We start from the raw sequence: 57671 nt of genomic DNA, 5'->3' as shown, positions 1-57671 counted from the left end.
AAGCTACTTCATCGTCAATGGAGCCAATTCGGCGCTGAAGCCGGACTCCTTCGTCGCCGATGCCGAGCCGGTTGCCGACCGGCTGCTCCCGCTGCTGCAGCGCTCCCTGCCGGCGGCGGTGAGTTCCAGGCTTCCCGAGGACACCAAGTCCCTGGTCCGCCTCACCGGCGCTGCCCAGCTGGTCGGCGGCGTCGGGATGGCCACCGGACTGCTGCGCCGGGTCGGTGCGGCATCGGTTGCCCTCACGATGGTTCCTCACGTGCTCGCCTCGCTTCCCGACAAGACCCTGCCCAAGCAGGACCGCGCCGCTCAGCGCCGTGTCCTGCTGCGCAACGTGGCCCTGCTGGGAGCGGCTATGATGGCCTCCCGCGACACCGCCGGACATCCCAGTCTGGGGTGGCGTGCCGAGCAGCGTCGCCAGGCGATCGCCGATGACGCCCGCGACCTGGGCGGGAAGGCCTCCAAGAAGGCGCAGAAGGCCCAGAAGAAGCTGCAGAAGAAGGCCACCAAGGCGACCAAAGAGGTGCGGAAGCAGATCGGTGCCTGAGCCCTCCTCGACTGCCACCGGTTGGTCGGCCGCGCGGGCCGGTGGCCCGGTGAGCGGCCGTGTGGTGGTACCCGGTTCGAAGTCCCAGACGAATCGAGCCCTGCTGCTGGCCGGCCTGGCCCAGAGCCCCAGTGACCTGGACGGGGTGCTCGACAGCCGGGACACCGAGCTGATGAGGGCCGGCCTGGCCGGTCTGGGTGTCGGCTTCCAGGATCTGGCGCCGGGTCGGGTCAGGGTGCTGCCACCCCATCAGTTGCATGCTGCGACCTCAGCCATCGATTGCGGCCTGGCCGGGACGGTGATGAGATTCCTGCCGGCGGCTGCCGCTCTGGCGCCTGGATCGACCCGTTTCATCGGCGATCCGGCCGCCTCGGCCCGGCCGGTCGCTCCCGTGCTGGATGCCCTGCGCCAGCTCGGGGTCAGGGCGGACGCCGATCAGCTGCCGTTCCGCCTCGATGTGCCCCAGAGGCTGACGGGCCGCCGGGTGACCATCGACTCCTCGGGATCCAGCCAGTTCATCTCAGCTCTACTGCTCTCGGGTGCTCGCTACCCCGGAGGTCTGGACCTACGCCATGTCGGCCCCTCGATCCCCTCGGCCCCCCACATCCAGATGACCTGCCAGATGCTGGCCGAACGCGGCGTCCACGTCGACACCCCCGAGGCCGATCACTGGCTGATCGCCCCGGGACCCGTCGCGGCCCTGGATGCCACCGTGGAACCCGATCTCACCAATGCCGCAGTGTTCCTGGCGGCCGCGATGGCCACCGGCGGATCGGTGAGCGTGCCCGGGTGGCCCGTCCGGACCACCCAGCCCGGGGCGGATTTCCTCGACATCGCCCAGCTGATGGGGGCCGCTGTCGACCTCAGCGAACAGACGGTCACCGTCACCGGGCCCCGGCGGCTGAACGGCGCCGACATCGACCTGCACGAGGCCTCCGAGCTCACCCCGGTGGTGGCCGCCCTGGCGGTGCTGGCCGAGGGCCGCACCGAGATCCACGGCGTCGCTCACATCCGTGGCCACGAGACCGACCGGCTCGCCGCCCTGGAGACCGAGCTGTCGGCTCTGGGAGCGGATATCCGCCAGATCGCCGACGGCCTGGTCATCGAGGGACACGGACCGGGAGAGCTGCACGGTGGGGTGGTGTGCTGTCATGCCGATCACCGGATGGCCCACGCCGAGGCGTTGATCGGCCTGGTGGCCGACGGCGTCCTCCTCGACGACATCTCCTGCACCTCCAAGACGATGCCGCGGTTTCCGGCGATGTGGCTCGGGCTGGTAGACCCCCGATGAGCCCACGCCGACTGGCCTCCTCAGGGGTCGACACCAACGACGAGGAGGCCTTCGGACGGCCTCGGCGCACCCGGCCCAGAACCAAGAACCGTCCCGACTACTCCGAACTGCCGGTTGGTGCCGTGCTGGCGATCGACCGGGGACGCTGCCGGGTGAGGCTGGAGGGACGCGATGTCAACGCCGCCAAGGCCCGCCGGCTGGGGCGCAAGGCCGTCATCGTCGGGGACCGGGTGCGCCTCGACGGGGACGTCAGCGGCACCCAGGGCAGTCTTGCCAGGATCGCTGAGACCGAGCCGCGGGCCACTGTGCTGCGCCGCACCGCCGATGACACCGACCCCTATGAACGTCCCATCGTCGCCAATGCCGACCAGATCTTCATCGTCACCGCGCTGGCCGATCCGCCACCCCGGGTGGGAATGATCGACCGGATCCTGGTGGCCGCCTATGAGGCAGGGGTCGATCCGGTGCTCTGCCTCACCAAGGCCGATCTCGCTCCCGCCGATGACCTCATCGCGATGTACCGGCCGCTGGGGGTTCCGGTGGTGACCCGCTCCCCCGGCTCCGACCTGGCGCCGGTAGGCGAACTGCTGGCCGATCGGACCACCGTGCTGGTGGGCCACTCCGGGGTGGGCAAGTCCACCCTCATCAACGCTCTGGTGCCCGGCGTGGACCGGCGCACCGGCCAGGTCAACGAGGTGACGGGGAGGGGACGCCACACCTCCACCTCGGCGGTGGCCCTCGAGCTCCCCGGCGGGGGCTGGATCATCGACACCCCCGGGGTGCGATCCTTCGGGCTGTCCCATGTCACCTCCGAGGACGTGCTGGCGGCCTTCCCGGATCTGGACCGGTTCACCGCCGACTGCCCTCGCGGCTGCCCGCACACCGCCGGTGCGCAGGACTGCGGACTCGACGAGGCACTGGCACGATCCGAGATCTCACCGATACGGCTGGACTCCTTCCGCAGGCTGGATGCCGCTCGCACCACCCGCTGAGCCCCGCCGCGAATCCGGCGGGAGGCGAACCGGCCGGTGCGGGCACCGCCCGGCCCCACGGGGTGAGTCGTGGACACCAGGGCCATGGTCTGCCTCAAGTCACTAGCGTGGGACCATGACCGACTACACCGATGATCTCCGACTGGCCCATGTGATGGCCGACGACGCCGACTCCATCACGATGGCACGTTTCCAGGCCGCTGATCTGCACGTCTCCTCCAAACCCGATCACACCGAGGTCAGCGACGCCGACCTGGCAGTCGAGGACTCGGTGCGTCGCACATTGTCCAAGAGCCGTTCCCGGGACGCCGTGCACGGTGAGGAGAGGCCCGATTCGGGGCATGGCCCTCGCCGCTGGATCGTCGACCCGATCGATGGCACCGCCAACTATGTGCGCGGGGTGCCGGTCTGGGCGACGTTGATCGGACTGGCGGTCGAGGACCACGTGGTGGCCTCGGTGGTCTCGGCTCCGGCGCTGCGGCGGCGCTGGTGGGCGGCCGAGGGGTCGGGGGCCTGGACCGGCAGCTCACTGCTGAAGGCCCGCCCGATCCACGTCTCGGGGGTATCGCGGTTGGAGGACGCCTTCCTGTCCTACTCCTCGCTGGGCGGCTGGGTGGCGGCCGGCCGCGGTCACGGCTTCGGCGAACTGATGCGCACCGTGTGGCGGACCCGGGCCTTCGGGGACTTCTGGTCCTACATGCTGGTTGCCGAGGGGGTCGTCGATCTGGCCTGCGAGCCAGACCTCAACCTGCACGACATGGCCGCTCTGGATGTCATCGTGAGGGAGGCCGGGGGCCGGTTCACCTCCCTGGACGGCGCCGACGGGCCCTGGGGCCCCAATGCGATGGCGAGCAACGGTCTGCTGCACGACCGGGCCCTCGAGGCGGTACGTCCCAGCTGAGCGTGCCGCAGACGGCTCACAGCACCCGGGCGCGGATGGTCCCTTCCAGGTGGGCGACATCCGACAGCAGGCCACGATCGGTCTCGGCGATGTCGAGCACCGTGTACCCGTACTCCCCGCGGGTGGCCAGTGCCTGGTAGACGACATTGCCGCCGTGGTCTGCGACCAACCGGTTGAGGTGGGCCATCACACCGGGAATGTTGCGGTGCAGGTGCCCGATCCGGGTGCCCACTACCGGGGCCGGCGTGATGTCGGGCAGGTTGACGCTCATGCTGGTCGAGGCGTTCTCGGTGTAGTCGATGAGCTTGTTGGCCACGTAGCGACCGATATCGACCTGGGCCTCCTGGGTGGAGCCGCCGACATGGGGGGTGAGGATGACATTGTCGAGAGTGGTGAGCGGGGAGATGAAGGGTTCGTCGCCGGACCTGGGCTCGGAGGGGAAGACGTCGAGCGCGGCTCCGGCGATGTGGCCGGTACGCAGATTCTCCACCAGGGCGTCGATGTCGACGATCCTGCCGCGCGAGCAGTTGATCAGCAGCGAACGCGGCCGCATCATCTCGAACTCAGCGGGACCGAACAGCGCGATGTTGTCCTTGCGCCCGTCGACATGGATGCTGACCGTCTCCACGGTCTGCAGCAGCTCCTCCAGGGAGTCGCACTTCTGGGCATTGCCCAGCGGAAGCTTGTCGGCCTTGTCGTAGAACCAGACCCGCATGCCCATCGCCTCGGCCAGCACCGACAACTGGGAGCCGATATTGCCGTAACCGACGATGCCGAGCTTGCGGCCGCGGATCTCGTGGGATCCGACCGCCGACTTGCGCCACACCCCGTTGTGCATCTGGGTGTTGCGGTCCCCCAGTCGTCGGGCCAGTGCGATGATCTCACCGATCACCAGCTCCACCACCGAGCGGGTGTTGGAGTACGGGGCGTTGAAGGCTGCGACGCCGGCCTCCGCCAGCGCGGGCAGATCCATCTGGTTGGTGCCGATGCAGAACGCGCCGACCGCGGTGAGGGACTGACCGCGGGCCTCGATGACCTTCCTGGTGACTCCGGTGCGCGAGCGGATCCCCAGCAGGTCGACACCGTCGAGGGCCTCGATGAGTTCGTCCTCGCCCAGCGCCTTGCTGAGGCGCTCCACATCGTAACCCTGGGATCGTAGAGTCCTGACGGCCTCGTCATGGATGTTCTCGAGCAGGAGTGCCTTCATGGCGCCCAAGTCTAGGGAGCCCGCAGGGGTCGTCTCACACGATGGGAACCTCTGCCGCCGGTGGTATGCGCCGTCGCGCCGAGGGCCGCGTCCTCCGCAGATTTGCTTGTGAATGACCACTCAGGTAGTGTTTTCTCTTGCGACGCGGGGTGGAGCAGCTCGGTAGCTCGCTGGGCTCATAACCCAGAGGTCACAGGTTCAAATCCTGTCCCCGCTACCACAGGTTGGTCCCGGCTCCTCGAGGAGCCGGGACCTTCTTCTTGTCCTGGCCCGGGTCGCCGGGTATGGTCGACAAGGCCGACGCGGGGTGGAGCAGCTCGGTAGCTCGCTGGGCTCATAACCCAGAGGTCACAGGTTCAAATCCTGTCCCCGCTACCACAGGTTGGTCCCCGGCTCCTCATGGAGCCGGGACCTTCTTCCTGTCTGCAGCACAGTGGCCTAGTCCTGGGGTCCGCCCCACCGTGTGAGGATCGACCTGGCCCTCTCGAACAACCCCCTGCCGAGATCGCCGACGCCGCCCAGGGACCGTCGCAGAATGGCGTCCGGAGCGCCGTTGAGGACGTCGACCAGCAGCGGAACGGCCTCCACCGGAACCAGCCCTCCCGACATCGAGGGCAGGTTGCGCAGCGGCAGCTCGTCGACGGAGCGCTGCATCATCCGGCGCAGTCGCGGATCGGCCTGGGCGTCCACACAGCGATGGACCATCACAGCGTGCACCGCCGCTCCCACCGGGTGAGCCCTGGTCTGACCGAGCACCGAGGCCGCGGTGAACGGGCGGGCCGGCGGAACGCTCGGCACCGGCCGGCCGAGCCGCGCGGCGAAGGACTCGTCGGAGGCAGCCACCAAGGGCGTCCAGGCACGTTCGGGGGCATGGTCGACTCCGTCGGCCACCCGCAGCTCCATCACCTCGACGATCTCCTGGCAGGAGCGTGCCACCTCCACGCTGAATGCCCCGGAGGGAACACGCCAGTCGTGCTCCTCGGTGTCCCAGAAAGCCAGCTCGCGGGATGACACCTCGACCTCGACCCGGCGCGACTGCCCTGGTTCCAGCCTCACCTTGGCGAACCCGGCCAGCCAGCGACGCGGTCGCGATGTCACCCCGGTGCGGTCTGCCAGATAGACCTGGACGACGTCGGAACCGGCCCGTGTCCCGGTGTTGGCCACCGTGAGGGTGACCGAGAACCCCTCTCCGGCGCCGATATCGGTGGCATCCAGAGCCATCCGGGACCACTCGAAGCTGGTGTAGGACAGCCCGTGACCGAAGCAGAACGCCGGAGTGATCGCCTCGGTGGTGGTGTGCCGGTAACCGACCGCCGCGCCCTCCCGGTACTGCACCATCGAGCCGGTACCGGGGAAGTACGGATCGGAGGCCACCTCGCTCAGGTCATGCGGCCAGGTCTCGGCGAGGCGTCCCGCGGGCTCGGCGTCCCCCACCAGGATGTCGGCCAGCGCGGCCCCGCCGGCCTGGCCGCCCAGCCCGGCCAGCAGCACTGCCGCCGCCCTGTCGGCCCACGGCAGTGCCACCGGCGAGCCCGAGCAGACCACCACCACGGTGTGCGGGTTGGCAGCCAGCACGGCTCTGACCACCGCGTCGTGCTGGGCGGGCAGCTGGAGGGCGGTGCGGTCGTATCCCTCCGATTCCATCTCCTCCGGAAGGCCGACGATCACCACCGCGGCATCGGCCTCGGCCGCCCTCTCGGCGGCCTCGGCGACCAGCACGGCGTCGGTGCGGTGGTCCTCGGGATCGTAGCCGCGGGCGTACCGCACCTCGACCTCCTTGCCGGCCAGCGCCTCGAGCAGTCCACTGACCTGGGTCGGGTTGACCTGGGAGGAGCCGGATCCCTGGAATCGCGGGCGGACCGCGAAGGCACCGATGACGGCCACCCTGGAGCCGGCGGCCAGCGGCAGGACGCCGTCATTGGCGGCCAGCACGGTGCCCGCGGCGGCTGCCCGACGAGCCAGTGCGTCATGCTCGGCGACCGGCAGTTCGTGGACCGGCGGCGGGCTGATCCGATCGGCCAGTGCCGCCACCCGAGCGGCCGAGCTGGCCACTGCATCGGCCGACAGCCGCCCGCCGCGCACCGCAGCAGCCACCGATCGGTCGAAGGCGCCGTGGCTCGACGGCATCTCCAGGTCGACCCCGGCATCCAGCGAGGCGACCCGGTCCCAGATCGCGCACCAGTCGCTCATCACCAGACCGCGGTATCCCCACCGTCCGCGCAGCAGGGAGCCGATCAGGGCGGCATTGGTCGTGGCGGCGACGCCGTTGATCTGGTTGTACGAGACCATCACCGCCGCCGGATGGGACTTGGCGACGACCGTCTCGAAGGCGGCCAGGTAGATCTCGTGAAGAGTCCGCTCGTCGACCACCGCGTCGACGCACAGCCTCAGGGTCTCCTGGTTGTTGACGGCGAAGTGCTTGACGCAGGCGCCGACCCCCCGACCCTGGATTCCGTTGATCACCGCTGCCGCGAGTTCTCCTGAGACCAGCGGATCCTCAGACAGGTACTCGAAGTTCCGGCCGCCGAAAGGATGACGTTTGATGTTGATCCCCGGCCCGAGGATCACATCGACCCCCTGCACACCGGCCTCGGCCGCCAGCGCCCCGCCGACCTCGCCGAGCAGTTCACGGTCCCAGCTGGAACCCAGCACTGCGGCTCCGGGGAAGCAGGTGGCCGGCAGCGATCCGCCGTGGTCGTCGGGCACCCGCAGCCCACTGGGACCATCGGAGAGCCTCAGGGCCCGCAGGCCGATCCGGGGAACCGACTCGGTGTGCCAGTCGTCGGCGCCCGAGAGCAGCCGGATCTGGTCGGTCAGTGGGATCTCGTGCACATCACCGGGTGTCATGGACCCACCCTATGCGCGAGGGCCACCACCCGGCGGGAGACTCATCTCACCTGTTTCAGGGCCTGGGAGACCAGGTCCTGGGCCCTGTCGACCTGCTTCTGGTACTCCGCGAGGTCGCCATTCTGCAGTGCCTTGTCGGCGGCGGTGAAGGCACTCTGGGCCTGGCTCAGCAGTTCCCTGGCCTGCCTGGTGGTGGCGGCCGTCGAGCCCTGCGACTGGCCGGACCCGTTGGAGTCCTGGGTCTCGGCGGTCTGCGCACCGGCGTCTCCCCCGAAGACCTGGTCGAGGGACTCCTGGAGGGTGCTGCCGATACCGACATGGGTTCCGAACCGGACCGCCACGAATCTCAGCACCGGGTAGCCGCCCGAACCGGTCTGCCGCTGGGCGTAGATCGGCTGGACGTACAGCAGTCCCCCGCCGACCGGCAGGGTGAGCAGATTGCCGAGGCTGGCGCTCGCCGACCCCTTGTTCTGGTAGGGCAGCAGCTTGGCCGAGACGGTGGTGTCTGAGGTGATGGCGCTGGCGGTCTGGTTCGGCCCGTCGATCTGGGTCGAGCTGGACATCCGCAGTACCCGGATCCTGCCGTAGTCGGACTTGGTGGCGTCCGAGCCGACCGAGATGTACGCGGCAAGATTCTCCCGTTTGTAGGGCACCATCACCGTCGTGATGCGGAACACCGGGTTGGTCTCGTTGGGCCAGCGGATCGTGAGGTAGTAGGGCGGCTGGCTGCCCGCGCTGGCGCGGACCGGATCGGCGGGGGTCTGCCACAGGTCGTTGCGCTGGTACCAGGTGTCGGGATCGGTGGTGTGGTACCGGCCCAGGATCTGACGCTGGACCTTGAACATGTCCTGGGGGTACCGGACATGGGCCAGCAGCTCGGCCGACATCGCCGAGCGGGGCTTGACGGTGCCCGGGTAGACCTTCTGCCAGGTCTTCAGGATCGGGTCGGAGGAGTCCCAGGCATACAGCTGAACGGTGCCGTCATAAGCGTCGACAACCGCCTTGACCGAGTTCCGGATGTAGTTGATCTGCTGGTCGGGCTGGCTCTGCCGCTGCTGGGATGTGGAGTCGTTGCTCGCCTGGCGCAGGTCCACCCGGGTCGAGTTGGGGTAATTGCTGGAGGTGGTGTACCCGTCGACGATCCACACCAGCCTCCCGTCGACCAGGGTCGGCAGCGGGTCGCTGTCCACCTTCAGCCAGGGGGCGACCTCGGTGACCCGCTCCAGGGGGGTGCGGTCGTAAAGGATCTTCGACTGCGCACTGACCCGGTCCGAGAGCATCAGGTTGATGTCGGCGAACTTGGTGGCGTACATGGCGCGCACCAGGAAGTTGCCGATCGACACCCCGCCCTTGCCGCTGTAGGTGGTCTTGCTCTCCCCCCCGGAGTCGGCCTTGCCGCCACCGGGAGTGTCGAGCTCGACCGGCGCGGTTCCCGGAGCCGAACCCACCACGACATACTGCGAGGCACGTTCCCCGAAGTAGATGCGCGACTGGGTGGCGGTGAGCTTTCCCACCGTGGGAAGGTCGCGGGCCAGCCACTCCGGCTCCCCGGACGCCTGCCGCCGGTTGCCGTAGGCGGCGACCAGCCCGTAGCCGTGGGTGTACACGGTGTGCACATTGTTCCAGCTCTTGTCGGTCAGACCGCTGAGGTCGATCTCGCGGGCCGCCACCACGGCATCGGTCATCGAGCCGTCGATCCGGTAGCGGTCGACGTCGAGGGTGCTGGGGAAGGAGTAGAAACCACGCACCTGCTGGAGCTGTTCGAAGGTGGGCCCGATGACCGCCGGATCCATCAGTCGGATGGATGGCACGGCCTCGGCATCGGACTTCAGCTGGCCGGCGCTGGCGGTGGTGCTCGCCGCGTAGTCGGAGACGGTGGTGCCGGCGATGCCGAAGGCCGATCGGGTGGCCGCGATGTTGTTGGCGATGTAGGGACGCTCCTTGTCAGGAGCGTCCGGGGTCACCGAGAAGCGCTGCATGAAGGCCGGATAGATGCCCTGGACGATCACCGTGGCGATGAGCATCAGCACGATCCCGACACTCGGCACCCCCCAGTGACGAAGCCTCGCGTTGGCCAGGAACAGCAGCGCGACCAGGAAGGAGATGACCGCCACGATGATCTTGGCGGTGGTCCGGTAGTGGTCGGCGGTGTAACCGATTCCGGTGAACAGCGGGCTCTGGGCCACTGACAGCCCGTAGCGGCCCAACAGGCTCGACAACCCCACCAGCACCAGACCGATGGCCACCAGCACCGACAGATGAGCCCTGGCCCCGGCGGTGAGCAGTCGAGACCGTTGCCGACGGGCTCGCGCCGTCCCGCCGGGGGTGAGCACGGCGGGAACGGTGACGGTCACCGCACCCACCGCGAGGTGAACCGCCAGGGCGCTCAGCAGGCTGAGCACCACCACCGAGATCAGCAGATTCGTCAGGAAGTGCAGCCACGGATAGCTGAACAGGTAGAACGAGGTGTCAAGTCCGAAGTAGGGGTCCTTGGTGCCGGTCGGCGTGCGGTTCCACCAGGCGAGCATGGTGGCGGCCTGGGCGGCGCAGGAACTACCGCCCAGCAGCCCCACGAAGAACGCTGGAGTCAGGATCACGGCACGCCGGTGGGAGACCATGAAACCCTGGTAGCTCACCGAGCCGACCTTCCGGTCGGCCCTGGCGCCGCCGGCCAGCCGCAGCGCGATCATCATGTTGACGGCGACTCCGCCACCGACCAGCAGCATTCCTGCCAGGAAGAGCGCCACCCCGGCCAGCAGCCGGATCAGGTAGACGCGGCGATATCCGATGGCGGTGAACCACAGCAGATCGGTGGTGATGGTCGAGGCGATCGACCAGACGATGACCAGGCCGATCACCACCACGATCGCGATGAGCACACCGCGCCGGGGTCTGGAGGGCAGTCTGGGTGGTACCCGGCGGGGGAAGGGTCTGGACGCGCTCACTGTGGTCCGCCTTCCGTCGTGTCCGTGCCGGGGCGATCGCCGGTCGGTCCCTCATCGTTCAAGGTGGCCAGCAGCGCGGCCTCCAGGGAGGGTGCCAGGTCTGAGCCGCCGAGCAGGTCGTCGGGATGATCCAGCACCCTCGCCACCCCGTAGTGCACACCGTTGCGCATCGCCCCACAGACCAGTCGCAGATCCTGCCGACGTGGGTGGGCGGCCACATAGGCGGCAGCCTGCTCGGGGTCCTCGGGGATCCCCGCCTCCTCCTGGGCCGGCAGGAAGGTGCGTTCCACACTGATCGCCGCGCCGTGCACGGTGGCCGGCCAGGCGATCGAGGCCAGCGCCTGCTCCAGGTGGTCCCCGGCGACGAATCCCTCCTGCTCGATGCTGGACAGCGAGTCGGGTGATCCCGCCGCCAGCTGGCCGGCCAGCGAGGGCTCGGCGGCCACCAGCTCACAGGTCGGCACCAGGGCGAACAGCCGAGCCGGCTGGCCCCAGGCCTCGGTACCCAGGAACCGGTCGATCTCGGTGAGGGCGGCGACCAGCACGCTGTCGTCGGGGGTGGAGCCGGCGGGTGTCCCCTCCGGGCAGCGGGGAGTCGTGTCTAGCAATGCGGGATCTCCTTGGCGTCGGTGCCCTGGCGAAGCTTCTGCAGAGCCGAGATGGCGTCCTTGAGAGTGGACACCTTGACCAGTGTCATCCGGGTCGACACCCCCGACAGGTCCTGGCAGTTGGCGGCCGGGACCAGGAAGATCCTCGCCCCGTCGCGCTGGGCCCCGGCGACCTTCTGGTGGATGCCGCCGATGGCCCCGACGGTGCCGTCGGGGGAGATCTCCCCGGTGCCGGCGACATTGAGGTCCCCGAGCAGATCGGTGCTGGCGATGGTCTCGTAGACCCCCAGTGACAGCACCAGTCCGGCACTGGGCCCGGTGATGCTGGGGGGCACCCCGAAGGTCACTGTCGGGGAGTACCGGTAGCCGGTGGCCAGGCTGACGCCGACCATCGGGATCTTCGGGTCGGTGCGGGACGCCGAGGTGACCACCTGGACGTTCTTGGTGGCGCCGTTGCGCAGCACCACCATCGCCACGGCATCCCCGGCACGGTGCTTGCGGATCGCCCGCTGGACATCGGCCACCGATTGCACATCGGTACCGTCCACCGACTGCACCAGATCGCCCGGCACCAAGGTGTTGTAAGCCGGGCCGCCGACCGTCACCGCCTCGATCATCGGCATCTCCGTGACGGGCTGGCCGGCTGCCCGAAGTGCTGCCACCACCGCATCGCGCTGGGAGGTGTCCATGGACTGGACCTCGGCAGCGCGCACCTCGTCGGGGGACTGCCCGGAGGGATAGATCGCCTCGCGCTGGAGGACATCGCGGTTCGGCAGCCAGTAGGAGGCCAGTGCCTCGAACAGACTCAACCGACCGTCCACAGTGGTCACCGAGACAGTGGTCATCCGCAGGTCGGCGCGGCTGCTGCGGGTGGTCAGCCCGGAGACCTGGATGATCGGCCTGCCCTGGTCGGTCTGCGCGAGCACGTCGACAGTACGCCCGGGAGCCCAGCTGACGAAGGGCACCGGCACGAATGCCATCGCGATCACCAGCAGCAGCACCACCAGCGCGCTGATCAGGGCGGTCATCCGGTAGCCGCCCGAATCGGGCTCGGGCATCGAGTGCTGGGAGCCGAGGCTCCGTGGCCACTGCCGCTCCGAGGGCCGACGGGTACTGCCGGCAGCGGCTGCGCGATCGGGAGCGGACATGGCCGACATGCTACCCGCGGGGATCACCGGCCGGATCGGCCCGGCATCGGACGGTTCGATCAGCGGCAGGCGGAGAGGTTCGGCCCCGGGGACCACTATGGGTCCTGTCACCTGCTCTCTAGACTGGGTGAACCCCAGAGGAATCAGACTTCAGGAGATGGGCATGAACGACGGTCCGCACGACTCGACCCCCAATGCGGGTCAGCCCGATCCCGATGACATGGCCGAGCAGTTCCGCCGGATGATGCAGCAGTTGGGGATCGGGATGCAGGGCGATCCCAGCACCTTCATGGCCCAGCTCGCCCAGATGCTGCAGGGGCTGTCGGGACCCGGCACCGCTGCCCCGGTGGGATTCCAGGCACCGGGCCAGCAACCCGGCGCCGCGAACTCGGTGGACTGGAACCGGATCAAGGACCTGGCCCGCCACGTGGCGGCCACCAAGGGCCCCGACCCCACCCCGGGACGCGGCGACCGGGCTCCGCTGCTGGACGCCTCCCGGCTGGTGGAGAGCTGGCTGGACCAGGCATGCGAGTTCGCCCAGGTCTCCGCCCAGCCCGAGGCATGGAGCCGGGCCGACTGGATCGAGAACACCTTCGGAGCCTGGCAGAAGGTGGTCGAACCGGTGTTGACGTCGCTGACCGAGGCGATGACCGGTCTACTGGCCCCCGACTCCCCGGAGACCCCGGATGCCACCGATCCGATGATGGCATTGGGCGCCATGATGGGCCCGGTGCTCAAGCAGATGGCCTCGATGCTCTACGGTTCCCAACTGGCGGAGGGTCTGGCCGGGCTGGCGGTGACCACCGTGAGCGGCACCGAGGTCGGCCTTCAGGTGCTGCCGAGGGCCCAGGTGGTGCTGCTTCCCTCCAACATCGCAGCGGCCTGGAATGATCTGGATCTGGATCCTCGCGACATCGAGATCTACCTGGTGCTGCGCGAGGCGGCCCGCCAGCGGTTGTTCAACGCGGTGGGCTGGCTGGGACCCCAGCTGCTGGCCCTGGTCGAGCACTACGCCCGCGGCATCAGGATCGACTCCTCGGCGATCGAGGACGCCGTCGACGTGGAGGACCTGGCCCAGTTGACCCCCGACAAGATCCAGGAACTGTCCCAGCGCCTCCAGGGTCGGCTCTTCGAGCCGACCCGCACCCCCGAGCAGGAGGGCGTGCTCTCGCGCCTGGAGACCCTGCTGGCCCTCATCGAGGGCTGGGTCGACGAGGTGACCAGCCAGGTGGCGGGTCTGTGGATGCCCCAGCACGCCCAGCTCGAGGAGGCGGTGCGGCGCCGCCGGGCGACCTCCGGGCCCGCCGAGGCCTTCTTCTCATCCCTTCTCGGGTTGGAGCTGAGCCCGCGGCGGGTCCGCGACGCCGCCAACCTGTGGGCGGCACTGCGCGATGCCCGCGGGACCGTCGGGCGTGACGCCGTGTGGCACCATCCCGACATGATGCCGACGACCACCGATCTCGACGACCCATTGGGCTACGTCTCCGGGGAGTCGACCCATCCTGACGATGAGGTGACCGCGAACCTGGACGCCGAACTGGAGGAGTTGCTGCGCTCCGAGGGTGGCGGGGACCCGGAGGGCGGAGCCCAGCCGCAGGGCTGATTCCGGCCGGTCAGCTGCGGGCCGGGTCGCCGAGGGCCAGATCGTCGTTGAGAGCGGGGTGCTCAGAAATCGGCCGGTGGGTCGCCCACGACCACCCCGCCAGGAAACCCTCCGCCTCCTCGGCCCTGGGATGAGCCATCGCCAGGGCCCTGAACTGGGGGCTGTGGTCGGGGTGGACCAAGTGGCACAGCTCATGGATGAGCACGTGATCGACGACCCAGGAGGGGAAACCGGCCATCCGATCGGACAGTCGGATCTCGCCAGTGTCCGGGGTGCAGGAGGCCCACCGGTGATCCTGGTTGGAGACCCAGCGCACCCGTCGAGGACTGAGCCGCGAGCCGATCACTGGTTCGATGTAGCGGGCCGCCAGCAGTCCCGCGCGTGCGGTCAGCTCGACGGGATCCGCCGCCACTCGGCTGCGGGCCTCCTTCCTGAGCACCTTGTCGACCAGGGCATCGACCTGGTGCTGCTCGGTGCCGGGATCCATCCCGGCCGGCACCATCACCAGGATCGCGTCCCCCTCACGCCTGGCGGAGATGGTGCGTCGGCGGCGTTGGCTGCGTCGGATGACAACCCTGGGCTGCTCGGTCATGACTCCATCATGACCGTTGGGACCGACACTTCTCTGCTCCCGCGGCGCTGCTCCCGGCACGGCGCGGCCCGCGTTGACCGGACGGCGGTTCAGCTCTAGTGTGTGGGCAGACCCCCGGTGGCGAGATGTGTGCAGGGGAAGGCACACACCACGACGCCGGGGGTTCACTCCACCCGGACGCCGGGCAGCTGCTCTGCGGCGGTGTTGTCACAGGTGTTGTCCGGACCCTGCGATGTGTTGTCGGTGTGGTCCAGGGTGTATCCCATCGCCGGCCGGCTCTGGCGGGCCGCCACCCGGCCCCGGCAGGATCCGGCCATGACGGTCAACCAGTTCACTGCGCGCCGGCTCGTCCTGGCCTGCGAGATCGCCGAGGTGCCACATGGGCTGCGCCTGTTGTGCCCCGACGGCCGTTCCTTCCTGCTACGTGGGATTCCCCGCGAGGCCCTGGTCCGCGGGGCGCTGCCCGAGCAGGTGCTCCAGGTGATGTCGCAGCTGGGTGTGCTGAGACCCGCCCGGACCGCCAGTGTCGTGGTGGTGGGTGCGGGTCCGCTGGCCGCCGACGTCAGCCAGGCCATCCGTGCGGTGCCGGGAGCTCTGGTGGTGGAGCTGGGCGACGGCCCGGGGCGGTCCCGTCCCGGCGGCCACTGGTCCCTTCTCGCCGAGTCCGGTTCACGCCTGCGCCCCGACCTGGTGGTGGTCTGTCCCAGGGATCCGCTGGGACTGCGCGAGCCGGTGCACCTGTGCCAGGACCGTGCCATCCCGGTGATACTGGCATGGGCCGGCCCCTGCGGCGCCTGGCTGGGGCCGGTGAGCCTGGCCGGAAGGCCGGGCTGTCAGGACTGCCTGGACATCGCGATGGCTCGACGCGACCCGCTGTGGCCTCACACCGCGGTCGCCCTCACCGGCTCGGCTCCCGGCTGGGCGCCGCGACGATGGCTGGCGGAGAGCCTGCGCCGGCTGGTCGATCAGGGAGCCGGCTGCCAGGGTTGGCAGTCGCCCAGCTGGGGCTCCTGGACGGTCCGCGAGGCCGGCTTCACACAGTTGGATGCCGAGCCCGGCTGCCGGCGGTGCCGAGATCGCCGGGACCGGGCGGCGTGACGCGGCGATGCCGGCGCGGCTCAGCTGCGCAACTGGTCGAGGACCTCGAGCAGTTCATCGCAGTAACGCTCCATCTTGGCCGGCCCGATACCGCTGATCCGGCTGAGCTGCTGGGGCCCGGCAGGCAGCTGCTCGGCGATCGCCAGCAGGGTGGCGTCGGTGAACACCACGAATGCCGGGACCTTGTCGCGGCGGGCCCGGTCCAGCCGCCAGGAGCGCAGCCTGTCGACCACCTGCGGGTCGACGTCGACCTCGCAGGCCATGTGATGACCCAGCTTGCGGTCGGCGGCGGCTGTCAGCGGTCCTCCGCAGACCCGGCAGTTGGCCACCTTGACGGTGCGGTGTCTGGCGGCCGCAGGGCGTTCGGCCGGCTGTTGCGGGGTGCCCGGCAGTCCCCTGAGGTAGCGGGAGATCCCGTGGCGGCCCTTGGCGGTGCTGTTGCGGGCATAGCTGATGTACAGATGTCGTCCGGCGCGGGTCACCGCGACATGCAGCAGACGCCGCTCCTCGGCGAGCTCCTCGGTCCGGGTGGCCATCATGAAGGGCACCATCGCGTCGGAGACCCCGATCAGGGCCACGCCACGCCACTCCAGCCCCTTCGCGGCGTGCATCGTCGAGATCGTCACCCCGTCGACCGCCGGGGCCTGCTGCAACTGGGCTGCCTGGCGCAGGGCCGCGTCGACGTCGGCCAGCCGTGCCTGCGACTGCTCCGACATCAGCCTCTCGGCCAGATCGTGCAGTGCCTGGAGGGACTCCCAGCGCTGCCTGACGCTGCCCTGGCCCTCGGGGGCCTGCTCCGACCATCCCAGCGATCTCAGCAGTTCCTCGGTGTCCACCAGCCCGAGCCCCGGCTCCCCCGGGCTCTGCTGTACCCTGCTCGCCACCAGACGAAGCCCTCGGCGCACCTCCGGACGGTCATAGAACCGTTCGGCCCCCTTGACCAGGTAGGGAATCCCCAGCCCACTCAGGGCGCTCTCGATCGCCGGGGCCTGGGAGTTGACCCGGTGCAGCACGGCCAGTTCCGACCAGCCCACCCCCTGTCCGTGGAGGTCGTTCAGCCATCGGGCCACCCCGGCCGCCTCGGCGGTCTCATCGGCGAAGACCTCGAACTGCGGCTCGGGGCCGTCGGAGGCCTGGGAGACCAGCCGGACTCCCCCGGCAGTCTGCGCGCCGGCCGGGCTGCCGAGGACGGCATTCGCCAGGTCGACGATCTGCGGGGTCGATCGGTAGTTGCGCACCAGCTCGAGCCGGATCGCACCGGGATGCTCCGCGACGAAGCCGGTGAGATAGCTGGCTCGGGCTCCTGCGAAGGCGTGGATGGACTGGTGCGGGTCCCCGACCACGCAGACGTCGTCGCGGCCACCGAACCACAGCTCCAGCAGGGTGTGCTGGATCGGGGAGACGTCCTGGTACTCGTCGACGACGAAGTGGCGGTACTGGTCGTGAATCGCGGCGGCGATCTCCGGGCGGTCGTCGAGCAGGCCGACAGCACACAGCAGGATGTCGTCCAGATCGATGACCCCGGCCTCCCTCTTCACTGCCTCATAGCCCGACAGCACCCGCCCCACGGTGGTCGCCGAGACCCCTCCGACCACTCTGCCGGCGGCCCTGGCGAGAGCCGGGTACTGGTCGGCGCTGATATTGCTCACCTTGGCCCAGGACAGCTCCGCGGACAGATCGCGGATCAACGCGGTGTCGACGCTGAGCCCGGTTCTGCGGGAGGCATCGGCCACCATCTTGAAACGGGCCTCGGAGACCTGCGGCAGTTCGCAGCCGTAGGCCCTCGGCCAGAAGTACCGGATCTGGCGCAGCGCGGCCGAGTGGATGGTCCGGGCCTGGACCCCGGCCACCCCCAGGCCTGCCAGCCGGGATCGCATCGTGCCGGCCGCCCGGGTGGTGAAGGTGACCGCAAGGGTGCGGCGTGGATCGGCCCGTCCGGTCGCGGCGGCGTAGGCGATCCGGTGGGTGATGGCACGGGTCTTGCCGGTACCCGCCCCGGCAACCACGCAGACCGGGGCGCCGAAGGTGGTGGCCACCTGACGCTGCTCAGGGTCCAGGGCCGTGAGGATCTGTTCGGGCGGGGCATCACATGTCACGGGTGAACCCTAGGCGCTGGGACCGACAGTCCTGCTGCGAGGCCGTCGCGGCCATCCCGGCCGCAGGCACCCGGACGATATGGTCAGGACAGCACCGCAGGAGGCCAGATGTCAGATGACCGGGAGTTCGATCCGCCCGCCGAGCGGGCTGACCTGAGCCTGGTGGGCTGCTGGTCCGATGCCGTCGCTGCCGTCCTGGCGGGCCTCACCGATGCCCGCGGGGTATCTCAGGACCCCTTCCGGATGCCCTTGCTGGTGGTCCCTTCCCGAGCCCACTCACGGGCGATCGCGCAGCAGCTGGCTCGCCGTGAGGGTGTGGCGGTCGGTCTGTCGGGTGTGCCTGAGGCTCGGCTGCGCAGCATTCTGGAGTCCCGACTGCTCGGTCTGGACACCGGTTCGGATCCCTGGCGACCCCAACCGCTGGCGGCACGGATCCAGGAGATCCTCCAGACCAGCGAGGAACCGTGGACGCAACCGGTCCGGCAGCATCTGGAGGCGATGACGGCCAAGGGGACCATCAACCCCGGCTGGCAGGCGGCCTGGCGCACCGCCACGGTGTTCGCCCGACTGGCCCTCGAGCTGCCCCAGCTGCTGGCCGACTGGGCGGCCGGCGGTGCGCAGGGGGCCGACGGCGAACCGGTGGACCCCGCCCGCTCCTGGTGGCCGCCGCTGTGGAGGGCGCTGCTGGATGAGGGGCTGGAGATCGATGACCCGCTCGCCAGGCACCGCCGGCTGATGGCCGCGCTGGCCGATTCGAGTCTGGATCTGGGCTGGTCCCGGTGCGTCTGGTTGGCCGGACCCTGCACCGGAGCACCGATCCGTGAGCTGGCCCTGGCACTGGGGGCCCGGTTGCCCACCCGGGTGGTGCATCTGGACCATGGCCACCCCCGCCCCGACGCCGTGCCGCCGGCCTGGGCCGCCTTCAACCAGGTGCGGTCGGCCTCACTGAGGAGCTGGCAGCAGCAGTTCGCCGCCCGTGTGCAGTCGGCACCGCCCCGGCCGGCGCAGGTACCCGAGAGTCTGAGGGGCCGGCCGCCGGTCACCCTGTTGTCGGCACTGCCGGGGCCTGTCGGCACACCGGCCGAGGGCCCCGGCAGGTCGAAGCTGGTCGCCGATGGCACTGTGGCGGTCCACGCCTGCCACGGTGCCGACCGGCAGGTCGAGGTGGTGCGCGATGTGCTGTGCCAGGCCTATGCCGAACTGCCCGGCCTGGAGCCCCGCGACGTCGTCATCGTCTGCCCGGACCGCCGGCTCCATCAGGTGCTGCTGGGTGCTCTGCTGTCTCCCGCCGATCCCGGCCTGGCAGGCGGTCACCCGGCTCGCTCGCTGCGGATCCAGGCACCCGCATCGGCTGCCGGCAACCCGGTCGCCCAGGCCGTCGTCCAGGTGCTCGGGCTGGGATCCTCGCGGGCCGGGGGTTCACAACTGGTGCAACTGGCCTCGATGCCGTCGGTGGCGCGGCGGTTCTCCTTCACGGCCGATGATCTGGCCGACATCGCCCGACTGGTCACCGATGCCGGGATCCGATGGGGGATCGACGCCGCAGCCAGATCCCGTGCCGGGCTGGCCGGCGCCCGGCAGTCCACCTGGCTGGCCGGGGTGGAGAGAATGCTGCTGGCGGCTGCGATGTCGTCGGTCCCACCGGGATGGCTGGCCACCGTGACCCCGATCGACGGGGTGGAGTCCGCCGACATCGATCTGGTCGGACGGCTGGCCGAACTGGTCTCGAGGCTGCGCCGGGCGATCGCCGACTGTCAGGCACCGGCCACCGCCCAGCAGTGGACCCGGCGGCTGGCACGGATCGTCGGGGAGCTCACCCAACCCGCTCCAGGACAGGCCTGGCAGGGCCCGGCCACCGTCGGCGCGCTGTCCCAGCTGGTGGCCACCAGGCCCCAGGAGGTGCTGGAGATCAGTCAGGTGTCCGGCATCCTGGCCGACCGGATGGCCGAGATCCGCTCGCCCATCTGGTTCGACGGCAGCACCCACATCTGTTCGCCCGCCGATCTGGACGCGATCGACCATGAGGTGGTGATCCTCGTCGAACCCGACTCCAGCGACCTGGATCCCGACCCGCTGAGCGGGCTCCGCGACCACGACGAGACGGACGCCGATCCTGGACTGCTGGCCCGCCAGATGCTGTTCGACACGATGGCGATGGCGCGACGCCGGCTGGTCGTGGTGCGCCAGGCCTACGATCCGGTGACCAACCAGCCGGTGCTGCCGGGACCCTTCAGCACCGCTCTCGACCAGCGGCTCAGCGATCTGGGAGTCGAACCCTCATCGGTGCACGTCTGGCACGGCCTTCAACCCTTCTCGGCCAGCGAGTTCGCCGCCGCCGATGGCTGGCGCAGTTTCGACCCGGTCTGTGCCGCCGCGGCCCGGGCCGCCCATCGGCCGGACACCGGTCCCGCCCTCGACCCACTCGACCGGCACCACGGCGCTCCGCTGCTGCCGGCCCCTGAGACGGTGGGCTCCGGGATCTGGAGCCCGGCGGAGCTGGCCGCGGTGCTGGCCCATCCGGCGCGGGCTCTGCTGCGCTCCCGGTTGGGCACCGGGACCCGCAGCTGGCACCAGGAACCGGCCGACGAGCTGCCCCTGGAGCTCGGCCCGCTGGAGGGCTACGGGGTGCGGGCCAGGCTCCTCAATGACCTTGAGCTGGGCGCCTCCCCCGCCGATGCGCGCACTGCCGAACGGTTACGCGGCTCGACCCCGCCGGGAAATATCGGACTGGGCGCCCTCAACTCCCAGCTCGATCGTGCCAGCGCCATTCTCGCCGCCACCCGGCGAGCCCGCCGGACCGGTCCGGAGAGTCTGGTCGCCGTCTCAGCCGAGTTGTCAGACGGAGACCTGCCCCCGCTGTCGTGGCCCCCGGGCCGGCTGATGGATCCCTCCCGACCATTGCGCCTGGCGGGACGGGTGAGGGTCTGGGGAGACACCGTGGTGCGCTCCTCCCCCTCCCGCGCCTCCGCCCGGGACCTGTTGAGCCTGTGGATCGAGCTGTTGGCCGTGGCGGCGAGCTGGCCGGGCTCGTGGCGAGGGGTGCTGGTGTGCGACTCCACACCCTGGCAGCTGGTCGCCCCGGACTCCGATCGGGCCCAGCATCTGCTGTCCGGGTTGGCCCGGGCCGCCTGGTGGTCGGGCCAGCAGCTGGTCCCGTTGGCGATTCGCACCTTCGCCGCTTTGTCGGGGCTGCTGCCCGCCCCCCGGCCCGACTGGCGGTCCGGGCGGTCGGGAGTCGGGGTCGCCTGGGCCCGAGAGTTCGACGCCGACTGGGCTGTCTTCCTCGACGACGACCAGGCCAGCCTGCAGGCCGGCTGCCAGGCCCTGGGCTGCTCGGCCGAGGATCTGGCCGGCTGGTTCCTGGAGCCGGTGGCCGCCGCTGCCGGGCGCCTGCCCGTGGCACCGAGCGCTGGAGAGTTCCGATGACCGATCCGACTCCACAGCCGACCTCTGCGCTCCCCGCAGCATTCGACATCACCGCCGAGTTGCCGCACGGCACCACCTTGCTGGAGGCCAGTGCCGGTACCGGCAAGACCTGGGCGATCGCCGCAGTAGTGACCCGAGCGATCGCCGCCGGGCAGGTGCGGACCGACCAGTTGTTGCTGGTGACCTTCAACCGCTCAGCAGCTCGTGAGCTGCGCTCCAGGGTGCACTCCCGGCTGGTGAGGGCCCACCGGCTGCTGAGTGGTGCCGACCAGGTCGCCGACCACCGCGAGCTGGATGAACTCGACACCGTGCTGGTCGCCGCCCCGCGCCAGATCCGTGCCACGATGGCGGCCCGGCTGACAGCGGCCCTAGACCACTTCGAGGACGCCACCATCACCACCACCCACGAGTTCTCCTCCCGGATGCTCGCCGAGCTGGGGGTGCTGGCCGACCACGACCCGTCCTCGCGGCTGCTGGCGGATGCCGGCCCGCTGGCCGATCAGGTGGCCGCCGATCTGTACCTGGCCAGCCACCTCGACCAGACCGATCCGCCCGCTCCGGCAGCAACCCTCAGGCTGGCACGCGAGGTCGCCGTGCAGTACCGCGAGGTGGAGCTCGGCCAACAGGTCAGCACCTCCCGCTCGGTCCAGCGGATGAGACTGGCCCGGCAGCTGAGGGACCGGGTCGGGCAGCGGGCCCATGCCGAGCGCTGGCACACCTTCGACGACCTGATCGCCGATCTGGCCGCCGCTCTGGCGGATCCGCTGCGCGGACCGGCTGCGGTGGCGACCCTGGCCCGGCGGTTCGCCCTGGTGATGGTCGACGAGTTCCAGGACACCGACCCGCTGCAGTGGCAGGTCCTGGACCGGGCCTTCCGCGGTCGGGTCGACCTGTGGCTGATCGGCGACCCGAAGCAGTCGATCTATGCCTTCCGAGGAGCCGACATCCACTCCTACCTGGATGCCGCCGACCGGGTCGACAGGGTCCTCGCGCTGGATGTCAACCGTCGCACCGATGCGCCCGTGGTGGCCGGAATCGGCCATCTCTTCGGCCCGGCCCTGCTGGGCGACCCGCGGATCCGGGTGACCCCGGTGCGGGCCTGGCACACCGGTTCCCGGCTGGCCGGCGACACCGCTGCCGCACACCACTACGACTGGTCCCACCCGGTCCAGCTCAGGTGCATCCGCACCGAGGGGACCAGCACGATGGACAGCCTCACCGCGGACCGTCTGGTGGCCGAGGATCTGGCCAATCAGGTCGTCATGATGCTGGACGGCGGGTCGACCTGGGTCGACGAGCGGGGCGCCGCGAGGTCGCTGACCGCCCCTGACATCGCCATCCTGGTGCGCACCCGCAAGCGAGGTTCCCAGATCCGCGAGGCCCTCACCGCGGCTGGCCAGCCGGCGGTCTTCAGTGGCGACGAGTCGGTCTGGCGGTCCAGCGCGGCGACGGATCTGATCGACCTGTTGGACGCCCTGACCCTCATCGATCCAGCGGTGCTGGCCAGGCTGGCGCTGTGCCCACTGGGGGGCGGACGCCCCGAGGAACTGGTCAGGGCGGCATCCCGGGTCCGCCCGGAGTTGGCCGTGGCGATCGGCTCGTGGGCCCGCCGCTGGCCGGACCTGGGGGTCTGGGGAGTCGTCGACGAGGCGCTGCGGCGGCCGGGGGTGATGACGACGATGCTGGCGGGGGCGGGCGGCGAGCGCTACCTCACCGACCTGCGGCAGATCGCCCAGGCCGCCCAGACCGACGACTCGCTGAACCGGACACCGGCCTCCCCGGCCACCGTCGCCGAGTGGTTGAGGGACCGGGCCGGCAGCTCCTCGGTGGAGTCGCCGCGGCGTCTGGAGACCGACCGCAGGGCAGTGACCATCATGACCATCCATCAGGCCAAGGGCCTGGGATTCCCGGTCGTGCTGCTGCCCGACGCCGCCCGCAGCTGGCCCCTCCGCGACCACCAGGAGCCGATGGTCTGGCACCACGATGGCCGCAGACTGCTGGATCTGGGAGACCAGGGCCCGGGCCGCGACCAGGTGTGGCAGTCCCACCTGGCCGATCAGCGGGCCGAGGACCTGCGCACGCTGTATGTCGGGATGACGCGGGCCCGCTCGGCGGTCAGGCTGTGGTGGACACCTGACCGCCGCCAGCACCGCGGCTCGCCGCTGCACCGGCTGCTGTGCTTCGACCACCACTCGGCCCGGACGCCGGGTCCAGGAGATGGCGAGATCGACCCGTCACGGCTGGGCTGGCTGGATCCCGACCTGCTCGATGTCGTCCAGGTCCCCCGCCAGATGCTGTTGCGGCGGGCCGCCCAGGTCGTCGGGGCACCGGACGTCGCGGCTCGTGTCCTGGACCGGCGGATAGACCGGGACTGGGGGCGCACCTCCTACTCGGGACTCACCGAGGGGCTGCACAGCGACCTCGGGCAGCTGGCTGCCGACCAGCCCCTGGCGGACGGCCAGTCGTCGGTCGGCCGGACGCCGGACGGTCGGGGTGAGGACCAGACCGGTGGGCTGGACGAACCCGAGGAGGCCACTGACCCCGCCCCGCAGCCTGGGGACACCGCCGGGTCGGCCGACGGGACCGGGGCCGGTCTGTGCGCGATGCCCGGTGGCACCGCCTTCGGCACCCTGGTGCACGCCATCCTGGAACGTGTCCGGCCGCTCTCCGAGGGGCTGGCCGAGGACGTCGGCACCCGCACCGCCGAGGCGCTGGCGCAGACCCCGCTGGAGGGGGTCACCGCGCCCCAGCTCGCCCAGGGGCTCACCGATGTCATGCGGACCCCGCTGGGGCCCCTCACCGGGGACCTGCGACTGTGCGACATCGGCCCGGGCAATCGGCTCGCCGAGCTGAACTTCGAACTGGCGATGGCCGACAGTTCCGAGCGCGCCGCCTCGCTGGCCGGTATCGCCGCCGCACTGGCGGATCCGGGACTGGTACCCCCCGAGGACCCGCTGGCCACTTACGGAGCGGTGCTGGCCGCCTCACCGGCCGCCGATCGACTGCTCGCCGGGTTCCTCACCGGCTCCTTGGACGCCGTGCTGCGACTGCCGGATCGACGTCACGTCATCATCGACTACAAGACCAACCGGGTGCCGATGCCGCCGGGTACGGCCCTCACCCCCGACAGCTACGACCAGCCGGCTATGGCCGCGATGATGATCGGCTCGCACTACCCCCTCCAGGCAATTCTCTACAGCGCCGCGCTTCACCTGTTCCTGGCAGCCCGGCTGTCCGGATACGACCCTGCTCGCCACCTGGGCGGGGTCGGCTACCTCTTCGTGCGCGGCATGACCCCCGAGCAGGGCCACGGGATATTCGCCTGGTACCCGCGACCCGAGCTCATCGTGCGGGTCTCCGAGCTGCTGACGGGACGCCGCGATGACTGACCTGGTTGCGATCTCGGCCACCGGCCTACTGCTGGACTTCGCCCGGGCCGGAGTGCTGGACGCCGCCGACATCCACCTGGCACGACTGGCCTGCCGGGCCTGCGGGGAGTCCGATGAGACCGTCGAGCTGGCCGCTGCTCTGGCCTGCCGGCAGGTACGGCACGGCTCGGTGCAGATGGACCCGACGACGATCGCGGAGCAGGTCAGCCGGGAGCTCCTCGATCCTGCCGTGGTGGCGGCCGCCGGACCCCAGGAGCTGGCCGTCATCGACGCCTTCCGCGCCCTGCAGTGGCCCGAGCCCACCGACTGGCTGGCCACCCTGGAGGCCAGTCCGGCGATCGCCAGATCCGGCGATGCCCGTGATCCCGGCACCCCGGTCAACAGAAGAGCACTGCGTCTGGACCACCGGCTGGTCTATCTGGAGCGCTACTGGCAGGCCGAGCAGCAGGTGGCCCTGCTGATGGCCCGGATCGCCTCGGACCCGCCGCCGCTGGCGGCCGGCGCCGACCAGGCCGCTCTGACGGCGGTGACCACCGCCCTGGACCGGGCCGGCATCGCCCTGGACCCGGCCCAGGCGCAGGCCGCCCGCAATGCCTGCGGGCGGCGTCTGTCAGTGCTGGCCGGCGGACCCGGTACCGGCAAGACCACCGCGGTCTGCGCGATCCTGGCGGTGCTGGTGGCCGCCGACCCGCAGTTGGGCCCGATCAGCCTGGCTGCTCCCAGTGGCAAGGCCGCGGCCCGACTGCGAGATGCCGTCGCCGAGGTCGCTGCGCTGCTGCCCCGGCAGCTGATCCCAGGGCCCCTGGAGGCCACCACGGTGCACGCCCTGCTGGGTTCGATGGGCCCGGGAAGGGGATTCCGACACGACCGGCGCGACCCGCTCGCCGCGGGAGTGGTGGTGATCGACGAGTCCTCGATGCTCTCGCTGCCGATGACCGCCCGGCTGCTGGAGGCGATCGGCCCGCGCACCCGCCTGGTGCTGGTGGGGGACCCGGGTCAGCTGGTCTCGGTGGACGCCGGATCGGTGCTGGCCGATGTGGTGGGCTCGGCCGACCGGCTGGGACCCGGGGTGCTACCGGTCACCACCCTGACCCGCAACCACCGGTCCGGTGGTGCGCTGGCCCGGCTGGCCGAGCTGGTGCGACGGGGTCGGGCCGATGAGGCCCTGGCACTGCTGGCCACCGGCGAAGAGTCGATCTGCTTCGTCCAGGCCGATCCGGCGACCCTGGGGTTGCCGGACCTTCCCGGCGTCGCCGATGAGATCGCCTCGGTGGCCGCTCGGATGACCGAGCTGGCGCAGGCCGGTGAGGACGATGAGGCCCTGGCCCTGGTCGATGAGCACCGGCTGTTGTGCGCCCACCGGCAGGGCCCCTACGGCGTCTCCAGATGGTCCCAGCAGATGGCGGAGGCGGCCAGTGCCCAGCTGGTGGGCGGCGCCGCCCGGCCCGCCTCGCGGGCCGGCTGGTCGCTGGGCCAACCGGTGATCGTCAACCAGAACCTCCGCCAGATCGACGTCAACAACGGCGATTGCGGGGTGGTGGTCGCCGAGCACCCGGTGCCGATGGTGGCGCTGCCCGGGCCCGGCGGCACCAGTCGCCGGCTGCCCTGCTCCCTGGTGGCCTCACTGCGTCCCCTGGAGGCGTTGACGGTGCACAAGGCCCAGGGGTCGCAGTTCTCCAGGGTGACGGTGGTGCTGCCTCCCCCGGAGTCGCCGTTGCTGACCCGGGAACTGCTGTACACCGCCATCACCAGGGCCAGACGCCGTCTGGTGCTGGTCGCCACCGGCGAGTCGGTGGCCCGCGCCATCTCCCAGCCCTCCAGACGCCAGTCCGGCCTGGCCGGGCGCTGGCAGCGGATCAGTGAGTCAACGGCACGCTGAGGTCGGTGCCCGATTCCGGGGCGGGCAGCCGGTCGGCCAGCCAGGCCTCCTGCAGTGAGCGGGCGATCGACATCGGGGTGGACAGCTGGAGGCGGCCGGCAGCGACCAGCTCGCGCACCTGGTCGCGGGAGTAGAAGTCGGCCTCGGCCAGTTCGTGGTCGGCCAGCGCGATGACCCCCTCGGCCCGTGCCACGTAGCCCAGCATCAGTGACCGTGGGAAGGGCCAGGGCTGGGAGGAGAGATACCGGGCAGCGACGACCCGCAGCCCGGTCTCCTCGGCGACCTCACGCACCAGGGCGTGCTCGGCGGCCTCACCGGCCTCCACGAAACCCGCCAGCACCGACATCCGGCCTGGCTCCCAGTGGGCCTGCCGTCCCAGCACGATCCGGTCATCGTGGTCGAGGACGGCTGAGATGACCGCTGGATCGGTGCGCGGGAAGACCTCTCGGCCACATCGGGTGCAGATCCGGGTCGGGCCGCCGGGGGTGACCCGGGTCAACCCGTGGCACCTGGGGCACAGCGGCTGCGACTCCGCCCAGTGCAGTGCTGCCAGGCCAGACCAGACGATCTCCCGGTCCACCGGATCCAGACTCAGTGAGCGCACCGCGGCCAGCTGCTGTCCGGGGCCGGGCACAGGCCGGCCCCGGGTGATGAACCACGGCCTGCCCGACACCACCCCGATGAACAGCTGACGCTGATCGTCGCGATCGCCTGCGGTCGGCCCCGGAGCCAACGTGACCGGGGGTTCACGGCGCGCCGACCGGGCCGCCGCGGCAGCCGGCCCGACCGGCCTGCGCTGGACGACCACCTCGTCGTGCGCCCCGACCGTCAGCAGCAGTGCTGACGGATCGGCCCACCGGGCGGCATTGGCCGCCGGGTCGTCACGGTCCAGATGGCACCTGTTGATAACGGGCTCACCGATGAAAGGCAGGGAGGTCGCGGTCACTCCCGCAACTCTAGGACGCCGGCCAGCTCCGCCAGGCTCATCAACGGCTGGGCGGCGATCGTCTGGTTGGCACCGACATGGTGGAAGACGGCACTGACCCGGTCCGGATCGACTCCGGTGGCGCCTGCCCAGGCCAGCCGGTAGACCGACAGCTGGAGCGGGTCGGCGGTGTGCGGGGCCGAGGTCTTCCAGTCGACCACCACCTGACGGCCGGGATCATCGGGATCCTCAACGACGGCGTCCAACCGACCGCGGATCACTCGTCCTGCCACCGTGAGGGCGAAAGGCTCCTCGACCGCGATGGCCGTGGCCCGGGCCCACCGCGATCTCAGGAAGGCCGCCCGCAGCCCCTCCAGGTCCGGATCGAGCCGGCCGCCGGCAGCGGCATCGAGAGGTTCGCCGTCCTCGTCGACGGGCACCAGGTACTGCTGGTCCTCGGGTTGGAGGTATCGGGCGACCCACTCGTGGAAGCGGGTACCGATGTCGGCGCCGGGCAGCACCCGACGCGGCATCGGGCGTCGCAACGAATCCAGGAACTCAGACCGGTCGGCGTGCAGGGCGACCAGCTGGGAGGTGGTCAGGCCGATCGGCAGCACCACACCGGAGTCCTGGCGATGATCCGAGTCGGAGGCCGCCATCAGCAGTTCGGCATCGCGCCGCCAGCCGGCCACCAACGCTGCCTCCGCCGGATCGTCGGGCAGCCGAATGGCGCCGTCATGACTCGCGGCGGGCGGCTGCGGCCCCCGCTTGATCCTCTCGGCCAGCTCCCTGACCCGTTCGGCGTGATCGGGATCGGCCGGTTGCGGCCAGGGGATCCCGGTGAGCGCGGCGACCTGGTCGGGGGTCTCCTCGGCCTCCGGCGGCTCGCAGACCTCCAGACCCCACTGGGACATCCGGGCGGCCACCGCCAGCGCGTAGTCGCTTGCGAGCCTGGGGCGCACCGCCGGTGGCCGCCAGCGATGCCAGCCGAGCACCAGCTGGTCCCTGGCACGGGTCAGGGCGACATATCCCAGCCGGTCCTCGGCACCTCGCGCCTCGACGGCCAGATCCTCCTTGTAGCGGGCGAGGTCCTCGCGGGAGCCGGAACCGGGTTGGGCCACCGAGCCGGCGTCCCCCCGGATCGACGAGGGCAGCACCGAGGCGCGAGTGACGTGATTGTCCGGGGCCAGGGTGGAGGGGAAGACCCCGGCATCCATGTCCGGCAGGATGACCATCGGCCACTCCAGTCCCTTGGCCCCGTGCACGGTGCTGATCACCACGGCGTCCTGGTTGCGGGGAGCGCTGCGGGCCAGCCCGTCGCCGAACTCCTGCTCGGCGTCCAGCCAGGAGATCAGGCCGGCCAGGGTGAGGTCGGGGTCGTCACGCATCGCGGCGTGCACCTCGGACCACAGGGAGTCCAGATGGGCCTGGCCGGAGTGCCTCCGGGCCGGTTCAGCGGCGGCCAGCTCGTCGGTCAGACCACTGACCTGCTGGATGCGCAGCACGAGGTCGTCGGGACCGTCGACGGCGTGCGCCGCCAGCGCCCGGCACTCCCCAGCCAGCCGGGCCAGCGCCGGACCCAACCGAGGAGTCTGCGACAGCTCACCCGGGTCGGTGACGGCATCGGCCAGGTAGGGCTGCGGCCGCTCCTCAAGGCCGCCCCGGCCCGCCAGGCCGTCCTGGCGAGCCCTGGCCCCGGCCAGCTCGCGAGCTCTGGATCCCACCGCGGCGAGGTCGGCGGGGCCGAGCCCCAGTCTCGGGCCCGAGAGCAGGGTGGTCCAGGCCTGGTTGTCGCGCCGGTCGGCCAACAGCTTCAGATGGGCGACCACCAGTGCCACCTCGGGTACCTGGAGCAGGCCCGACAGATTGCTGACAAGTGCTGGGATCTGGCGTCCCACCAGTGCGGCGTACAGGTCGGTGACATCGGAGTTGCGACGCACCAGCACGGCGGCCTGGGACCAGGCCTCGATGACTCCCCTGGCTCTGGACTCCACCAGGGTGTCGGCCACCCACGCGCACTCAGCGGACCAGGACAGCTGGCCGTGACACAGCGCCCGGCCCTCCCGGGTGCCCTGTGGTGCTCTCAGCGCACCGACCCGACCGGCCACGGCCGCCGATCTCCTCAGGTCGGCGGACAGATCGTTGGCGCAGTCCAGGATCCGGGTTCCGGAGCGTCGGTTGGTCAACAGCGTGAACTGGCTGGCCGGTCGTGATCCACCGCCGCCGAGGGGTACCGGGAACTGGCGGGCGAAGCTGAGGATGTTGCTGGCCGCAGCCCCCCGCCATCCGTAGATGGCCTGCAAGGGGTCTCCCACCGCGGTCACCGGATGGCCCATCCCGGTGTCCGGATCCGGCCCGGTGAACAGGTCCATCAGGAGCTGGGCCTGGGCCGAGGAGGTGTCCTGGTACTCATCGAGAAGGACCACCTTGAACCGGCTGCGCAGATCCCTCCCGACCTGTCGGGCGCCCCGGGCCAGCTCGACGGCCTGGGCCATCCGATCGGAGTACTCCACCAGGCCGCGATCGGCCTTGAGCTGCTGGTACCTGCCGACCAGCCCGAGCAGCTCCTCGCGTTCTGTCACCGTCTCGATGGCGTGGGAGACGTCGGCATAGGTCCGTCCTCCCCTCGCGGTGGGAGCCCGGTCCAGCTGCTGGAGCCAGGCCTGGTCGGCGTCGCGGACCTGATCGACATCGACCAGGTGAGCTGCCATCTGGTCCGACAGCGAGATCATCGCCCCGGCGATCGAGACCGGCGTCAGTCGCCCCGCCATCCTCGGCGCGGCCTCCAGGCCGGCCAACACATCGAGGGCGAGCTGGTGGCAGCGGGCCCGGGTGATGAGCCGGGCGCCGGGCTCCACCCCGGTCCACGCCCCGTACTCATCGACCAGCGAGGCGGCGAACCCGTCATAGGTCGTCACGGTCGCCGGCGCATCCCCGGGCTCCAGGATCCCGGCACGTCGCAGTGCCCCGTCGATCCGCTCGGACAGTTCGGCGGTGGCCTTGCGGGTGAATGTCAGGCCCAGCACCTGATCGGCGCGCAGCTGTCCGGAGGCCACCAGCCACACCACCCGGGCGGCCATCGCGGTGGTCTTCCCGGTGCCGGCCCCGGCGATCACCACCGATGGCTCCAGCGGGGCTCCGATCACCGCCAGCTGCTCGGCGGAGAACGGGATGTCCAGCAGCTCGCAGATCTGTGAGACCTCGGTGAGCAGGACGCGGCTACCGGTCTGTGTGGTGCTCATCGGCTCTCCTGTGGCAGACGGTTGAGTTCCTCGGCCGGCAGATCCTCAGGAGGAGTGAGAGCCGGACAGCCGGTGCGCACCGGGCAGAACGGGCAGCCGGGATTCGGCACCGCGCGCAGCTGACCCGACAGTGCGATCCGGGCGGCCTGCTCGATCCTGGCGTGGATCCAGTCGGGGATCCCGTCCTCGAGCGGCCGGTCCTCCCCCAGCGGCCACGGCACATCGGCCAGGGAGGGCTGGCGCACCACCTTCGGGTCGGCCCCGCCGCGCCCCGCGCCACGACGCAGGTAGACCAGTTCCGCCCCGCCGACAGCCACCGGCGGCCGATCCGGCAGCATCTGGACGCCACCGGCGGCCACCACCGCCTGGTAGACGCCGACCTGCAACAGATGCGAGCGCGCCACCTGGGGGGAGGTGCTGGTGCCGGCCTTGAGGTCGACCACCACCAGCCGACCGGTCTGGTCCCTCTCCAGCCGGTCGATGCTGCCCTTGAAACGCACCGGTCCGCAGGGCAGCTGGAAGGTGTGGTCGAAGCCCACCTCGGTACCCACCAGAGTGGCCGGGCGACCCTGGAGCCAGCGGTCCAGCCGGCCCATCGCCAGCTGGGCGCCCTCCTCCTCCACCCCGGACTGCCAGCCGATCGGGAACTCCAGATCCGCCCAGTCACGGCTCAGCCGGTCCCGGGCCTCCTGCAATGACCAGCCCTGGGCCATCGTCCGAGCGGCGACCTGGTGGACCAGACTGCCCGCCGCGGCGCGCGGGCTGGCTGCTCCCGAGACCTCGCCGCGGCGGGTCAGGAACCACTGACGAGGGCAGCTCAGCAGTTCCCCCACATGGGAGGCCGCCAGTCTGATGACCCCGGCCTGCCCCGCAGATCCCGAGCTCCCGAGCGCCACCATGCCGGCCTGGTCGCGGTCGGTGACCGCCGGGTCCCAGCCGGTGGCCCACCAATGATCCGGCTGGGCCGGTCCGGCCCCCTTGGAAGCGAGCTCGGCGAGTATCTCGGCCGCCTGGTCCCGCACTGCCGCCGAGCTGGCCGGTGAGGTCGCAGCCCGGCGCAGCCGCCCCACCAGATCCGACATCCGGGTGAATCGGGCAGGCAGCTCGGCGCTCGACGAGCCGGCCCCGGCCAGCAGCTGCGCCTCCCCTCCACCGGTGCTCGCCGCGGCGATCTCGGTGAGGAATGCCGACGGCCGCACGCCGTTCTCGGAGTCCTCGACAGCGACCAGGATCAGCAGATCGCGCGCCCGGGAACAGGCCAGCAGCAACAGTCTGCGCTCTGCGCGAACCGTCTGGGGCCATCCGGGAGCCGGCACCGGGCCCTGCGGTGACCAGCTGTCGGCGGCCACCAGCGAACCGGTGTGGTTGGGGGCCGGCCAGCTCCCCTCCTGAAGTCCGGTGACAGCCACCACCTGGAACTGGCGGCCCTTGGCACGGTGCGCAGTGAGCAGACTGACCCCCAGCCGGTCCCGGTCGGACTCGCGGCTGCGGTCGGCGGGGATGGTCTCCTGGCGGACCGCCGCGACCAGATGTCTGGCCCCCGCTGCACCGTTGAGAGTCGCAGTGCGCTCGGCCAGGTCGAAGAGCGAGCACAGTCCGTCCAACTCGCGGTCGGCGGTGCTGTCACCGGCGAGCGCCCGGGACCTCAGCTGCGCCGCCCAGGCACTCGCCCCCCACAGCACCCACAGCGCCTCATGGACCTCCGCCCCGGTGCGGAGCCTGTCTGCGGCCCGCCGGATCCGGGCCACCAGATCCCGCGCCGGTGTCACCGCACGGGCCAGGCCCGGAGCTGGAACGGGCCCGGAGTCGGCCCCGACTCCCGCCCCCAGCAGCCGCTCGGTGAGGACCGGCCAGTCCAGCTGCCCGATCCGCTGCACCCGGCACCACTGTTCGATGCGATGCCAGACGGCCTGGTCCAGACCCGACATCGGCCCGCGCAGCAGGGCCACGGTGGCATCGGCCTGCGGATCAAGGCCATCGGCCAGGCTCGCCGAGGCGCTCAGCGCGGTCAGCAGCACCTGCACCGCATGCACCCCCGACAGCGTCACCTCCTCCTTGCTGCGATGCACCGGAACCCCCTCACTGGCCAGCACCGCGGCCAGGGCCGCGAGCTCGGAGCCGTGCCGGGTGACCACCGCCATCTGGGACCACTCCACGTGGTCGATCAGGTGGGCCCGACGCAGCCGGCCGGCGAGCTCCCGGACCGCCCGGCCATCGGAGGGGGCCAGGATGCAGTCCACCTCTCCGGCGCCATCGCCGGGGCGGTCGGCGCGGCCGGCGGCAGTGGGCTGACGCCGCAGCAGCGGGCTGGCCGGCACCAGCGGCAACCGCCCCCGGATCTCCTCGACGACATGGTGGATCGCCGGGGCGCCGCGGTGATCGGTGACCAGATGATGCACCGACAGATCCGGGAACAGTCCGGTCAGCTCCTCCAGACGGTCGGGCACCGCCCCGCGGAACTCGAAAGCGGTCTGATCGGGATCCACCGCCAGCAGGGTGGGGACTCCACCGGATGTCAGGGCGGCCAGCAATCCGGCCTGGGAGGGATCGGACTCCCCGAAGTCATCGACCACCAGCAGGTCCATGGTGGAGACCACCGCGGCCAGCACCTCGGGGTCGGCGAGCAGGATCCGGGCCCGGTGCACCGCCTCGGCGTAGTCAAGGGTCTGCTCGAGATCCAGGACATCGAGGTACTCCGCCAGGAAGGGCCCGAGCACCGACCAGGACTCGATCCCGAACCGATCCCCGAGCTCGGCCAGGTCGAGGGGGTCGCGCCCCTCCTGGCGCACCGCGGCCGCCAGGACCCGCAGATCGGAGGCGAAACGGGCGGTCCCGGCGCTGGCCCGCAGCTGTTCGGGCCACCCCGACAGGTCGGAGCCCGCCAGCAGCTCGCGAATCCTGAACTCCTGCTCGGGGGCGGTGAGCAGGGTCGAGGCCCGTCCGGAGTGCTCCGCGATGACCCGGGCGGCCATCGCGTGGACCGTCATCACCCGCGGAGCGAGATGGGCTCCCCCGACCCGTGCCAGCAGCTCATTGCGCAGCTCCTGGGCGGCTCCACGGCTGTGGGTGAGCAGCACCGCACGGTCCAGCCGTCCGCCCCGGGTCAGATACCCGGCCACCCGCTCCAGACACACCGTGGTGCGCCCGGTGCCAGGACCGCCGAGCACCAGCACGGTGTCGTGCCGATCGGCCAGGGCTGCCGACTGCCGGGCGTCCCGATCCAGTCCGGTCTGCTCCGGTGGGTGGGGTTCCTGCAGGTTCATACCCTCATCACACCACCGGTCACCGACACTTTTTTGCGACCCGATATCCGCACCGTGGCCAATATGTGAGAAGCTAGTGCCGCCGTCTCGCAGAATGGGGGCACCGGAGGAACCGGTGCATCCTGGGCTGCGGCTCATCACTGGCGTCGCCGGGGTTGGGACCGGCATTGGGGATACGAGGTGTATCCCCAAAGCGCTGACAAGGAGTGCACATGGCACAGGGAACCGTGAAGTGGTTCAGCCCTGAGAAGGGTTACGGTTTCATCGCCGTCGACGGGAACGCTTCCGAGGACGTCTTCGTCCACTGGAAGTCCATTCAGACCGACGGGTTCAAGACCCTTGACGAGGGCCAGCGGGTGGAGTTCGACATCACCGAGGGCCGCAAGGGCCAGCAGGCCGAGAACGTTCGCATCGCCTGATTCATCAGGGCTGGCGGAATGATGACCGTCCCGCACCTTCTCGAAGGTGCGGGACGGTTCTCGGTACCACGGAAAGACCATCGATGACCTCACCAGAGTCCTGTCCACCCGAGCACTCCCGCATCCTCATCTCCCGGGCCGCCCAGGCCGCGACGCATATCGGAGCGGCCACCAATGTCGGCCTGCGGCACCCCACCAACCAGGACTTTCTGGCCGTCGACGTCGATGCCGATGTCAGTCATACCGTGATCGTAGTGGCCGATGGCGTCTCCTCCACCGAGGGCGCCGAGCAGGCCGCCGAGGTCGCCGCGAGCTCGGCCTGCCGCTACCTCACCGGGTGCCTGGCGCAGGGCCTTCCCAGCGCCGATGACGCCGTCGTCTCACTGTTCGGCCATGCCGTCCACCACGCCCACCGGGCGGTGCTGAACCATCCCGGCCCCCGCGGGATCGGGGCCTGCACCCTGGTCACTGCGATCTGCTCGGCCGACCGGATCGTGGTGGCCAATATCGGTGACACCCGCGCCTACTGGTTCCCCGCCGAGGGGCGCGAGCAACGCCTGACCGTCGACGACTCGGTCGCCCAGGCGCAGATCGATCTCGGAATGTCCCGCCAGGAGGCCGAGTCGGGTGCCGGCGCCCATGCCATCACCAAGTGGCTGGGGGCCCGGGCCACCGATCTGGACCCGCGGGTGCATGCCTACCGGCCCAGGATCCCGGGCTGGGTGATGGTGTGCAGCGACGGGCTGTGGAACCACCTGCCAGATCCTGCGGAGTTGGCAACGATGTTCTGGAAGGTCGTCGGCGAGGCCCCCGTGGGCAGCGACGGCGAACCCGACCCCGATCATGTCGCCCAGGCTCTGGTCGACTACGCCAATGCCTGCGGTGGCTTCGACAATGTCACCGTCGGCCTGTGGCGTCTCGACAGGCTTCCCGGCGACCCGCAGTCCATCCCCGACCCCGCGCCGGCCAGCTGAGATCGCGTTCTGCTAGTAGGTTGGGGCTCATGGAGATCAAGATCGGAATCAGCGACATCCCCCGCGAGGTGACCATCGAGTCCGATGAGGACGCCGACGTCATCGAGGCCGACCTGCGCGAGTCGCTGTCGAAGTCAGACGGCCTGTTCAAGGTCACCGACGCCAAGGGGCGTACCGTTCTGGTGCCCACCCGTTCACTGGGCTATCTGGACCTGGGCCAGCCCAATCAGCGACAGGTCGGCTTCGGCAGGGCCTGAGCCGACTCTCCCCGTCGTCTGCGCCGGCGGGGTTCTCAGGGCTCCAGACCCAGTTCAGCTACCCGCCCGTCGTGCAGGGACAGTACTGCGGCCATCACCTCGGTGATCGCCGACAGGTCGTCCAGGTCACCATCGCCGGCACCGGTGAGCAGCGAGCACAGGTCCTGGTGAACAGCGGCCAGCCGCTGGGCGACGCTGAGCACCTCTCCCACCAGCTTCCGGGCGAAGGCGGAGTCTGCCGACAGGTCGGTGGTCGCCGCCAGCTGGGTGTACATCTCCTCGTCCCATCGGACCCGAACTCCGGTGCCCAGCCCCAGCCAGGGTCCGTAGGATCCGCTGGCCGGGGTGAGCTGCTCGTCGAGATGGCCCTCCACCTGGGCGATGAAGTCGCTGCACAGGCCCACCAGGAGATAGTCGCGCAGCAGCACCTGGAGCCAGGACCTGCTGGGAACATAGGATCCGATGCTGCCGATGAGAGGTTCCACCTCACTCAGCTCGGCCAGGCTGTCGAGATGCTGGCGGGACTCGTCGAGGATGGCGGAGAACTCCCCCGACCGGTCGGCCAGCAACAGCCGGCGAGCCACATCGGGAGCCAACGGCATGCCACCGATGGTGGCGCTCATGCTGTGCAGTGCGGCTGCGCTGACCACCGCCCAGAAGGTGTTCACCGCCGGCGAGGACGGGACGCCGGGAATCGACGGGGTGGATTGGCTGTTCACGTCACCAAGCCTAGGACCCCGGAACCGCCCAGCGGGCCCGAACACGCACCATCGCTTCACCGCTGGCGGATCCGGCCCCGACCGGGACGGCCGGGGCCGCACCTCGACGGGGTATCGGCGGATAGCGGTACAATGGCCTGCGGTGTGTCGATATCGCTCCGCACCTGGCCTGGGAATGGGCAGCCTAGCCGCAGCCCTGATGGGCCGAAGTCCATGACATCGGGCCTCGACGGGCCCTTATCACGAAGAGGCCACGATCCTGTCTGCTGACATCTCCACCCCTGTGCACTCCACTTCCACCGGCGCCGAGCAGTCCACCACTGCCGAGGCGCCCACCAGCTTCGCTGAACTGGGTGTCCGCGAGGACATCTGCCAGGCGCTGGCCGGGGTCGGAATCACCGCCCCCTTCCCGATCCAGGCGATGTGCATCCCGATCGCGGTCCGCGGCACCGATCTGATCGGCCAGGCCCGCACCGGTACCGGCAAGACGCTGGCTTTCGGTGTCACCATCCTCCAGCGGATCACCCTTCCCGGTGACGACGGCTGGCAGGACGTCGCCGCTCAAGGCAAGCCTCAGGCGCTGGTGATGTGCCCCACCCGTGAACTTGCCCTGCAGGTCTCCCGCGACATCGCGACCGCTGCCAGCGTGCGCGGGGCCCGGGTGCTGACGGTCTACGGCGGTGTGGGTTACGACGTTCAGATCGATGCTCTCAAGGCGGGCGTCGATGTCGTGGTCGGAACTCCCGGACGCCTGCTGGACCTGGCCCACCGCAAGGACCTGGACCTGTCCCACGCCCGCATCACGGTGCTCGACGAGGCCGACGAGATGCTCGACCTGGGCTTCCTGCCCGATGTCGAGAGGCTGTTGGCGATGACTCCGGCCAAGCGTCAGTCGATGCTCTTCTCCGCCACCATGCCGTCGGCCATCATGGCGCTGGCCCGGGCCCACCTCAACAAGCCGGTGCACATCCGCGCCGAGGGCGCCGATGCCCAGGCCACCGTCCCTGATACCACTCAGTTCATCTACCAGGCCCACGCGATGGACAAGATCGAGGTCATCGCCCGGATCCTGCAGTGCCGGGACGTCGAGAAGGTGATGATCTTCTGCCGGACCAGGCGTGCCTGCCAGCGGCTGGCCGATGATCTGGAGGATCGCGGGTTCAAGGCCCGCGCGATCCACGGCGATCTCACTCAGGTGGCCCGCGAGAAGGCCCTCAAGAAGTTCCGAGCAGGCGAGTCGAACATCCTGGTGGCCACCGACGTGGCCGCCCGCGGAATCGACGTCACCGGCGTCTCCCATGTCATCAACCACGAGTGCCCCGATGACGAGAAGACCTATGTTCACCGCATCGGGCGCACCGGGCGTGCCGGAGCCAAGGGGGTCGCGGTGACCCTGGTCGACTGGGCCGACGTGACCCGCTGGAAGATGATCAACAAGGCCTTGGACCTGGGCTTCGACGATCCGGTGGTCACCTTCTCCACCTCCCCCCACCTGTACACCGACCTGGACATCCCCGAGGGCACCCTGGGCTACCTGCCCGGCTTCGGACCCGGCAGTCATGAGCTCCGCCATCGTCGTGACGATGACCGGCACGGCCGGCCCGGCCACGGTGAGGACCACAACCCCAGGTCCCGTCACTCCGGCAGGAAGGACTCCAGGGAGACCGACAAGAAGGAGGCCCGCAAGGCCGCCAAGTCCAAGGACAAGGCGGACAAGTCGAGCCACCCCGATCGTCAGAAGCGCAAGCGCACCCGTCGCCGCAACGGCGAGGTGCTCGGCCAGGCCTCCCACCCCGAGCAGGTCAAGGCCGCCGTGAACGAGCCGCAGACCCGCCCCGAGTCGACGACCCACTCCGAGCCGAAGACCCACTCCGAGCCGGCGCGGGCCCCTGAGCCGGCCCCGGCCGCGACGGCTGGCGCCGACGACCAGCGGGGCACCACGGCCTCCCAGCGCAGGCGGCGCCGTACCCGCAGGCCGCGCACCGACTGATCCCGTCCCTCCCGGGGTCGATCGTGGCGGGCCCGCCACGATCGACCTGAGATCGAATTCTTATCGGATCCGGTCTTCCCATCGGACCATCGGCATGGCATCCTCTACGGACACCCCGGCACGTGGGGGTGCCCAGCGATCGCTCCGAGGCCCCTGGGGGATCATCATGCCAGCCTCATCGCCGCATGCAGGCGCCGACAGCCAGTCGGACGCCGGCCACGGGTGGGTGTTCGCATCCCACCTGAGCCGTCATGTCCGTCATCTCGCCGACGCCACCGGCACCCCGTGGCGGGTGCTGGCCCACCTGGCAGGAGTGCCCAGTTCCACTGTGGCCACCATGGTGACACCGGGCCGGCCGCGTGCCAGGATCCGCACTCGGGATGCCCAGCGGCTGCTGCGCCTGACTCCCGAGACGGTCTGGTCGGCCGAGCACACGATGGTCGCGGCCGCTGCGACCGTCAACCGGATCCAGGCGCTGCGGCAGGCCGGTCATCCTCATCGTCGGATCGCCGACTACCTCAATCTCAGTGACCACGAACTGAGGCCGTTGGCCGCGGGCGAGCAGAACTGGTGCACCCTGATGGTGAAGCTGCGTGCCCAGGCGGCCTGCGAGGCTCACAATCTGTGGTGGTCCGAGGCAGACGACCACGAGGACTGAGGCCCCGCCGGGCGGCGACCTGCCTCAGTAGACCATCCGCATCGCATGACGCACCTCGTCGAGAGTCTGGTCGGCGATCTCGCCGGCCCGCTGGTTGCCGCTCCGCAGCACCTGGCGAAGGTGGCCCTGGTCGGCGACCAGCTCCTGACGCCGGGCCCGGATCGGCTCGAAGAAGTCATTCATCGAGGCGGTGAGCCGTTTCTTGAGGGTCCCCGATCCGCCGTCTCCGATCTCCGAGGCGACCTGGTACGGATCGGCCCCCTCGCACAGCGCGGTCAGCAGCACCAGGTTGGAGACCTCGGGCCGGTTGACCGGGTCGTAGCTGATGTGGCGGTCGGCGTCGGTCCTGGCCTTCTTGATGAGCCTGGCGGTCTGGTCGGCGCTCATCCCGATCTCGATGGTGTTACCGCGAGACTTGCTCATCTTCGTGCCGTCCAGGCCCAGCACGTGCGGAGTGGCCGACAGCAGCGCCTCGGGCTCGGGGAAGACCGGGTGCTCGGGATCGACACGGCCGTATCGCTCATCGAACCGCCTGGCGATCACCCGGGCCTGTTCGATGTGGGGCAGTTGGTCCTGGCCGACCGGCACCAGGTTGGCCTTGCAGAACAGGATGTCGGCGGCCTGGTGGACCGGGAAGGTGAGCATCAGCCCCGACATCGGCCGATCCGAAGACGCCAACTCGTCCTTGACCGTGGGGTTGCGGCGCAGCTCGGCGTCTGTCACCAGGGAGAGGAAGGGCAGCAGCAACTGGTTGAGCCCGGGTAGCGCGGAATGGGTGAAGATCGTGGTTCGGGCCGGGTCGATGCCGATGGCCAGGTAGTCGGCCACTGCCGACATCACATTGTCCTGGATGTCGCCGACCCCGTCCCGGTCGTAGATCACCTGGTAATCGGCGATCAGCAGGAAGGACTCGATGCCCATCTCCTGCAACCTCACCCGGTTGGCCAACGAGCCGAAGTAGTGACCGATGTGCAGCTTTCCGGTGGGCCGATCGCCGGTGAGCAGCCGCCAGTTGCCCGGGTGCTTCTCCAGATCGGCCTCGACCTTGTCGCTGCGCTCCTGCGAGCGGGCCAGTGTCGCCTCGTTGGAGCCCTCGCCCGACTCAGGAGAGGCGGGCTCGGCAGAGTTCTCGGTCATGGTGTCCTTTCACGCTCACCGGGGGTGGGCGCGCGAACGGCCGCCACCCGGCGGCCGTCAATGATGGTGGAAAACCTCAGGGCCGCGTGCAGCGGCGCCACCAGGAGAGCTGGGGCGCGGGCACGGGAACCATGGGCGTCACTCTACCAAGACGGTCGGGACCGCCAGCACGACATCGGGCCCGGATCAAGGGGTCCGCACACCCCGCTCACCGACGAAGGGCTCCGCCACGCAGTTGGATGCGGGTGCACAGCTCGCGGTGTGCGGTCTCACGGGTGGTGTTGCAGCCCAGCTCATGGTTCGTCTTGCCGGTGCCGTGGTAGTCGCTGGAACCGGTGCGCACCAGACCCAGCCGGCCACCCAGGTCGAACAACATGGCACGCTGGGCGGCTGTGTGATCCTGGTGGTCGACCTCCAGACCATCCAGCTGGTGGTCACGGACCAGCGCGGCGATCCGCTCGGGGGTGAGGACGGCATCGGCTCCCCTGGCCCAGGGGTGGGCCAGCACGGCGGCGCCACCGGACCGGTGGATCAGGTCCACTCCTGTTGCCAGATCGCAGGAGTAGCGACGCACGAATCCGGGACGTCCGACGTCCAGCCAGTCACGGAAGGCCTCGTCGCGGTCGGCCACATAGCCCTCGGCGATCATTGCATCGGCCACGTGGGGGCGCCCCAGACTCGATGCCGAGGAGGCCACCGCGTGGACATCGTCGGTCGTGATGTCGATTCCGGCCTTGTTGAGAGCCTGCACCATTCTCAGTAGCCGGCCGCTGCGGGAGTTGCGCAGCCGGGCCAGTTCGGCGAGCAGGTCGGGGGCGTCGGTCCGACATCCATATCCCAGCAGGTGCACCTCGTGACCGTCCTGGTTGCAGGAGATCTCCACCCCGGGAAGTACTCTGACGCCGAACCTGGCGCCCGCGGCCTGGGCCTCTGCCAGCCCGTCGAAGGTGTCATGGTCGGTCAGGCCGACCACTGCCAGGCCGGCGGATGCGGCCTTCATCACCAATCGGGTCGGCGAGTCGGTGCCGTCCGAGACGGCGGAATGGGTGTGCAGATCGATGCGCATGACGGTCCTCCCTCACCAGATGTGGCCGCTCCGGCGGCGCTGCCGATGGCCGCCGCCATGGCGAGCCACAGCTGTCAGCCTACGCATCCTCTCGCCCGCTGGTGCCGGGTGGTCCCCTTCTCGTGCCAGACTGGGGAGCCATGGAGATCAATTCCACGGCCCAGTTCGCCGCTGACCCACAGACCGTCGCCGCAATGATGCTCGATCCGCAGTGGTGGCAGGACGTCTACCGCAGGATCGGCGCGACCGCCAGCAACATCACCACCGAGCCCGATGGCATCAGCATGGATCTGGCACTGCCGGCCCCGGACCAGGTCAAGAAGCTCGTCGGGGAGACGATGGCGGCCCGCCAGTCGTTGCGCTGGGAACCCGCCGCTGCCGACGGCTCGCGCAAGGGAACCCTGACCATCACGCCGAACGGGATGCCCGCCAAGGCCATCGGCCATGCCGACCTGGCAGTGGGCGGTCCTGGAAGCATCGTCACGTACATCGGTGAGTTCACGATGTCGATCCCGATCATCGGGCGCAAACTCGAGAAGGCCGCCGGACCTCACATCACACAGGCCCTCGAGGTGCAGCAGGCGGCCGGCAACGACTACCTGGCCGCCCACTCGGCCTGACCCGGGGCCCCCGGCCGCTCACACCGTCGCGCGCGGATCGCTGTCAGCGGCCGGCAACTCCTCGGTGATGTCATGCCAGGACAGCTCGTGCTGGGCCAGCAGACTCTGCACGGTGACGTCGTTCCAGGCATCGTCGATCACCATGCCGGCGACCGCGCCGGCCGCCTCGGCAGCCACCTCGTCGTCATCATCGGCAAACCATGCGGTGATCCACGAGGGCTCCAGCCGGGCCAGCGTGACGCCGCCGTTGTCGACCTCGTCATTGGCACCCACCACGCTGGCGGGCACCTCGGCGACCAGCACCAGACGCCTCCCGAACCGGGCGAGGCCCCACACCGAACCGATCACCATCGCCGCACGCTCGGCCTGCTCCTCATCGCCTGCCGACAGGTCGAGGACCGAGCGCAGCTGAGGGGTGACCGTGAAGGCCTGGAGCCCGCTACCTCCCTCGGCCCTCAGCCGGCGAGCTCCTCGCGCATCAGTCGGCAGGAAGACGAGTAGCTGGCTGCTGCGAGCAGCGGTGGAATCGGTCATATCTGGAACCTCCCGGAACTTCGATCCCGTCCACGGTAGCCCGCGATCCCTGCCATCCCGACTCCCGGACTGATTCTGTCCGCATTCTGAACGATGGGATGGGCCCCGGGTCACGGCGAGTTGTCCACAGGCCGGAGTCCGGTTGCTGGAAATCGCAGCAGAATTCAGCTGCACTGTGGCGATGAACCCTCTCATTCCCGACCCCGAGCCGGTTGGGCGCGTACTGGTGGCCGTCGGAGGAGTCGTACTCGAGCAGGTTGCCGACTGGCTTCCCGCCGGGCCCGTCCAAGAGCTGGTCCCATCGGCCGGCCAGCAGCCGCTGCCCATTGACCTCGGCGATCCCTCAGACCCCTCGGACAGCGACCCCACCGACGACCCGATTGGTCACGACGGCCGCCTGACCGGCGTCAGTCCCCGGCCGTTGGGCAGTGCCGAGGCCGCTGCCACCGCAGTGGCCGGACTCTTCCTGGAGTGTCTCTCGGGCAGGCGCCCGATGACTCAGCTGCGCGAGATGTGCAGCGATGACGCTCTGGCGAAGGTGCGGTGCTGGCCCCGCGGACCCGGCTGGCGGCGGGCGCAGGTGACCGGCGTCCCCCAGACGCGGCTGGCTGCCGAACGGGTGGACTCCGTGGTGATGGTGCAGCTGGCCGACCGCCAACTGGCGATGGCGCTGTGCCTGCGCCGGCGCAACCAACGATGGCTCGTCGATGACGCACGGCTGCTGGTCACCCGTGGGCTCGCCGATCTGGTCGGCGTCAGGCCCTGAGGGCAGCAGCCCGGAATCAGTTCTTGCCGTGACAGTGCTTGTACTTCTTTCCGGAGCCGCATGGGCACTTCTGGTTCGGCCCGACATTGCGGAACCCGGAACCGCTCTCGTTGTCCGCATCGGCGGCAGGTTCCGGGCCGTCACCGGTGAGCTCGGTGACCTCCTCGTCGGCAGCGCTGTAGGCCACCGGTTCATGGTCCAGAGCGGCGCGGCGTCCAGCACTCCCGACCGCCCCGGCACCGACCATCGCGTCGGCGGTGATCGCGGACCCGTTGGACCCGCGCACCACGCCGACCTTGCTGGGCTCGGTGGTCTGGACATCCAGGTTGAACAGGAACCCGACAACCTCGGCCTTGAAGGCGTCCATCATCTGGTTGAACATCTGGCCGCCCTCGCGCTGATACTCCACCAGCGGGTCGCGCTGGGCCATCGCACGCAGCCCGATTCCCTCTCGCAGATAGTCCATCTCGTAGAGGTGCTCGCGCCACTTGCGGTCCAGCACGGTCAACAGCACCTGACGCTCGAGCTCGCGCATCGTCTCGGTGCCCAGCGCCTCCTCCCGGGCATCGTAGGCCGACTCGGCATCGGCCACGAAGGCCTCCACCAGTTCGTCCTGGTCCTCGCAGTCGAGGAACTCCTGCTTGTCGAGGGACACCGGGTAGATGGTGGCCATCTCGGTCCACACGTTGTCGAGATCCCAGTCCTCGGAGTAGCCCTCGGTGAGCTTGCGCACCCCGGTCTCCACCACCCGGTCGGTGGTGGCGCGCAGCTCGTGCTGGACGTCGGCCCCCTCCAGCACCTTGCGCCGGTCGGCGTAGATGGCGTGACGCTGGCGGTTCATCACATCGTCGTACTTCAGGACGTTCTTACGCATCTCGAAGTTCTGGGCCTCGACCTGCTTCTGGGCACTCTCGATCTGGCGGGAGACCCACTTCGACTCGATCGGGACGTCCTCGGGCATCTTGAGGGTGACCATCGCCCTCTCGATCACCTCAGGCTTGAACAACCTCATCAGTTCATCCTGCAGGGACAGGTAGAACCGCGACTCCCCCGGATCACCCTGACGTCCGGAACGGCCACGCAGCTGGTTGTCGATACGCCGCGACTCGTGGCGCTCGGAGCCGACCACGTACAGCCCGCCCAGCTCCATGACCTCCTTGTGCTCGGCCTCGGACTGCTTCTCGAACTTGTCGAGGGTGTTCTTCCAGGCCAGTCGGTAGGCCTCCTCGTCCTTGACCGGATCCAGCCCCTTGTCGCGCAGATCGATCTCGGTGAGGAACTCCGGATTGCCACCCAGCATGATGTCGGTGCCACGGCCGGCCATATTGGTCGAGACGGTCACCGCGCCCTTGCGTCCGGCCAGTGCGACGATCGCCGCCTCAGACTCGTGGTGCTTGGCGTTGAGGACCTTGTGCGGGACGCCGGCCTTCTTCAGCTTGGAGCTCAACAGCTCCGACTTGGCCACCGAGGCGGTGCCGATCAGGATCGGCTGGCCCTCCTCGTGGCGTTCGACGACGTCGGCGATGACGGCCTCGAACTTGGCCTCCTCGGTGCGATAGATGAGATCCTTCTGGTCGATGCGGACCATCGGCTTGTTGGTCGGTATCGGGATGACCCCCAGGCCGTAGATCTTCTGGAACTCCGACTCCTCGGTCTTGGCGGTACCCGTCATGCCGGCCAGCTTGTCGTACATCCTGAAGTAGTTCTGCAGGGTGATGGTGGCCAGTGTCTGGTACTCGTCCTTGATCTCGACGTGTTCCTTGGCCTCCAGTGCCTGGTGCAGGCCCTCGTTGTACCGGCGTCCTGCCAGAGTTCGGCCGGTGTGCTCATCGACGATGAGGATCTCTCCCTTGGAGATGACGTAATCCTTGTCGAGATGGAACAGCTCCTTGGCCTTGACGGCGTTGTTGAGGTAGCCGATCAGCGGGGTGTTCTCGGACTCATAGAGGTTGTCGATGCCGAGTCTCTTCTCGACCTTCTCGATGCCGGGCCCCAGCACCGAGATGGTGCGCTTCTTCTCGTCGACCTCATAGTCGCGATCGCGGGTCAGCTTGGTGACGATGCGGGCGAACTCCGGGTACCACTGCTTGTTCTCCTCGGCAGGACCGGAGATGATCAGCGGGGTACGGGCCTCGTCGATGAGGATCGAGTCGACCTCGTCGACGATCGCGAAGTGATGACCGCGCTGGACACAGTCGTCCAACGAGCTGGCCATGTTGTCACGCAGGTAGTCGAAACCGAACTCGTTGTTGGTGCCGTAGGTGATGTCGGCCTGGTAGGCGACCTTGCGCTCAGCGGGAGTCATCTCGGTGAGGATCGCCGAGGTCTCCAGGCCGAGGAAGCGGTGCACCCGGCCCATCTGCTCGGACTGGATCCGAGCCAGGTAGTCGTTGACGGTGACGACGTGGACACCCTTGCCGCTCAACGCATTGAGGTAGGCCGGCAGCAGACCGACCATGGTCTTGCCCTCACCGGTCTTCATCTCGGCGATGTTGCACTGATGGAGTGCTGCACCGCCCATGATCTGCACGTCGAAGAGGCGCTTGCCGAGCACCCGCTGGCCCGCCTCCCGAACCGTGGCGAAGGCCTCCGGTAACAGCTTGTCGATGTCCTCGCCGTTGTCGAGACGCTGCTTGAGGTCGGTGGTCTGAGCCGCCAGTTCCTCGTCGGACATGTCGGAGTAGTCCTCCTCGATGCTGTTGACCTGGGTGACGATCCGGTTGAGCTGGCGGATCACCTTGCCTTCGCCGGCATGCAACATGCGATCCAGTGGGTTCACAGGGATGGTCCTCCTCCAAGGATGAATCAGTCGTTCGCGCCGCGGACGCCGACGACCTGGCCCGTGCCCCGATGGCAGGCTGCGGACCGCCCTCCATCCTAAGCGCAGCCGACCCCACAACCCAGCTGGACCAGCCGATGGACCCGATCAGCCCCGGATCCGATCAGCCCAGCGCGCGCGACAGCTCGGCGGCGAGATCTCCACCACCGACCACCGCGACCAGGTTCAGCCCGCGCCAGAGCGCGGCCTCCTCCAGCTGCTCGGCCAGGGCTCCTGCGACCTGCGGCCAGCCCGGGAAGTCGGGACCGGCCTCGGCACCGGGCTCGCGCCAGGCAGCAGCGACCTCCAGGCGACCGGCGGCCCGTCTGGCGGTCAGATCCACCCTGGCGACCAGATCCTGGCCCAGCAGGAAGGGCAGGCAGTAGTAGCCATGGACCCGCTTGCTGGCAGGCGTGTAGATCTCGATCCGATAGTCCAGGCCGAACAGCCGAAGGCCGCGGGGGCGGTGGAAGATCAACGGGTCGAAAGGTGAGATCAGGGCGGCGCCGGCCATCCTGCGGGGTACCACTGCCCCGGCTCTCATCCACCATCCCGGTTGCCCGGCCACCGTCGCCGGTATCACCAGACCGTCGGCCACCAGCTCCGACAGTGCCTGTTCGGTGGGCCCTCGGCGGGTGCGGAAGTAGTCGACCAGATCGGAGATGGTGAACACGCCGAGGGCCCGGCTGGCACGATCGGCCAGGACCCGGTGGGCCTCGGGTCCCGGCAGCGCCGGCATCGCCCGGACCGAGGGCGGCAGAACGCGGTCGGGCCGGGCGTAGATCTTCTCGAACGACGCCGTGCGGCCGGCCACCGCGACCCTGCCGCTGCGCCACCCCCATTCCAGGGCTGTCTTGGTCGCCGACCAGTTCCACCCCCAGGACTCGGGAGGGTCGCCTCTCTCCCCCGCCGAGATCTGCCGGGCGGTGGCAGGGCCCTGGTCCAGCCGTGAGATGACCTCCTCGATCAGCTCGGGACGCTCAGCCTGGATGCGCAGCATCGAGCCCCACGCCTCCTGGGAGGCGCTGGCCTGACGGTGCCGCAGGGCTGGTTCCAGGGACACGTCGACCAGACTGGCGACGTGTGCCCAGGTCTCATGAAGGATCGGCTCCGGGCCCCTCACGGCCCGCTCCAGCAGGGCCGGGTCGTAACGTCCGCACCGGCTGAACACCGGCATCTCATGGGCCCGGGCGAAGACGTTGACCGAGTCCACCTGGAACAGGCCCAGCCGCGCCACGACCTTCCGCACCGCCGCCATGTCGACCCGGGCCGGGTGCGGCCTGCCGAACCCCTGGGCGGCCAGGGCGAGCCTGGCCGCCTGGCGGCCGGTCAGTGAGCGCGGACTCAGTGAACCTTCTCCAGATCGAGGTGGATGACTCCGAAGTTGTAACCCTTGCGGCGTCGGTAGACCACGCTGGGGGCCTGGGTCTCGGCGTCGACGTAGAGGAAGAAGTCGTGGCCGACCAGCTCCATCTCGTCGAGGGCCTGGGCCAGGGTGAGCGGGGAGCCGGGGAAGACCTTCTCCTTGACGTACAGCGGGCCGTCGCCGGTGACCTCGACGTCGCCTGCGAGCTTCTTGGTGGCGATGATGTCGCGGGCATCATCGGTGATCTCGCCGGCAGGCACGTCGAGCACCTGGGACATCCTCAGGCCGCGGCGACTGCGACGCCGGTCGGCCGCCTTGGCCAGCTGGCTGCGCATCCGTTCAGAGGCCTTGTCGAAGGCGACCATCTTGTCGGCCGCCTGGCCCACCGAGCGGACCACCGGGCCCCGCGAGCGCAGTGTGAGCTCGCAGGTGGTGGCCTGGTCCTTGGCGCCCTTGGTGTCCTGGACGGTGAAGACGACCTCCACCCGTTGGACCCTGTCTCTCAGTTTCTCGACGCTGGAGATTCGATCCTCGACCTGGCTCCTGATGTCGTCACTGATCTTGCAGTGCCGGCCAGAAACGATGACGTCCATGTCGACCTCCTGTGGTGTGTGCCGGATGGGGTTCCGGCGGATATACGAGTGGCACGATCACACGGCGTCCCGGCTTCACAAGCTGAGGACCACCGTCGTCGTGCCATACCGCAACGCTACCGGATTGCAGGCCCGACCGGGAGCGTCCAGGGCACTGATTCGCCTCATCATCGCCATTCGGACCTGCCGCTCCGGGGCCGGGGAGCGACCCGGCGTCAGGCCCATCTGGCCGGATGCTCGGCGTCGGCCAGCACCAGGCAGCACAGCACCTGGTGGCCGGCCCGCTGGAGTGCCCGGACCCCTTCGGCCAGGCTGGCTCCGGTGGTCCGGATGTCGTCGATCAGCACCACCGGATGGTGCCGCTGGTCGGCCGGCACCGGCTGGGCTGCCATCGAGCCGGCCTGGTTGGCCTCACGCTGCTCGTGGCTGAGCTGGAGCTGGTCGCGCACCCGGCGGGTGCGCCTGAGAAGCTGCCGGACGCCGGTGGGCTCCAGATGGCATCCTCGAGAGGCCGAGCGCGCCAGATCGGCGCAGTGATCGGCACCCCTGCGCCTGACTGCTGCCCGGTCCGAGGGCATCGGCACCAGGACGACCGTTCCTCCGGCAGCCTGCAGCACCGGCTCCAGGCCCACCGCCAGCCAGGCTCCCAGCTGGTCGCACAGCCAGCTGGCGGCCCGGTCCTTGTGAGCGGTCACCAGGGCCGGCAGCGGGGCCCGGTACGGCAGGCATGCCAGCACCGGCGGTGGGCCGTCGACGATGATCCGGGGAGCCGGTCGGACCGCCGCCAGGCAGTCGGCGCACACTCCACTGCCGGGTCGCCCGCACCCTGGGCAACAGGCGCCCAGCAGCAGATCGGCCAGCGGGTCCAGCATGGGCTCATGATAGTGACCGGCCGGGCGACGGGCCTGGCATCGGGGCCTAGACGCAGATCCCCATCGCGGTGGCCCCGGTGGCGATGGTGCGCCACCGGTATCGGTCCTCGTAACGCAGCACCTGCCCGGCCCCGGTCAGGGCCAGCGCGTTGATCCCGTCGGCGCGCGGGAGGGTGCTCACAGCCACCACGTCCACTCCACTCAGCGGACCCACGGCGATCCCCCCGGATCCGTCGACGGCGATCTGGAAGGGGGCTCCGGGAGAATCGGTGGTGGCCCTGGCCACCACCATGAGATCGGTGGCAGAGATCCATCCCACGTCGTCCAGCAGAGCCATGTTGGTATCCGTGGTGTCCAGGCGCAGCTCGGTCAGCCCGTCGGCGATCACCCCGGTACTCTGATCGGTGACCGGGCGGATTCGCAGCATCGCCAGCCGGCGGGCCGAATTCTCGGCCACCACCAGAGCGATCCGGGCCATGTCCGGCGAGACGGAGAATGCCAGTACCCGCCGGGTGGCCAGTTCATCGGCGCGGACCTCGATCCGCTGCCCCGACTGGCCCACCACGATGAATCGCGAGGAGTTCGCCTGCACGGAGATCGTCCAGCAGCTGCCGTCGGTGCACACCTGAGGGCGCAGCAGTCCGACCCCGGTGGCCAGCGGCGTGGCGGTGCGAGCCCCCTGCTGCCATCTCAGCAGGGTCCTGCGGGGCTTGTCGACCAGCGCCCAGAAGGCTCCGGAGCGGTCCACTGCGATTCCAGCCGGGGCGGTTGACGCAGTACCAGAACCCAGCAGCCCGGCCAACGGGCTGAAGACGCCGCTCTGGTCGGCGACCTGGCCGAGGCGACCCTCCTTGAGCACCATCATGTTGGGAAGGTCCGCCGACAGCAGCGGGGACATCGAGGTGAACAGCCCGGTGGAGACGGTGTCGTCCTCGGCGGCCCCTGGAATCATCACATCGGTGCCCCCCACCGTGAACCGCACCCTGGACACCTCCGGGAAGGTGGACAGCGACCAGGTGACCTGCCCGGCGATCTGGCGACGCTGGGCGTCGGTGAGCCGGGTGACCTCCCGGCTCAGCGGCACCACGGCGACCCCCGAGGAGTCGACCGGGACGGCGTCGGATGACAGCTTCGTGCCGGTCGGGAAGACGTTGGTCGCCGCCCCCGACAGCCACTGCGAGGGACCGGTGAGCAGGCCGTTGACCGCCGTTGTGGGGGTCGAGGCCTCGGCCGGCAGGTGCACCAACTCCGGCACCAGATAACTGCGGGTGAGGCTGGTGAAGTACAGCGCCACGCTGTGGAAGGCTCTCTCGAAGGAGAACTGCGACAGCACCAGGCCCGAGGGCGGCGTGGAGATCCGCAGCTCGCCGTCCTCCCTGGTCAGGCCGAAGTCGAGGCTGAGGTTCGCACCGGCCACCGGCTGATAGAGCCCAGCAGGGTCGAGGGTCGCGATGAGGGGTGCCTTCAGTCCCGCCGAGGTGCCGGTGACCACCGGGCTGGCGGTGCTGGCGTCATAGATGACAGCCCCCGAGTCCGGGTCCCAGGTGCGGGCGGCATCAGTGGTGAGGTACTCCCGCGCGATCCGGTATCCGTCCTGGGGGCTGGTCATCGACTGCAGGAACCCGGCCACCACCAGATCCGGCGAGGCCCCCCGGGGCGGTGGTTGAGGGTCCACCGCGATGCCCTGCCGCCCTCCGGTGTCGCCGCTGGCCGAGACCTGCGTCACCGGTCCGGTGGTCGGGACCCGGGCGCAGCCGGCCAGCACCGTCAGACCGGAGAGGCCGAGGAACCGGCGTCTCGTCATCGCATGGTGGTTGATGTCCATCGCGGGCTCGCGGTTCATCATCTGCTCTCCCGGCTGGTCGCAGCGGCGACGATCGGCAGCCTGCGGGCCCCGGTGGAGGTGGTGACCTCGACGCCGGACTCATCGGGCGAGCCGGGAAGTGGGGAATGGCTGAGCGGCTGATCCGCCCGGCGCGGCAGGGTGAGCCGGAACTGGGCACCGCGTCCTGGCCGTCCCCAGGCCTCCAGCCAACCATGGTGCAGGTGGGCATCCTCCAGCGAGATCGCCAGCCCCAGTCCGGTGCCGCCGACGCTTCGGACCCGTGAGGGATCGGCACGCCAGAACCGCACGAAGACCATCTCGGCCTGAGATGGCTCGAAACCGATCCCGTGGTCTCGCACCGTCACGGCGACCGCCTCGTCATTGGCGGCCACGGTGACCTCCACTGGCCTGGACTCGCCGTGCTCCAGTGCATTGGCGATTAGGTTGCGGATGATCCGCCGGATCCTGCGGGCGTCCACATCGGCGATCGCCTCCGTCTCGGCTCGGACCACCAATGGCGTCTCGAGGCTGTTGGCCAGGGGTCGGGCGGCCTCGGCCTCGTCGGCCACCAGGGCCGACACGTCGCAGGGGTCCAGTGCCAGCACCGCCGCCCCGGCGTCGAATCGGGAGATCTCCAACAGGTCCGACAGCAGCGTCTCGAAGCGTCCCAGTTCGTCGTGGAGCAGCTCGGCGGCGCGCACCATGTCCGGATCGGAGTCATCGCGGGAGTCGATGAGCAGGTCGGCGGCCATCCGCACCGTGGTGAGGGGGGTGCGCAGTTCGTGGGAGACATCGGAGACGAACTGCTGCTGCAGACTCGACAGATTCTCCAGCTCGTTGATCTGCCTCTGCAGTTCTGCCGCCATCCCGTTCATCGAGGTCGCCAGCCGTGCCAGGTCGTCGGTGCCGCGCACCGGCATCCGTTCGTCGAGGTGCCCGCCGGCCAGCCGGGAGGCGGCGATGCTGGCCCGCCGGATCGGCCGGGACATCTGGCGGGTCGACAGGAAGATCGCCAGCCCCATCGCCAGCAGGATCAGGCCACCGAGCGAGATGACGACCCGCTGCACCATCGCCAGGGTCGCTGCCTCGTCGGACTCCGGGAAGATGAAGTAGATGGGGAAGCCACGGTTCTGGCCGGGCGCCCACAGTGTCGATCCGACCGCGATCCCCGGGGTGTGCGGGCGATCGGGATCCGCGTAGAGAACCGTCGTCGGCTGGGTCCAGATGCCCTCCCCTGCGGCGACCTTCGCAGCCAGTTCGGGGGGCACAGATTCCACCGAGATGCCGCCGGAGACCAGACCGGAGACCGGGCTCTCGATGATGACCTGGTACTGGCCCGACTGCCTGGCGGCGTCGTCAGCCAGTTGGTTGAGCCGCTCATAGAGGGAGCCGGCGCGCAGATCCGTGCTGCGCAGCTGCTGCTGCAAGCGGGTCAACGAGGTGGTGGCCTCCGAGACCGAGGCGCTGCGCTTGGACTCCAGGATTCCGTCGGCGATCTGGTGCACCAGGAGGTAGCCGAAGACCAGCAGAATGACGAGGGTCGCGGTCAGTGCGATGGTGACCACCCGCAGCCCCAGGGAGGACCACCACAGCCGGCTCGGAGCCCTCAGCAGCCGGTCCGCGCGGCCTGGCGCAGCGGAGTGCCGGGAGCCGGGGCGCCGGCTGGTCAGCTCTCCTCCTTGTCGCCGATGCCGGCCCGATAGCCGACTCCGCGCACCGTGACCACGATGCTCGGGTGCTCCGGGTCACGCTCGATCTTGGAACGCAGCCGCTGGACGTGGACGTTGACCAGGCGGGTGTCGGCAGCATGCCGGTAGCCCCACACCTCCTCCAGGAGGGAGTCGCGGCTGAACACATCGTGGGGACGCCGTGCCAGGGCGACCAACAGGTCGAACTCCAGGGGGGTGAGGGCGATCTCCTGGCCGGCCCGACGCACCTGGTGGGCCCGCACATCGATCTCGACCTCGCCGATCGACATCAGATCGGCATCGGCGGCCTCCAGAGGCTGCCTGAGCCGGGTCCGGATCCGCGCCACCAGTTCCTTGGACTTGAAAGGCTTGGAGACGTAGTCGTCGGCGCCGGCCTCCAGGCCCGTGACCACGTCGTGGGTGTCGGAACGGGCGGTGAGCATGATGATCGGCACCCCGGAGACCCTGCGGACCTCACGGCAGACGTCGACCCCGTTGCGTCCGGGAAGCATCAGGTCCAGCAGGATGAGGTCGGGCTTGAACCTGTCGAAGACATCGAGGGCCCTGGATCCGCTGGAGCACCAGTCGGTGACGAATCTCTCCTTGTGCAGGACGAGCTGGAGCATTTCGGCCAGGGCAGGGTCATCGTCGACCACAAGGATCCGCTGGCCAGACGACTCGGCGTTGGCCTGGGTCACTCTTCGACCTCCTCCATTGTCACCGACTCTCGATGCCCCCAGCCGGGATCTCCATACATGCTAGCCCCGCGGTCCCAGTGGTCGGGGGATCAATTGGCATGCTCGGCGTGCTGACCGGGCATCGTGGCCATCATGGCGGTCTGGCCGTTCTGGCGGCGCAGCACCCTGGGCCACAGGGTCTGGGGGTCGGAGCCGAACAGATCCTCCTCGTGGGCGCGGGCCCGAACCCAGTCGCCCCGCACGATCTCGCCCTCGAGCTGGCCCGGCTCCCAACCCGAGTATCCGGCGAAGATCCGTAGGTCGGAGTAGGCCCCCTCGACCAGTTCCACCGGGGTGTCCAGATGCAGCAGCCCCACCGGGCCGGCCACCCTGCGCCAGCCCGGCGGCTCCTCGGAGGGGTGGTGCAGGCGGGCCAGGCAGACCGCTCCGTTGGGAGAGACCGGGCCTCCCTGGAAGAGGGTCTGCGGGGGCGCGGTGAGATGCACCCAGTCGGGCAGCACATCGGCCAGCTCCATCGGCGCCGGGGTGTTGAGGATGACCCCCAGACTGCCCTGCTCGTCGGCGTCCAGGAGATAGATGACGGCACGGGCGAAGAGACCACTGGTGACAGCCGAGGTCGCGATGAGGAGTTCACCGGCGCGAGGCGGGTCAGCCAGGATCATGGCTCCATCCTTGCACTCGGCTGCGGGGCCGGGCACGACTCCAGCTACCAACCTCCCGCAGTCCGGATCCTGTGGTGTCCTCCGGTCCCATCGGAGACCACCAGATCCGCCTATGAAGCAGAGGTGCCGATCGACCCAGGGACGTCACTTCCTCCACCTCAGCCTGCCATCCTTGGCCACCTTGCATGTCAGGGTGGTCCCGGCCGAGGTCACCCCGGTGGCTCCTTGCGACGAGCAGAAGGATCCGCCGTGCACGGTCCCCTGCGACTGGGCCTTCGTGGCCTTGTGCGTCGGGGCAGCCTTCTTCGTCGTGGCCTTATGGGTGGGCGTTGTCTTCTTGACCGTGGCCCTTGGAACGGCCGCGGCCCTCTTGGACGTGACCTTGTGGGTCGGTGCGACTCGTGTGGCGGTTGTCTTGCGAGTGGGAGTTGCGTTCCTTGCCGTGGCTTTGGTCGTGGGAGCTACAGCTCTGAGAGCGGGCGCTGGTGCCGTGGGCCTGGGCGTGGAGGCTGCGATCGTTCCGACAGTGCTCGGGGGCAGAGTTGCTGACGGCGTCGATGCCTTGGACGGAGTTGGCGTGCTGCTCGGCGTCGGGCTGTTCGCTGGTGTCGGAGTCGGGGTGCTGGCGCTGATGCTCGGCGCCTGAGTGACGCTCACTGAGTCTGCGGCCGGTAGTGCCGAGGTCGGTTGGGTGGGCGAGATAACTGGCTCTTCGTACTTGCGGTGGGGGTGGGTGCGACACGCCGGGTGAGGCGGGTGGGCTGAGGTAGGGGTCGAGGCCCTCAGGATCAGGAGTTACCACACTCCCTGCCCACGAGGACCTCGACTGTGTCTGAGCCTACGGCCTGCACGACGTGCTGCCCTGCCCGCGACGCCTACTGTGACCGCTGCGACCTGCTGGTCGGGCTTCCCGGCCTCCATGTGGTCGGCGTGGAACGCGACCCGGGAGGGGTGCAGGTGACGGTCGAGTCGCCGCCGACGGCGAGGGGTTGCCGCTCGTGCGGGGTCATCGCGGCCTCGCACGGTCGGCGGACGGTGCGCCTCGTCGACACCCCGTGCTTCGGGGCGCCGACGGTGGTGTTGTGGCGGAAGCGGACGTGGGAGTGTGTCGAACCGTCGTGTCCGGTGGGGGTGTTCACCGAGCAGGACGACCAGGTCGCCCGGCCGCGGGCGATGCTCACCACGAGGGCGTGCCGCTGGGTGGTGGAGCAGCTGCGTCGCGAGCATGCCTCGATCGCCGGGCTGGCCCGGCAGTTGGCCACCACCTGGCGGACCGTGTGGACCAGCATCCGGCCGATCCTTGCCGGCGCTGCCGATGACGAGGCCCGGTTCGCCGGCGTGACCACCCTCGGGGTGGACGAGCACCTGTGGCACCACGTGAGTCCCCGCAAGCGCGGCCCGAAGGAGCTGACCGGCATGGTCGATCTGAACCGTGACAAGGACGGACGCGTCCACGCCCGGCTGCTCGACCTGGTCCCCGGCCGCTCCGGGACCGTGTACAAGACGTGGCTCGACCAACGCGGCAAAGCGTTCAAGGCGCATGTGGAGGTCGCGACCCTGGACCCGTTCCGCGGCTACAAGAACGCGATCGATGACAAGCTCGCCGATGCCACCGCCGTGTTGGATGCCTTCCACGTCGTGGCGTTGGCCGGGCACGCGGTCGATGAGGTCCGCCGCCGCGTCCAGCAAGAGACCCTCGGGCATCGCGGCCGCTCCGGCGACCCGCTCTACGGCATCCGGAACGTGCTCCGCTGCGCCGCCGAGCGGCTCACCGGCAAGCAACAGGCCCGCCTCGACGCGGCGATCGCCGCCGATGAACGCCACGACGCCGTCCACGTCGCCTGGCAGTGCGCCCAACGCGTCCGAGCCGCCTACGCCCACCCCGACCCCAGCAAGGGCCGCCAGCTCGCCGAGCAGGTCGTCGACGGCTTCCCGTCCTGCCCCATCCCCGAGATCGCCCGCCTCGGCCGAACCCTGAGACAGTGGAAAGACGCGTTCCTGGCCTACTTCGACACCGACCGCGCCAGCAACGGCGGCACCGAGGCAATCAACGGGCTCATCGAGCTCCACCGCCGCATCGCCCGAGGGTTCCGGAACCGAGAGAACTACCGGCTACGCATGCTCCTCGTCGGCGGCGGACTCACCCTGGACCCACCGCAGGTATGAAGAGCCAGATAACTGCGCCTGCCATCATGACCCCGAACGCCACCGGGATCCCGATGGCCGCCTTGCCCCGGCCGACCGGGATGAGTGGGCTCGCCCATGAATGGCCTGCTATGACATGCCACAACGCGGTCCCTCCGACGAAGAGGCCAACCGTCGCTAGCACCCCGCCGATGCCTCCGGACGCAACACCGATGAACGCGAATACGACAAGTATCCCAAGACCCACCCAGACCGCCGGGCCGAACCTCCGGGGCTTTGGCGACTTGGGTGCTGATGGCTGTTGGGAGTGCTGCCAGGGCTGCTGGGACACGTCCATCGTCCTTCTCTTCGAGGGGAAGCACCAACATCGGCGCTTGTCCACATCATGCACCTAAGGAATTGACAGGAATCACACTGCCCCCGGAAGCGGATACTCAGCCCGTAATGCTCATGATCATGGCAACCAGCCCCTCGGCGGTCGCCGCCGACCCGGTGGACGTGCGCCTGCCGTTCTCGTACACATCCATCCAGTAGTGCGAACCACGGGCCGTAACCATCGCGTATCGATCGCTGTCAACGTCGACTCGCAGCATCGCTACGCCACCATCACCCTGCACCGTGCACGCCTCGAGACCGACCTCCGTCAGTGTCTCGACCAACTCTCCCCCGGCCTCCATGCCAACCCCCCAACTGGTAGGGCCATTGTGCACCGCAAAGCAGCCTGACGTCAGCACACTTTGGGGTGAGATGTCACCCGAACAGGTCACATTCCGCCATCGCCTGGGTCCCCGGACCCAGGCCGGCCATCCTGGTGCGTCACGATCTCAGTGGGATACTCCCATGCCGTGAGGGTTGAGGTGTGGGAGAAGAAGTCCGAGGTACCCCTGTCGTTGCTCGCCCTGGCCTTCCTGGTGGCCTATGCATGGCCGATCCTCGACCCGCGGATGGACCCTGACCTGCGAAGCTCGCTGTCCGTGGCCACCTGGACCATCTGGCTCGCGTTCGCCGTGGACCTCACGGTCCGGCTGTGGCTGGCCGACCACAGGCTCAGCTACGCGCTGCATCACTGGTACGACGTCGCCCTGGTCGTGCTACCCATGCTGAGGCCACTGCGACTACTTCGCCTGGTCGCGCTGCTCCGCATCCTCGACAGGTCGGCCACATCGTCCCTGGTCGGAAAGACAGCCGTCTACCGTGCGTCGGCTGCATCCGCGGCCGTCGGGCTGGGCTCGCTGGCCATCCTCCAGGCCGAGCGAGATGCACACGGCGCCAACATCACCAGCTTCGGCGACGCCGTCTGGTGGGCCTGCGAGACAGTCACCACCGTTGGATACGGAGACCGCTATCCGGTCACCTTCCAGGGACGCTTCATCGCAATCCTTCTGATGCTCGTCGGGATCGGGCTCATCGGGACCGTCACAGCCACCGTCGCAGCGACGATCCTCGCCCGGGTCGAGAGCAAGCCGCCGAGCGACTGATCACCCAGATCTGTGACCTCTACGTGACCTCCAGTCTCGTGTCTTGCTGTGCCTGCTGATCCTGTTAGCCTCGGCGTTTCATCGGTGAGTGCCGGAGGTGTGGTCGCCGGGTAGGCGAAAGTGCTCCTGACTTGGCAGGATAGGGCTTGTCTAGAGTCCGAATCCGTCAAGGTCGAGGAGCACTCCCAAGGTGAAGGCTACCGGGTCGTATCCGCGTGTTCATGTCGATGCCGCGCCCGTGGCCGCAGCGGGTCAGGCCGGTGGGGTGCTGCTGGTCGAGACGATCCGCGCCTCCGGGTTGGACCGGGAACTGAGCAGGGCCCTGGCCCGGTGGGCCACACCGTTGACCGTCCATGACCCGGGCAAGATCCTGTGTGATCTGGCCCT

43 protein-coding genes, 2 tRNA genes and 1 pseudogene (1 of these 46 running past the window's edge) are annotated in these 57671 nt (G+C 69.6%); 22 read left to right on the top strand and 24 right to left on the bottom strand.

Annotated elements, in window-relative coordinates; all coding sequences use genetic code 11:
* The 4 genes from G554_RS0105360 to G554_RS0105345 all read left to right on the top strand — a co-directional run.
* A protein-coding gene (locus tag G554_RS0105360; protein WP_027587097.1) for a DoxX family protein crosses the window boundary here: on the top strand, positions 1-547 show its 3' portion. 38 nt of this gene lie to the left of the window's left edge; only the last 547 of its 585 coding nucleotides appear in the window; its start codon lies beyond the left edge, outside the window; the stop codon is at positions 545-547.
* Complete coding sequence (aroA, locus tag G554_RS0105355) at positions 540-1838, top strand: 3-phosphoshikimate 1-carboxyvinyltransferase (RefSeq protein WP_027587096.1); 1299 nt, start codon at positions 540-542, stop codon at positions 1836-1838. The genes G554_RS0105360 and aroA overlap by 8 nt, the downstream gene beginning before the upstream one ends.
* Positions 1835-2830 carry a ribosome small subunit-dependent GTPase A gene (rsgA, locus tag G554_RS0105350; RefSeq protein WP_027587095.1) on the top strand — a complete coding sequence of 332 codons (996 nt, stop codon included), beginning with the start codon at positions 1835-1837 and terminating at the stop codon, positions 2828-2830. Before aroA ends, rsgA begins: the two co-directional genes overlap by 4 nt.
* 115 nt (positions 2831-2945) lie before the next feature.
* The gene (locus G554_RS0105345; protein ID WP_027587094.1) at positions 2946-3731 is read left to right on the top strand and encodes an inositol monophosphatase family protein; all 786 of its coding nucleotides are present in this window, start codon (positions 2946-2948) and stop codon (positions 3729-3731) included.
* A gap of 16 nt (positions 3732-3747) precedes the next feature.
* On the opposite strand, the gene serA is transcribed toward G554_RS0105345, so the two are convergent.
* Positions 3748-4947: a phosphoglycerate dehydrogenase gene (gene serA, locus G554_RS0105340; RefSeq protein ID WP_281167946.1), complete on the bottom strand. Its 1200-nt coding sequence runs from the start codon at positions 4945-4947 to the stop codon at positions 3748-3750.
* Between the two features lie 134 nt (positions 4948-5081).
* On the opposite strand from serA, the gene G554_RS0105335 reads away from it, so the two are divergent.
* Positions 5082-5158: transfer RNA gene (locus G554_RS0105335), tRNA-Met, on the top strand.
* Between the two features lie 81 nt (positions 5159-5239).
* Positions 5240-5316 (top strand) — tRNA-Met (locus G554_RS0105330).
* Positions 5317-5376: 60 nt separating this feature from the next.
* Here G554_RS0105330 and G554_RS0105325 read toward each other — a convergent pair.
* Genes G554_RS0105325 through G554_RS0105310 form a run of 4 tightly spaced genes read right to left on the bottom strand, consistent with a single transcriptional unit; the run spans position 5377 to position 12486 of the window.
* Complete coding sequence (locus tag G554_RS0105325; protein WP_027587092.1) at positions 5377-7785, bottom strand: beta-glucosidase; 2409 nt, start codon at positions 7783-7785, stop codon at positions 5377-5379.
* A gap of 41 nt (positions 7786-7826) precedes the next feature.
* Positions 7827-10730 carry a UPF0182 family membrane protein gene (locus G554_RS0105320; protein ID WP_084648332.1) on the bottom strand — a complete coding sequence of 968 codons (2904 nt, stop codon included), beginning with the start codon at positions 10728-10730 and terminating at the stop codon, positions 7827-7829.
* Positions 10727-11338, bottom strand: coding sequence for a PPA1309 family protein (locus G554_RS14885; RefSeq protein ID WP_051232505.1), 612 nt, complete (start codon positions 11336-11338; stop codon positions 10727-10729). The genes G554_RS0105320 and G554_RS14885 overlap by 4 nt, the downstream gene beginning before the upstream one ends.
* On the bottom strand, positions 11332-12486 hold the full coding sequence (locus G554_RS0105310; RefSeq protein ID WP_245569956.1) for a YlbL family protein: 1155 nt from the start codon (positions 12484-12486) through the stop codon (positions 11332-11334). Before G554_RS0105310 ends, G554_RS14885 begins: the two co-directional genes overlap by 7 nt.
* Positions 12487-12649: 163 nt before the next feature.
* Here G554_RS0105310 and G554_RS14880 point away from each other — a divergent pair, with 163 nt between their 5' ends.
* A complete protein-coding gene (locus tag G554_RS14880) occupies positions 12650-14089 on the top strand; it encodes a zinc-dependent metalloprotease (RefSeq protein ID WP_036924748.1) in 1440 nt (479 codons plus the stop codon).
* A gap of 10 nt (positions 14090-14099) precedes the next feature.
* Here the strand turns inward: G554_RS14880 and G554_RS14875 are convergent, their stop codons facing one another.
* Together G554_RS14875 and G554_RS17565 are read right to left on the bottom strand one after the other, a co-directional pair.
* Positions 14100-14681, bottom strand: coding sequence for a M48 metallopeptidase family protein (locus G554_RS14875; protein WP_071162161.1), 582 nt, complete (start codon positions 14679-14681; stop codon positions 14100-14102).
* 164 nt (positions 14682-14845) lie between these two features.
* A complete protein-coding gene (locus tag G554_RS17565; RefSeq protein ID WP_154654184.1) occupies positions 14846-14998 on the bottom strand; it encodes a hypothetical protein in 153 nt (50 codons plus the stop codon).
* On the opposite strand from G554_RS17565, the gene G554_RS0105290 reads away from it, so the two are divergent.
* Positions 14997-15779 (top strand): hypothetical protein, encoded by a 783-nt coding sequence (locus G554_RS0105290; RefSeq protein ID WP_027587089.1) that lies wholly within the window; start codon positions 14997-14999, stop codon positions 15777-15779. The genes G554_RS17565 and G554_RS0105290 overlap by 2 nt on opposite strands.
* A 20-nt stretch (positions 15780-15799) precedes the next feature.
* On the opposite strand, the gene G554_RS0105285 is transcribed toward G554_RS0105290, so the two are convergent.
* Entirely contained in the window at positions 15800-17875 is a 2076-nt protein-coding gene (locus tag G554_RS0105285; RefSeq protein ID WP_027587088.1) for an ATP-dependent DNA helicase UvrD2, read from the bottom strand.
* 108 nt (positions 17876-17983) lie between these two features.
* Here G554_RS0105285 and G554_RS14870 point away from each other — a divergent pair, with 108 nt between their 5' ends.
* From G554_RS14870 to recD, 3 genes are read left to right on the top strand one after another with little or no spacing between them, the layout of a single operon-like run.
* On the top strand, positions 17984-21301 hold the full coding sequence (locus G554_RS14870; protein WP_051232503.1) for an exodeoxyribonuclease V subunit gamma: 3318 nt from the start codon (positions 17984-17986) through the stop codon (positions 21299-21301).
* The gene (locus tag G554_RS0105275; protein WP_051232501.1) at positions 21298-24690 is read left to right on the top strand and encodes a UvrD-helicase domain-containing protein; all 3393 of its coding nucleotides are present in this window, start codon (positions 21298-21300) and stop codon (positions 24688-24690) included. The genes G554_RS14870 and G554_RS0105275 overlap by 4 nt, the downstream gene beginning before the upstream one ends.
* Entirely contained in the window at positions 24683-26569 is a 1887-nt protein-coding gene (recD, locus tag G554_RS0105270; protein ID WP_027587086.1) for an exodeoxyribonuclease V subunit alpha, read from the top strand. Before G554_RS0105275 ends, recD begins: the two co-directional genes overlap by 8 nt.
* Here recD and nudC read toward each other — a convergent pair.
* Genes nudC through G554_RS0105255 form a run of 3 tightly spaced genes read right to left on the bottom strand, consistent with a single transcriptional unit; the run spans position 26547 to position 33999 of the window.
* Complete coding sequence (gene nudC / locus G554_RS0105265; RefSeq protein WP_027587085.1) at positions 26547-27515, bottom strand: NAD(+) diphosphatase; 969 nt, start codon at positions 27513-27515, stop codon at positions 26547-26549. The two genes, recD and nudC, sit on opposite strands and share 23 nt — an antisense overlap.
* The gene (locus G554_RS0105260) at positions 27512-30736 is read right to left on the bottom strand and encodes an ATP-dependent helicase (protein ID WP_051232498.1); all 3225 of its coding nucleotides are present in this window, start codon (positions 30734-30736) and stop codon (positions 27512-27514) included. Before G554_RS0105260 ends, nudC begins: the two co-directional genes overlap by 4 nt.
* Positions 30733-33999, bottom strand: a complete 3267-nt coding sequence (locus G554_RS0105255) for an ATP-dependent DNA helicase (protein WP_051232496.1) — start codon at positions 33997-33999, stop codon at positions 30733-30735. Before G554_RS0105255 ends, G554_RS0105260 begins: the two co-directional genes overlap by 4 nt.
* Positions 34000-34211: 212 nt before the next feature.
* Between G554_RS0105255 and G554_RS0105250 the strand changes: the two genes are divergently transcribed.
* The 3 genes from G554_RS0105250 (at position 34212) to G554_RS0105240 (ending at position 35649) form a co-directional block, all read left to right on the top strand.
* Positions 34212-34418, top strand: a complete 207-nt coding sequence (locus G554_RS0105250) for a cold-shock protein (protein WP_027587082.1) — start codon at positions 34212-34214, stop codon at positions 34416-34418.
* Between the two features lie 83 nt (positions 34419-34501).
* Positions 34502-35392, top strand: a complete 891-nt coding sequence (locus tag G554_RS0105245) for a PP2C family protein-serine/threonine phosphatase (protein ID WP_027587081.1) — start codon at positions 34502-34504, stop codon at positions 35390-35392.
* Positions 35393-35421: 29 nt separating this feature from the next.
* Positions 35422-35649, top strand: a complete 228-nt coding sequence (locus tag G554_RS0105240; RefSeq protein ID WP_027587080.1) for a DUF3107 domain-containing protein — start codon at positions 35422-35424, stop codon at positions 35647-35649.
* Positions 35650-35684: 35 nt separating this feature from the next.
* Here G554_RS0105240 and G554_RS0105235 read toward each other — a convergent pair whose 3' ends face one another.
* Positions 35685-36251 carry a ferritin family protein gene (locus G554_RS0105235; RefSeq protein ID WP_027587079.1) on the bottom strand — a complete coding sequence of 189 codons (567 nt, stop codon included), beginning with the start codon at positions 36249-36251 and terminating at the stop codon, positions 35685-35687.
* Positions 36252-36789: 538 nt separating this feature from the next.
* Here G554_RS0105235 and G554_RS14865 point away from each other — a divergent pair.
* Positions 36790-38358, top strand: a complete 1569-nt coding sequence (locus G554_RS14865; protein WP_425393340.1) for a DEAD/DEAH box helicase — start codon at positions 36790-36792, stop codon at positions 38356-38358.
* Positions 38359-38524: 166 nt separating this feature from the next.
* Positions 38525-39016, top strand: coding sequence for a hypothetical protein (locus tag G554_RS14860; RefSeq protein WP_051232494.1), 492 nt, complete (start codon positions 38525-38527; stop codon positions 39014-39016).
* Between the two features lie 24 nt (positions 39017-39040).
* On the opposite strand, the gene trpS is transcribed toward G554_RS14860, so the two are convergent.
* Both trpS and G554_RS0105215 read right to left on the bottom strand, forming a co-directional pair.
* On the bottom strand, positions 39041-40153 hold the full coding sequence (trpS, locus tag G554_RS0105220) for a tryptophan--tRNA ligase (protein ID WP_027587078.1): 1113 nt from the start codon (positions 40151-40153) through the stop codon (positions 39041-39043).
* 208 nt (positions 40154-40361) lie between these two features.
* Positions 40362-41219, bottom strand: a complete 858-nt coding sequence (locus tag G554_RS0105215) for a PHP domain-containing protein (protein WP_084648331.1) — start codon at positions 41217-41219, stop codon at positions 40362-40364.
* Positions 41220-41359: 140 nt separating this feature from the next.
* Here G554_RS0105215 and G554_RS0105210 point away from each other — a divergent pair, with 140 nt between their 5' ends.
* Positions 41360-41839: a DUF2505 domain-containing protein gene (locus G554_RS0105210; protein ID WP_027587076.1), complete on the top strand. Its 480-nt coding sequence runs from the start codon at positions 41360-41362 to the stop codon at positions 41837-41839.
* A gap of 18 nt (positions 41840-41857) precedes the next feature.
* Here the strand turns inward: G554_RS0105210 and G554_RS0105205 are convergent, their stop codons facing one another.
* Entirely contained in the window at positions 41858-42373 is a 516-nt protein-coding gene (locus G554_RS0105205; protein WP_027587075.1) for a DUF6912 family protein, read from the bottom strand.
* 181 nt (positions 42374-42554) lie between these two features.
* Here G554_RS0105205 and G554_RS16685 point away from each other — a divergent pair, with 181 nt between their 5' ends.
* Positions 42555-43139, top strand: a complete 585-nt coding sequence (locus G554_RS16685) for an Rv3235 family protein (protein WP_051232492.1) — start codon at positions 42555-42557, stop codon at positions 43137-43139.
* Between the two features lie 16 nt (positions 43140-43155).
* Here the strand turns inward: G554_RS16685 and secA are convergent, their stop codons facing one another.
* From secA to G554_RS0105160, 8 genes are all read right to left on the bottom strand, one after another.
* Positions 43156-45918: a preprotein translocase subunit SecA gene (gene secA / locus G554_RS14850; protein WP_483756907.1), complete on the bottom strand. Its 2763-nt coding sequence runs from the start codon at positions 45916-45918 to the stop codon at positions 43156-43158.
* Between the two features lie 163 nt (positions 45919-46081).
* Complete coding sequence (locus tag G554_RS0105190; protein ID WP_084648330.1) at positions 46082-47215, bottom strand: winged helix-turn-helix domain-containing protein; 1134 nt, start codon at positions 47213-47215, stop codon at positions 46082-46084.
* Positions 47216-47301: 86 nt separating this feature from the next.
* Entirely contained in the window at positions 47302-47916 is a 615-nt protein-coding gene (gene hpf / locus G554_RS0105185; protein ID WP_027587073.1) for a ribosome hibernation-promoting factor, HPF/YfiA family, read from the bottom strand.
* A 215-nt stretch (positions 47917-48131) separates the two neighbouring features.
* A complete protein-coding gene (locus tag G554_RS0105180; RefSeq protein WP_245569954.1) occupies positions 48132-48788 on the bottom strand; it encodes a ComF family protein in 657 nt (218 codons plus the stop codon).
* A 46-nt stretch (positions 48789-48834) separates the two neighbouring features.
* Complete coding sequence (locus tag G554_RS0105175) at positions 48835-50634, bottom strand: LpqB family beta-propeller domain-containing protein (protein WP_084648329.1); 1800 nt, start codon at positions 50632-50634, stop codon at positions 48835-48837.
* Entirely contained in the window at positions 50631-52190 is a 1560-nt protein-coding gene (gene mtrB / locus G554_RS14845) for an MtrAB system histidine kinase MtrB (protein WP_281167948.1), read from the bottom strand. Before mtrB ends, G554_RS0105175 begins: the two co-directional genes overlap by 4 nt.
* Positions 52191-52279: 89 nt before the next feature.
* The gene (mtrA, locus tag G554_RS0105165) at positions 52280-52999 is read right to left on the bottom strand and encodes an MtrAB system response regulator MtrA (RefSeq protein ID WP_027587070.1); all 720 of its coding nucleotides are present in this window, start codon (positions 52997-52999) and stop codon (positions 52280-52282) included.
* Positions 53000-53088: 89 nt separating this feature from the next.
* Positions 53089-53661 (bottom strand): YqgE/AlgH family protein, encoded by a 573-nt coding sequence (locus G554_RS0105160; RefSeq protein WP_027587069.1) that lies wholly within the window; start codon positions 53659-53661, stop codon positions 53089-53091.
* A gap of 172 nt (positions 53662-53833) precedes the next feature.
* Here G554_RS0105160 and G554_RS0105155 point away from each other — a divergent pair, with 172 nt between their 5' ends.
* Positions 53834-54307, top strand: coding sequence for a hypothetical protein (locus G554_RS0105155; RefSeq protein WP_154654183.1), 474 nt, complete (start codon positions 53834-53836; stop codon positions 54305-54307).
* Positions 54308-54489: 182 nt separating this feature from the next.
* Positions 54490-55827 (top strand): ISL3 family transposase, encoded by a 1338-nt coding sequence (locus tag G554_RS0105150; protein WP_211220408.1) that lies wholly within the window; start codon positions 54490-54492, stop codon positions 55825-55827.
* A gap of 413 nt (positions 55828-56240) precedes the next feature.
* Here the strand turns inward: G554_RS0105150 and G554_RS0105140 are convergent, their stop codons facing one another.
* On the bottom strand, positions 56241-56465 hold the full coding sequence (locus tag G554_RS0105140) for a hypothetical protein (RefSeq protein WP_154654182.1): 225 nt from the start codon (positions 56463-56465) through the stop codon (positions 56241-56243).
* A 186-nt stretch (positions 56466-56651) separates the two neighbouring features.
* On the opposite strand from G554_RS0105140, the gene G554_RS14840 reads away from it, so the two are divergent.
* A complete protein-coding gene (locus tag G554_RS14840) occupies positions 56652-57284 on the top strand; it encodes a potassium channel family protein (RefSeq protein WP_154654181.1) in 633 nt (210 codons plus the stop codon).
* Positions 57285-57474: 190 nt separating this feature from the next.
* Positions 57475-57671 (top strand): annotated as a pseudogene (locus tag G554_RS0105130) (IS1380 family transposase); the annotation flags it as partial.

The sequence above is a fragment of the Acidipropionibacterium thoenii DSM 20276 genome (genome assembly GCF_000423445.1).
Classification (GTDB): Bacteria; Actinomycetota; Actinomycetes; order Propionibacteriales; family Propionibacteriaceae; genus Acidipropionibacterium; species Acidipropionibacterium thoenii.
Note: the sequence above shows the minus strand (reverse complement) of the source record. Positions and strands in the feature narration are given on the sequence as shown.

Coding starts and splice junctions, on each gene's coding strand:
- G554_RS0105250 (WP_027587082.1), top strand. CDS start 34,212: ATGGCACAGGGAACCGTGAAGTGGTTCAGCCCTGAGAAGGGTTACGGT.
- G554_RS0105290 (WP_027587089.1), top strand. CDS start 14,997: ATGACGGTCAACCAGTTCACTGCGCGCCGGCTCGTCCTGGCCTGCGAG.
- G554_RS0105245 (WP_027587081.1), top strand. CDS start 34,502: ATGACCTCACCAGAGTCCTGTCCACCCGAGCACTCCCGCATCCTCATC.
- G554_RS0105160 (WP_027587069.1), bottom strand. CDS start 53,661: ATGATCCTGGCTGACCCGCCTCGCGCCGGTGAACTCCTCATCGCGACC.
- G554_RS0105325 (WP_027587092.1), bottom strand. CDS start 7,785: ATGACACCCGGTGATGTGCACGAGATCCCACTGACCGACCAGATCCGG.
- G554_RS0105240 (WP_027587080.1), top strand. CDS start 35,422: ATGGAGATCAAGATCGGAATCAGCGACATCCCCCGCGAGGTGACCATC.
- G554_RS0105310 (WP_245569956.1), bottom strand. CDS start 12,486: ATGTCCGCTCCCGATCGCGCAGCCGCTGCCGGCAGTACCCGTCGGCCC.
- rsgA (WP_027587095.1), top strand. CDS start 1,835: ATGAGCCCACGCCGACTGGCCTCCTCAGGGGTCGACACCAACGACGAG.
- trpS (WP_027587078.1), bottom strand. CDS start 40,153: ATGACCGAGAACTCTGCCGAGCCCGCCTCTCCTGAGTCGGGCGAGGGC.
- hpf (WP_027587073.1), bottom strand. CDS start 47,916: ATGGACGTCATCGTTTCTGGCCGGCACTGCAAGATCAGTGACGACATC.
- G554_RS14865 (WP_425393340.1), top strand. CDS start 36,790: ATGTGCATCCCGATCGCGGTCCGCGGCACCGATCTGATCGGCCAGGCC.
- G554_RS0105235 (WP_027587079.1), bottom strand. CDS start 36,251: ATGCCGTTGGCTCCCGATGTGGCTCGCCGGCTGTTGCTGGCCGACCGG.
- recD (WP_027587086.1), top strand. CDS start 24,683: ATGACTGACCTGGTTGCGATCTCGGCCACCGGCCTACTGCTGGACTTC.
- G554_RS0105190 (WP_084648330.1), bottom strand. CDS start 47,215: ATGGCGGCGGTGCGGAAGGTCGTGGCGCGGCTGGGCCTGTTCCAGGTG.
- G554_RS0105260 (WP_051232498.1), bottom strand. CDS start 30,736: ATGAGCACCACACAGACCGGTAGCCGCGTCCTGCTCACCGAGGTCTCA.
- G554_RS0105345 (WP_027587094.1), top strand. CDS start 2,946: ATGACCGACTACACCGATGATCTCCGACTGGCCCATGTGATGGCCGAC.
- G554_RS0105180 (WP_245569954.1), bottom strand. CDS start 48,788: ATGCTGGACCCGCTGGCCGATCTGCTGCTGGGCGCCTGTTGCCCAGGG.
- G554_RS14860 (WP_051232494.1), top strand. CDS start 38,525: ATGCCAGCCTCATCGCCGCATGCAGGCGCCGACAGCCAGTCGGACGCC.
- G554_RS14880 (WP_036924748.1), top strand. CDS start 12,650: ATGAACGACGGTCCGCACGACTCGACCCCCAATGCGGGTCAGCCCGAT.
- G554_RS17565 (WP_154654184.1), bottom strand. CDS start 14,998: ATGGCCGGATCCTGCCGGGGCCGGGTGGCGGCCCGCCAGAGCCGGCCG.
- G554_RS0105210 (WP_027587076.1), top strand. CDS start 41,360: ATGGAGATCAATTCCACGGCCCAGTTCGCCGCTGACCCACAGACCGTC.
- G554_RS14875 (WP_071162161.1), bottom strand. CDS start 14,681: ATGACCGAGCAGCCCAGGGTTGTCATCCGACGCAGCCAACGCCGCCGA.
- G554_RS0105205 (WP_027587075.1), bottom strand. CDS start 42,373: ATGACCGATTCCACCGCTGCTCGCAGCAGCCAGCTACTCGTCTTCCTG.
- G554_RS0105275 (WP_051232501.1), top strand. CDS start 21,298: ATGACCGATCCGACTCCACAGCCGACCTCTGCGCTCCCCGCAGCATTC.
- G554_RS14870 (WP_051232503.1), top strand. CDS start 17,984: ATGTCAGATGACCGGGAGTTCGATCCGCCCGCCGAGCGGGCTGACCTG.
- G554_RS0105175 (WP_084648329.1), bottom strand. CDS start 50,634: ATGATGAACCGCGAGCCCGCGATGGACATCAACCACCATGCGATGACG.
- G554_RS0105215 (WP_084648331.1), bottom strand. CDS start 41,219: ATGCGCATCGATCTGCACACCCATTCCGCCGTCTCGGACGGCACCGAC.
- G554_RS16685 (WP_051232492.1), top strand. CDS start 42,555: ATGAACCCTCTCATTCCCGACCCCGAGCCGGTTGGGCGCGTACTGGTG.
- G554_RS0105255 (WP_051232496.1), bottom strand. CDS start 33,999: ATGAACCTGCAGGAACCCCACCCACCGGAGCAGACCGGACTGGATCGG.